This is a genomic window from Paenibacillus sp. VTT E-133291, from assembly GCF_002264395.1.
GTDB classification, from domain to species: Bacteria; Bacillota; Bacilli; order Paenibacillales; family Paenibacillaceae; genus Paenibacillus_AQ; species Paenibacillus_AQ nitricinens.
Genome location: NZ_NFVA01000023.1, coordinates 1 through 57,671 on the forward strand (window position 1 = coordinate 1; position 57,671 = coordinate 57,671).

At 44.9% G+C, this 57,671-nt stretch carries 49 protein-coding genes, 3 pseudogenes and 1 riboswitch (1 of these 53 running past the window's edge); of the genes and pseudogenes, 14 read left to right on the forward strand and 38 right to left on the reverse strand.

Annotated features, from left to right (window positions below):
- Positions 1-478 precede the first annotated feature (478 nt).
- Positions 479-1,831: an IS1182 family transposase gene (locus CA598_RS11825; protein ID WP_373455821.1), complete on the forward strand. Its 1,353-nt coding sequence runs from the start codon at positions 479-481 to the stop codon at positions 1,829-1,831.
- Between the two features lie 211 nt (positions 1,832-2,042).
- Here the strand turns inward: CA598_RS11825 and CA598_RS11830 are convergent, their stop codons facing one another.
- The 3 genes from CA598_RS11830 to CA598_RS11840 are packed head-to-tail and all read right to left on the reverse strand — an operon-like array spanning position 2,043 to position 5,732.
- Positions 2,043-3,122 carry a Ger(x)C family spore germination protein gene (locus CA598_RS11830; RefSeq protein WP_094876601.1) on the reverse strand — a complete coding sequence of 360 codons (1,080 nt, stop codon included), beginning with the start codon at positions 3,120-3,122 and terminating at the stop codon, positions 2,043-2,045.
- Positions 3,123-3,124: 2 nt separating this feature from the next.
- Positions 3,125-4,240, reverse strand: a complete 1,116-nt coding sequence (locus tag CA598_RS11835; RefSeq protein ID WP_094876602.1) for a GerAB/ArcD/ProY family transporter — start codon at positions 4,238-4,240, stop codon at positions 3,125-3,127.
- Positions 4,241-4,244: 4 nt separating this feature from the next.
- Positions 4,245-5,732, reverse strand: coding sequence for a spore germination protein (locus CA598_RS11840; RefSeq protein ID WP_094876603.1), 1,488 nt, complete (start codon positions 5,730-5,732; stop codon positions 4,245-4,247).
- A gap of 743 nt (positions 5,733-6,475) precedes the next feature.
- Between CA598_RS11840 and CA598_RS11845 the strand changes: the two genes are divergently transcribed.
- Positions 6,476-6,847, forward strand: coding sequence for a hypothetical protein (locus CA598_RS11845; protein WP_094876604.1), 372 nt, complete (start codon positions 6,476-6,478; stop codon positions 6,845-6,847).
- Here the strand turns inward: CA598_RS11845 and CA598_RS11850 are convergent.
- Complete coding sequence (locus CA598_RS11850; protein WP_094876605.1) at positions 6,839-8,359, reverse strand: phospholipase D-like domain-containing protein; 1,521 nt, start codon at positions 8,357-8,359, stop codon at positions 6,839-6,841. The two genes, CA598_RS11845 and CA598_RS11850, sit on opposite strands and share 9 nt — an antisense overlap.
- Before the next feature lie 179 nt (positions 8,360-8,538).
- On the opposite strand from CA598_RS11850, the gene CA598_RS11855 reads away from it, so the two are divergent.
- Positions 8,539-9,225: a DUF421 domain-containing protein gene (locus CA598_RS11855; protein WP_094876606.1), complete on the forward strand. Its 687-nt coding sequence runs from the start codon at positions 8,539-8,541 to the stop codon at positions 9,223-9,225.
- Between the two features lie 33 nt (positions 9,226-9,258).
- Here the strand turns inward: CA598_RS11855 and CA598_RS11860 are convergent, their stop codons facing one another.
- Both CA598_RS11860 and CA598_RS11865 read right to left on the reverse strand, forming a co-directional pair.
- Positions 9,259-9,768, reverse strand: coding sequence for a hypothetical protein (locus CA598_RS11860; protein ID WP_094876607.1), 510 nt, complete (start codon positions 9,766-9,768; stop codon positions 9,259-9,261).
- The gene (locus tag CA598_RS11865; RefSeq protein WP_094876608.1) at positions 9,769-10,137 is read right to left on the reverse strand and encodes a hypothetical protein; all 369 of its coding nucleotides are present in this window, start codon (positions 10,135-10,137) and stop codon (positions 9,769-9,771) included. It lies immediately after the preceding gene.
- 419 nt (positions 10,138-10,556) lie between these two features.
- Between CA598_RS11865 and CA598_RS11870 the strand changes: the two are divergent.
- The 3 genes and pseudogenes from CA598_RS11870 to CA598_RS11880 form a co-directional block, all read left to right on the forward strand.
- Positions 10,557-11,609: pseudogene (locus CA598_RS11870) on the forward strand (cytochrome ubiquinol oxidase subunit I).
- A gap of 10 nt (positions 11,610-11,619) precedes the next feature.
- Positions 11,620-11,718, forward strand: coding sequence for a cytochrome bd oxidase small subunit CydS family protein (gene cydS / locus CA598_RS33490; RefSeq protein WP_373455822.1), 99 nt, complete (start codon positions 11,620-11,622; stop codon positions 11,716-11,718).
- A 372-nt stretch (positions 11,719-12,090) separates the two neighbouring features.
- Positions 12,091-12,320 (forward strand): annotated as a pseudogene (locus tag CA598_RS11880) (VOC family protein); the annotation flags it as partial.
- Positions 12,321-12,509: 189 nt separating this feature from the next.
- On the opposite strand, the gene CA598_RS32710 reads toward CA598_RS11880, so the two are convergent.
- From CA598_RS32710 to CA598_RS11925, 9 genes are all read right to left on the reverse strand, one after another.
- Positions 12,510-14,513: a C40 family peptidase gene (locus tag CA598_RS32710; RefSeq protein WP_218832594.1), complete on the reverse strand. Its 2,004-nt coding sequence runs from the start codon at positions 14,511-14,513 to the stop codon at positions 12,510-12,512.
- Between the two features lie 25 nt (positions 14,514-14,538).
- Complete coding sequence (locus CA598_RS11890; RefSeq protein WP_094876610.1) at positions 14,539-14,943, reverse strand: DUF6075 family protein; 405 nt, start codon at positions 14,941-14,943, stop codon at positions 14,539-14,541.
- 115 nt (positions 14,944-15,058) lie between these two features.
- Positions 15,059-15,478 carry a sigma-70 RNA polymerase sigma factor region 4 domain-containing protein gene (locus tag CA598_RS11895; RefSeq protein WP_094876611.1) on the reverse strand — a complete coding sequence of 140 codons (420 nt, stop codon included), beginning with the start codon at positions 15,476-15,478 and terminating at the stop codon, positions 15,059-15,061.
- Positions 15,479-16,068: 590 nt separating this feature from the next.
- Positions 16,069-16,398 (reverse strand): helix-turn-helix domain-containing protein, encoded by a 330-nt coding sequence (locus CA598_RS11900; RefSeq protein WP_179283650.1) that lies wholly within the window; start codon positions 16,396-16,398, stop codon positions 16,069-16,071.
- Positions 16,399-16,630: 232 nt separating this feature from the next.
- Positions 16,631-17,191 (reverse strand): hypothetical protein, encoded by a 561-nt coding sequence (locus tag CA598_RS11905; protein WP_143812406.1) that lies wholly within the window; start codon positions 17,189-17,191, stop codon positions 16,631-16,633.
- A gap of 242 nt (positions 17,192-17,433) precedes the next feature.
- Positions 17,434-18,147 (reverse strand): response regulator, encoded by a 714-nt coding sequence (locus tag CA598_RS11910; RefSeq protein ID WP_094876614.1) that lies wholly within the window; start codon positions 18,145-18,147, stop codon positions 17,434-17,436.
- 88 nt (positions 18,148-18,235) lie between these two features.
- Positions 18,236-18,321, reverse strand: a riboswitch (cyclic di-GMP riboswitch).
- Positions 18,322-18,605: 284 nt separating this feature from the next.
- Positions 18,606-19,025, reverse strand: coding sequence for a universal stress protein (locus tag CA598_RS11915; protein ID WP_094876615.1), 420 nt, complete (start codon positions 19,023-19,025; stop codon positions 18,606-18,608).
- A gap of 15 nt (positions 19,026-19,040) precedes the next feature.
- Entirely contained in the window at positions 19,041-20,504 is a 1,464-nt protein-coding gene (locus tag CA598_RS11920) for a SulP family inorganic anion transporter (RefSeq protein WP_094876616.1), read from the reverse strand.
- Positions 20,505-20,924: 420 nt separating this feature from the next.
- Positions 20,925-22,223, reverse strand: coding sequence for an IS110 family RNA-guided transposase (locus CA598_RS11925; RefSeq protein WP_094876617.1), 1,299 nt, complete (start codon positions 22,221-22,223; stop codon positions 20,925-20,927).
- A gap of 269 nt (positions 22,224-22,492) precedes the next feature.
- On the opposite strand from CA598_RS11925, the gene CA598_RS11930 reads away from it, so the two are divergent.
- The 7 genes and pseudogenes from CA598_RS11930 to CA598_RS11960 all read left to right on the forward strand — a co-directional run bounded on the left by CA598_RS11930 (position 22,493) and on the right by CA598_RS11960 (position 27,825).
- Positions 22,493-23,041: a recombinase family protein gene (locus tag CA598_RS11930; RefSeq protein ID WP_094876618.1), complete on the forward strand. Its 549-nt coding sequence runs from the start codon at positions 22,493-22,495 to the stop codon at positions 23,039-23,041.
- Between the two features lie 193 nt (positions 23,042-23,234).
- Entirely contained in the window at positions 23,235-23,645 is a 411-nt protein-coding gene (locus tag CA598_RS11935) for an arsenate reductase ArsC (RefSeq protein ID WP_094876619.1), read from the forward strand.
- A gap of 24 nt (positions 23,646-23,669) precedes the next feature.
- The gene (locus tag CA598_RS11940) at positions 23,670-23,984 is read left to right on the forward strand and encodes an ArsR/SmtB family transcription factor (RefSeq protein WP_094876620.1); all 315 of its coding nucleotides are present in this window, start codon (positions 23,670-23,672) and stop codon (positions 23,982-23,984) included.
- Positions 23,985-23,995: 11 nt separating this feature from the next.
- Positions 23,996-25,288: an arsenic transporter gene (locus tag CA598_RS11945; RefSeq protein ID WP_094876621.1), complete on the forward strand. Its 1,293-nt coding sequence runs from the start codon at positions 23,996-23,998 to the stop codon at positions 25,286-25,288.
- A 13-nt stretch (positions 25,289-25,301) separates the two neighbouring features.
- A pseudogene (gene arsC, locus CA598_RS11950) lies at positions 25,302-25,721 on the forward strand (arsenate reductase (thioredoxin)); the annotation flags it as partial.
- Positions 25,722-25,793: 72 nt separating this feature from the next.
- Complete coding sequence (locus CA598_RS11955; RefSeq protein WP_256990476.1) at positions 25,794-26,183, forward strand: protein-tyrosine phosphatase family protein; 390 nt, start codon at positions 25,794-25,796, stop codon at positions 26,181-26,183.
- Between the two features lie 493 nt (positions 26,184-26,676).
- On the forward strand, positions 26,677-27,825 hold the full coding sequence (locus CA598_RS11960) for an IS4 family transposase (protein ID WP_094876622.1): 1,149 nt from the start codon (positions 26,677-26,679) through the stop codon (positions 27,823-27,825).
- A gap of 676 nt (positions 27,826-28,501) precedes the next feature.
- On the opposite strand, the gene CA598_RS11965 is transcribed toward CA598_RS11960, so the two are convergent.
- From CA598_RS11965 to CA598_RS11975, 3 genes are read right to left on the reverse strand one after another with little or no spacing between them, the layout of a single operon-like run.
- Complete coding sequence (locus tag CA598_RS11965; RefSeq protein WP_306440458.1) at positions 28,502-30,826, reverse strand: VirB4-like conjugal transfer ATPase, CD1110 family; 2,325 nt, start codon at positions 30,824-30,826, stop codon at positions 28,502-28,504.
- Positions 30,827-30,830: 4 nt separating this feature from the next.
- Entirely contained in the window at positions 30,831-31,181 is a 351-nt protein-coding gene (locus CA598_RS11970; RefSeq protein WP_094876624.1) for a PrgI family protein, read from the reverse strand.
- A 4-nt stretch (positions 31,182-31,185) separates the two neighbouring features.
- The gene (locus tag CA598_RS11975; RefSeq protein WP_143812407.1) at positions 31,186-31,554 is read right to left on the reverse strand and encodes a hypothetical protein; all 369 of its coding nucleotides are present in this window, start codon (positions 31,552-31,554) and stop codon (positions 31,186-31,188) included.
- 334 nt (positions 31,555-31,888) lie between these two features.
- On the opposite strand from CA598_RS11975, the gene CA598_RS11980 reads away from it, so the two are divergent.
- Positions 31,889-32,224 carry a helix-turn-helix domain-containing protein gene (locus CA598_RS11980; protein WP_094876657.1) on the forward strand — a complete coding sequence of 112 codons (336 nt, stop codon included), beginning with the start codon at positions 31,889-31,891 and terminating at the stop codon, positions 32,222-32,224.
- Between the two features lie 18 nt (positions 32,225-32,242).
- On the opposite strand, the gene CA598_RS11985 is transcribed toward CA598_RS11980, so the two are convergent.
- The 20 genes from CA598_RS11985 to CA598_RS12085 all read right to left on the reverse strand — a co-directional run.
- Positions 32,243-33,082: a VirB6/TrbL-like conjugal transfer protein, CD1112 family gene (locus CA598_RS11985; protein ID WP_094876625.1), complete on the reverse strand. Its 840-nt coding sequence runs from the start codon at positions 33,080-33,082 to the stop codon at positions 32,243-32,245.
- A gap of 64 nt (positions 33,083-33,146) precedes the next feature.
- Entirely contained in the window at positions 33,147-33,446 is a 300-nt protein-coding gene (locus CA598_RS11990) for a glutamyl-tRNA amidotransferase (RefSeq protein ID WP_445671391.1), read from the reverse strand.
- Complete coding sequence (locus CA598_RS11995; RefSeq protein WP_094876626.1) at positions 33,443-35,224, reverse strand: VirD4-like conjugal transfer protein, CD1115 family; 1,782 nt, start codon at positions 35,222-35,224, stop codon at positions 33,443-33,445. The genes CA598_RS11990 and CA598_RS11995 overlap by 4 nt, the downstream gene beginning before the upstream one ends.
- Positions 35,211-35,402 (reverse strand): hypothetical protein, encoded by a 192-nt coding sequence (locus CA598_RS12000; RefSeq protein WP_094876627.1) that lies wholly within the window; start codon positions 35,400-35,402, stop codon positions 35,211-35,213. The genes CA598_RS11995 and CA598_RS12000 overlap by 14 nt, the downstream gene beginning before the upstream one ends.
- A gap of 15 nt (positions 35,403-35,417) precedes the next feature.
- Complete coding sequence (locus tag CA598_RS12005) at positions 35,418-36,314, reverse strand: enolase-like domain-containing protein (RefSeq protein ID WP_094876628.1); 897 nt, start codon at positions 36,312-36,314, stop codon at positions 35,418-35,420.
- Positions 36,311-37,252 (reverse strand): DUF3801 domain-containing protein, encoded by a 942-nt coding sequence (locus tag CA598_RS12010; protein WP_256990471.1) that lies wholly within the window; start codon positions 37,250-37,252, stop codon positions 36,311-36,313. The genes CA598_RS12005 and CA598_RS12010 overlap by 4 nt, the downstream gene beginning before the upstream one ends.
- Positions 37,161-38,585, reverse strand: coding sequence for a relaxase/mobilization nuclease domain-containing protein (locus CA598_RS12015; protein WP_094876629.1), 1,425 nt, complete (start codon positions 38,583-38,585; stop codon positions 37,161-37,163). The genes CA598_RS12010 and CA598_RS12015 overlap by 92 nt, the downstream gene beginning before the upstream one ends.
- 13 nt (positions 38,586-38,598) lie before the next feature.
- Entirely contained in the window at positions 38,599-38,964 is a 366-nt protein-coding gene (locus CA598_RS12020; protein ID WP_094876630.1) for a MobC family plasmid mobilization relaxosome protein, read from the reverse strand.
- 217 nt (positions 38,965-39,181) lie between these two features.
- Entirely contained in the window at positions 39,182-40,132 is a 951-nt protein-coding gene (locus CA598_RS12025; RefSeq protein ID WP_094876631.1) for a DUF3991 and TOPRIM domain-containing protein, read from the reverse strand.
- A complete protein-coding gene (locus CA598_RS12030; RefSeq protein ID WP_256990473.1) occupies positions 40,132-40,326 on the reverse strand; it encodes a hypothetical protein in 195 nt (64 codons plus the stop codon). Before CA598_RS12030 ends, CA598_RS12025 begins: the two co-directional genes overlap by 1 nt.
- A gap of 250 nt (positions 40,327-40,576) precedes the next feature.
- Positions 40,577-40,888, reverse strand: coding sequence for a DUF6664 family protein (locus CA598_RS12035; RefSeq protein ID WP_094876633.1), 312 nt, complete (start codon positions 40,886-40,888; stop codon positions 40,577-40,579).
- A gap of 62 nt (positions 40,889-40,950) precedes the next feature.
- Complete coding sequence (locus CA598_RS12040; RefSeq protein ID WP_143812409.1) at positions 40,951-48,243, reverse strand: N-6 DNA methylase; 7,293 nt, start codon at positions 48,241-48,243, stop codon at positions 40,951-40,953.
- Between the two features lie 13 nt (positions 48,244-48,256).
- Positions 48,257-48,673 carry a helix-turn-helix domain-containing protein gene (locus tag CA598_RS12050; RefSeq protein ID WP_094876635.1) on the reverse strand — a complete coding sequence of 139 codons (417 nt, stop codon included), beginning with the start codon at positions 48,671-48,673 and terminating at the stop codon, positions 48,257-48,259.
- 24 nt (positions 48,674-48,697) lie between these two features.
- Positions 48,698-52,531 carry a DUF5704 domain-containing protein gene (locus tag CA598_RS12055; RefSeq protein WP_256990474.1) on the reverse strand — a complete coding sequence of 1,278 codons (3,834 nt, stop codon included), beginning with the start codon at positions 52,529-52,531 and terminating at the stop codon, positions 48,698-48,700.
- Between the two features lie 3 nt (positions 52,532-52,534).
- A complete protein-coding gene (locus tag CA598_RS12060) occupies positions 52,535-53,641 on the reverse strand; it encodes a copper amine oxidase N-terminal domain-containing protein (RefSeq protein ID WP_094876636.1) in 1,107 nt (368 codons plus the stop codon).
- A gap of 127 nt (positions 53,642-53,768) precedes the next feature.
- Positions 53,769-54,743 (reverse strand): hypothetical protein, encoded by a 975-nt coding sequence (locus tag CA598_RS12065; protein WP_094876637.1) that lies wholly within the window; start codon positions 54,741-54,743, stop codon positions 53,769-53,771.
- On the reverse strand, positions 54,730-55,281 hold the full coding sequence (locus CA598_RS12070; protein WP_306440460.1) for a hypothetical protein: 552 nt from the start codon (positions 55,279-55,281) through the stop codon (positions 54,730-54,732). The genes CA598_RS12065 and CA598_RS12070 overlap by 14 nt, the downstream gene beginning before the upstream one ends.
- Positions 55,278-55,670 carry a hypothetical protein gene (locus CA598_RS12075; protein ID WP_094876639.1) on the reverse strand — a complete coding sequence of 131 codons (393 nt, stop codon included), beginning with the start codon at positions 55,668-55,670 and terminating at the stop codon, positions 55,278-55,280. The genes CA598_RS12070 and CA598_RS12075 overlap by 4 nt, the downstream gene beginning before the upstream one ends.
- A 70-nt stretch (positions 55,671-55,740) precedes the next feature.
- Entirely contained in the window at positions 55,741-56,220 is a 480-nt protein-coding gene (locus CA598_RS12080; RefSeq protein ID WP_094876640.1) for an ABC transporter permease, read from the reverse strand.
- Positions 56,221-56,287: 67 nt separating this feature from the next.
- Positions 56,288-57,671: the 3' portion of a hypothetical protein gene (locus tag CA598_RS12085; RefSeq protein ID WP_094876641.1), read on the reverse strand. Its footprint extends 686 nt past the window's final position; the window shows 1,384 of its 2,070 coding nt (coding positions 687-2,070); its start codon lies off the right edge, out of view; its stop codon occupies positions 56,288-56,290.

A 57,671-nucleotide genomic window follows, 5' to 3' on the forward strand; every position in this document is an offset into this window, starting at 1 on the left:
GTCGTGGCGCACCTGCAATTCGGCTATCCTTTTAGGCCATGCGGGGAACGTACCGGATTGGATTGTATTCAATTTTCAAAGATCCATTTTAGGGGAACGAACAAGTCCCTCTACTATTCATTTCATTTTCGAGGTAAAATCGGACCCTGAAATGATAATCTTCTAAAATTATTCAAGTCAAAGGGAGAAAAGGAGAAGGGAAAGGGGAAAGAAGCGCATTGAATCGCTCATATTATGGTTGTAGCTTTGAAATATAGTTTGTGACAGTTCAACAAACGGGCCAGATTGTTGAAAAAACTTTTTTCTCAGAAGAGCCATTATGTGCAACAAATTTTATTTACTGTATGATTGAATCAATTTCATAATTCTAAAGCCTTGATATGATTGGATATTCTAGGCATAGAAAAAGGAGTACCTCCCCAAATCTCGAATAGGTAAAGTGACCAAACCATACCAAAAGAGACGAGGTGAACTCCCTGTGCCATATATTGGACACGAGAGCTTGTTTACCCTGCAAGAACTTTATGAAATGGAACAAAAAGATCGTTTTCGAGCAATCTTCTCCACCGTCGATATCACTCCTGTTTTGCGTTTGGTTAGAAAGAAATCCCGTTTTGGCGCTCCAATTGAAGTCAACTATAGGGCGATGGTGTATTCATTGATCGTTAGGATCGTTGAACGCATCCCAACCATCAAGGATTTAATCAAGCGGCTTCAACATGACATCTTGTTTCGGCTTGATTGCGGGTTTATGCTCTCTGAAGCGATTCCCTCGGAAGCTACGTTTTCTCGGTTGGTTCGCAAGATAAGCCAAAGCAATGCAATGGAAGAAATCCAGGAACAACTTCTACAGCAAGCGATGGCGGAAGGATTCATAACCGACGATACGGTTGCGATTGACGCGACCCATATCGAAGCCCGGGATCAGGCGCCTGCAAAGCAAGAAAAGGAAAAAACTGAGCCGAAAAAGCGCGGCCGCAAATCGAAAGCCGAACGTGAAGCTTGGCTGAAACGAAAGCAAGAAGAAGAGGAACAAAAGCCAATCTTCGAGAAAGAGATTGCCGCGCAACTCAGCGAGCCATTCAAAGTTTTGCAAGATCAGATGCCCCTTGACCCGCAGTGGGGGGTCAAGAAAAACAGCGACGGAAAAAACGTCTTTTGGTACGGCTATAAAGGCCACCTTGCAGTAGGGACGCAGAGCCAATATATTCTTGGAGCGATGCTCTCTTCCGGTAATCTCAATGATGGCAAAGTCGCGATTCCACTATTAAAGGGCCTCGCTCATCGGTATCCCAATTATACATTTAGCTATGCGACGATGGACGCTGGGTATGATTACGAGCCGATATACAAACAAATTCGGAAAGCAAAAGCACACGCTATTATTGCTTACAACCGTCGACGTGAACCGGAACTGGAAGGGTTCGACGAACACTTTGCTCCAACTTGCGTAAGAGAGCATTCTTATCGTTACGACAGCTACGATCCGAAGTATGAGACGCTCAAATACGTTCGGCCGAAAGAATGCGAGAGTTGCCCATTACAGCATGATTCGCTTTGTCAGAAGGTCTACAAGATGAAAATCGCAACCGATCTTAGAAAGTATACAGCCCCGGCACGCGGCTCGAAGCTTTGGAAAGATATCGCGAAAAAACGGTCTGCAGTCGAAAGGGTTAATGCTTATCTAAAGGAATTCTTCCAGTTGAACAATGTGAGACATCGTACGGGTCATAAAGCGAAAGTTCACTTTAACTTGGTTGCGTTGGTTTACAATTGTACCAAACTGGTATGTGATCGTCTGAGCCTTCAATTGCAAGAACAAGCAGCATAAATTTCAAAAAACGTAACCACCTAAATTCGGCTAGTATGCGATTGTGTAACTATGCATTATGAAATTGATTAGATTGACTTTTTATTTTTCAAAGAGGATGATTAACGTTCTATAGGAATTCTAACGAGCAGCATAATTTAAGATCATGCGCGGTGAAAAATAAAGTAATGGCGAATTTATCGTGAGAAGTCTCTTGTTGTGTAAGTCTTATTTACTTGATAGCATTGGTCAAAGGCTGAATATTGAGCTCATAATCTACGGTAATCCGCATTTGTTCCCAATGGCGTAACCAATCTTCTTCATTGATAAGTTTTGAAAACGGAGTAAGGGTAAGAGTACCGATTTGTAGCGGATCCACTTTCCATTTTTGTAGGGTTTTAAGTAAATTCGTTGTCTGGTGTTCCAAAAATGATTCGATGTCATCATTTAGAACCAATAATTGATTTCGATCAAGTATATTTTTATTTCCTTGATATTCTTCAATTCTGCCCTTTAGTTTGACTTTAATTGTTATAGCAGTATGGTCCCGATTCAAATCGATGCGAATCTTGGATCGGACTTTACCAAGAGTAACCGATAATGACGGAATGGGCAGCACTTCCAGATAATGATTGTTACCAATAAGTTGAAATATTTGATCATTCATGTTCTGGATGGAGGCGATGAACTTATCGTCATGGAATAAAGCGGTTCCGTCATATGAGAAGTTTTCGCGATTTACTTTGAATACGGGTAGGATGGGATCAGAATAGGGTGAGTACAACATTTTCTTAAATTGATGAAGATTAACAATCGTTATTTGGCCTTGGTTTTCATAATGTTTAAACATGCGGTATAGAAAATAATCTATATCTTGTTGCTTAATAAGTTGATTTTTGATGTAATCGTCAACAGGGCCTTCCACTATTACGAGAAACAGACGTTGAGAGATATCAGGATCTATTAATACTGTGTTAATGAGTGATCGGATCCCTTTCTTAGCCAGCTTTTCATCGATTAACAACATGCGAAGCTGCCCCGATTTCAATTCACGGTAATAGGATAAATTAAATTTTTTTATGGTCTGCTTTAGTAAACTTACTTCTTGTATAAGCAGGCGCTTTTGTTCTTTAACAAGCGGAGGTGCCAGGGTACTAATTTTCAATTTTCCTTCTCCAGCTTCTTTTATAGACCAGAATATTACGGGTGCGAGCTCTTCGATCGTATTGTTTTCGATGAATGGGGAGCATCCGGAGAGCCATATGATGCTGCTTAATGTACCAACTAAAAAAAACTTGCTTAATCGCTTCATACCTAGAATTTCTCCTTTAATTTGGTTATCGCGAGAAGAAAGGCCGGAACGAACAAGTACGTGACCGCTCTTGACCAGATCTCAAGGTTCAGCCATAGAGTCTGCTCTTCCCCTGATTTCCAGAACCATTCATTTGCAATGACGGAACTTACCAAAATCACAATCCAACATGTCGTAAAGCCGAATCGAGTTGTCTGTTTATCCCGTGCTCCCAAGACAATTCGGACAGCTCCATAAAAATATAAAATGAAAATGGAGATCACAAAAACAAGGATAAACAAATGTATGGAGATCATAATCATATCAAATCGTTCCAAAAGTGGAAATTGCAGGTAACCGATCATATCAACCAGCGGAAATCTGGTTTTACTTAAGTAAGTGGAACCAAAAAACAACAACGCAGCGACGAACAAGAGCACATATTCTACCACCGAGATCGCATTCGCAATCGTCATATACTTGAGCATATTTTGTTGAGGTTTGAGCCAAGGAGCCAAAAATACCAAAAATTCGGGACCAGAAAGAGCTGACCAAACGAACAACAATTCCTTCCAAGGGTTGAACGACCCTTCGGTTGGAATCAAGGGATATAAATTATGCAGAGATGCGGTCTCTGGTAAGAAAAAAGGAAAAAAGACGATCAGCATCCAAATGGAACTTAAAAATACGATGACAACAAGAGAAACTGTTTTTTCTACTCCTTGGGCAGCTACGTAATAACAGATTAAAAAAATAAAAAGAATAAACCAACTGGAGTTCATCGAAGGAAGTATATATTGATGTACTACATTTCCAATTCCAAGTGTTAGGACAGTTATTTTGATTAGTATGATAAACAAGCCTAGAAAAGCCAAGAAACGAAGCATTCGTTTCCCAAAAAGTTGCACAAACCCTTGATAACCTCTTGACGCAGTATTGGAAGAAAACCATTTCGACAACAACAATAAATTGAGTTGCGATAAGATGCCTAAGGCCAAGATGCCCAAGATCATATAGGGATGTACTAAAAAGCTGGGCATGATTAATAAAAAGTAGAGTACTTGCACTCGATTTACTATAAAAACTACATAAACACCGCCAAACGTAGTGTTCTTATCATATAAAGCAAACGACGCCACCCGATCATCTCCCTTTTTTGTATCGAAATTTTTGTAGGGGACGTAAATATTCAGGACGAGTTTTCGTACTAGTCAGGGGTCCGCGTATGAAGAGATCAAGCCAGTCTCTCCAGTAGAATGGAGCTACAGGTGCAAGGTAAGGTTGTTGGAGTGAAGTAAGCTTATTTAGATGGGCGAGAATTATAATAACCCCGAGTATAATTCCTACTACCCCAAGAAGAGATGCAAGCACAAGAAAAAGAAATTGAATGAGCACGTTTGATTTGGTCATTAAATAATTCGGTACCAAAAAGAAGGCGATGGCGGAAACACCCACCAAAACAATTAATATTTTGCTGGCAAAGCCCGCTTCTACGGCAGCTTGTCCAATCACAATCCCGCCGATGACTCCTAAGGTTTGACTTGTTTTTGTGGGCATTCGCAAACTGGCTTCCTTTATGATTTCCATGATGATCAGCATCAATAAGGCTTCCCAGAAAGGAGTAAAGGGCAGTTTGCTTCTAGATTCCAATAGAACATAAAGCAGTTGCAAGGGAATCATCTGGTAATGGTGAACGGTTAGTGCTACATAAAGAGGGATCAATAATAAGGATATAATAAAGCTGCCATATCGAATTAAACGAAGAAAACTAGCAATCGGCCAGCGGAGAAAGTAATCCTCAGGGGATTGAAAAAGGTGGAAAAACGTAATGGGTGCAATTAAGGCAAAGGGAGTATTGTTCACTAACATTGTAATTTTACCTTCCCCCAAAGCATTAGCGCAGGCATCCGGGCGGTCCGTTTGTAGAAACTGTGGAAATACGCTATGCTGGTGATCTTCCATAAAAGCTGCCACTTGTGAGGAATCCAAAAACTGATCAAAATCAATTGCTGCTAATTTGCTTCTGGCAGTAGAAATAAATTCAGGATTGGTTAATCCTTCAATGTACATAATCACCACCGTTGTTTGACTTAAATAACCCACACTAAACTTTTCAGATTTGAGTTCAGTTAGCGGCAGTCGTCTGCGAAGCAGGGTGATATTCTGATCAATTTGTTCAGTAAAGCTGTCCTTGGAGCCATAAATGACGGTTTCCGTTCCGGAAGGTTGAACACTTCGGCTCAATGGATTTTCAAGTTGAATGGCCCTCCATTGTTTATTCATAGGATTGTTTAAAAGAACGGATCCATGCATCAATTGCTTTTGGGCTTCCTCTAATGTTGTGACATTAGAGATATGAGAGGCCGTAATGCATTCGGCTATTTTGTTAAAAAAACAGTGCTTTAACGGTTCAATAATCGATTCATTTAAACGCTCCTGATCAATTAACGTTTTTATATAAATGAGTTTAAAGGGTTCAGCTTCAGTGGTGTGGATTTCAACGATTACTGCATCATTCATGTTTTCCAAATTATATTTAAGAGCATCCAATGATATGGCAGTTTTTTGAGTGTGTTTGGAAGATTTACTTTGCTTAAGAAGATTTCCACTGTTTCCTTTTTTTTTAAACATAATGTCCCCTCACCTAGCGATGTTTAATATGTGTTGAAAAGTGTGCTGTTAGTATGCTTTGTTTTCTACATTCCATTCAAATATTTTATCAATAGCCATTTGAGGGGCTAAGGTAAACAAGTATCACAAATAGTGGTAAAGCGAAGGGGTGTGGATACAATAAGACAATAAAAATGACAGCTTGATGAATATTTATTTTCAGCGGAGCCACTGTGATAATTTCGTGAGTTAACGTTCTGCTAACGTATACTTATCTTGAATAAAGTATAAGTATTGATCTTCAGCAATCGGGCGCGATTGTTGTATACGGAAGGTGCTTTAAGGGGGGGAGTGATTCATATTGCATTTAATTTCAGAAGGTAGAAACTTCAGTATTTGAGCCTTTGATGCCATACAACTGTGAGTCTCGATTTGATGTTGAAGAGGAGTTAACAACCTATTTCGGAAGGAAAGTCGGAGTAGTATCCCCGATATATTCCAACCTGTAATAGACACCGATCCAGTCGACATCAAGTAGCTATTCAGGGCCAACAGTATGTGATCACGCCCAAGCACAGGGAAACGACATCTGATATCATAAAGACTTTTACTTGTTGACCTTTCTATCAACAAAAGATCAATCACATTAAAGATTTCTACGTCAGTCTTAATCGAACGTATTTCTTCACCTGCGGTAGTTTCCTTGAACCTTCTCACATCGCAAGTGCAAGGACTTTCTCGTTTGTAACGGAGAATATCGAGCAATGGATTTATCATGGTGGGGCAGTTTCGACGGCGAATACTGGAACGACTTAATATTAGATATAGAGCGGGAGAACCAGTTAGAGAAAGATGAAGAAACGCTAGATAAGCTATTTTGTGATCGAGTGAACATCCCTATTAATGTCATTGGTATCATGAACGTTCGTAACAGAGATCGAATTGACGAACTGATTAAAACTGCAAATAAGATGTGTAAGCTCGAAAATGCCTTGCTAGTATTCAAGACATACTCAACTGGTAAGAAGCAGATTGATGAAGTTCATGCTTACTTGATTAATAAGGATAAAATTGTTGAGTCGAAAAAAGCATTCGTATCCTCATTTACTTTTAATTGGGAGAACGGTCTACAATAATGGGGCAAGCAGGCGCGCTGCTTGATCGATTATACGCTGTGAACCGGAACGCTGCATCAATTCTTCCATGTGCAAAGGTACGGAATTAGTTAGATCATGCTCAAATTGTTCCGTGAGTTCCCGTGCCACATCAGCACTATACAAGATTTCACATACCTCGTAATTTAGGCGATAACTTCTTATATCATAGTTTGCGGAACCCACCTCTGAAATCTCCTCATCGATAACCATCAGTTTCGCGTGCAGCATCCCTTTGTCGTACTTGTAGATATGGACTCCGGCTTCTAGCAGTTCTCCGTAGTAGGTACGGCTTGCAGGTCCTACGATTCTGGGAATTACGTGGCGCGGAACCAGTAATCTTACACGCACACCACGTGCCACGGCTGTCTTTATTGCCATGATGATATCTGCATCAGGTACAAAGTAAGGGTTGGTAATGTCAATGGTCTGGGTCGCTTGTGTCAGGCAAATGAAGTAAGCCTCACGGATAACTTGAGTAGGAATTCCAGGATTACCTTCGAACGTTTGCACGTACGCTTCCTGTAACGCCGTTGATGTGCTCGGTACGTTGTCAGCTCCGGCGCGATCTATTGTGCTAAGTTCAGCACCCCATTCTGCCGACCAATCGGAAATAGTAGTAGCCTTACCGGATGGAGAAATGTTCTGCGATTCATGCCTTGAACCCTGAATGGATTCTCGCATATCATTTGTTTTAGTGCTTATCTTTGTTTTTTCCGGCGAAGCGATTTTCCAATGTTCATTAAAAACAACTTGCAAATCATTTGCAGCTTCACCTACAATTCGCATATGGGTATCGCGCCAGAACCCTATGTTCGGCTTCAATCCAGTATACTCATCCCCGATATTAATCCCACCTGTAAAAGCTTCCTTTCCGTCGATCACAACAATCTTACAATGATCCCGGTAAGTCAAAGTGGACAGAATCCAAGGGAAGCGCAATGGAAATATCGTTCGACATTTAATTCCGGCATCGGTCATCCGATTGATCTGTGATCGCGGAAATTTTCGGCTCCCCCAACCGTCTCTCATAAAGCGAATCCGTACACCGACATCTGCCTGTTCAATCAGCAAGTCCGTAATGCGCCTTCCAATTTGGTCATCCTTGTATACGTAGTATTCAAGATCAATTGTCTCTTGGGCGTTACGCAAAGATTCAATGAGTTTTTCGTATGTTTCAATTCCGTTCGTAAGCATTTGGACATGTCCTACCCGTAGCCCCTGCACAGTCAAATGCCGCAATGAGTGAGCAATAACCGAGGCAGAACGACTGAATGAATCAGGCAACGTATCTCCCTCATTTTGTGGAGAAGTTAGTCTTCTTCGAGGAATACGCACTGGATTCGAAGTCATGAGATACAATACGAAACCGATAATAGGTAAAATGAGCCCTATGGCTAACCAATTTAAAGCCTTTGCCGGCAGACGAACCTCACGAACCGCTACAATTAACATAAAGACTGTATTCACTATGCACAGCCCAAGAATCCACATAAAAATGAACCCCTCCTTTGTATTATCAGTTAAGATGTGCATTCTGATACGTGCTTATTCGCTTCAAAATTCAAGTATTGATTCTTAATGAGAGGAACTCCCCCTAATGTATATCCTTTTATTCATTCTCCCATAATTAATAAAAAGACTCGAAAAAGTACGATTGGGAGGGAAATATCTTGGAAGATATTCATATTGGTTTACTGACGATCAAAGTCGTTGTAGGTTTTTTTACCTTATTTTTTATCATTCTAGTAACAGGCAGGACATCCATCTTACAGTTAACCCCATTTCACTTAGTTTTTGTGTTAGTGCTAGGGGATTTATTAGGAAGTACCATTTATGAAAATCAGATGGGGATTTTTCATTTTTTATATGCTGTCGGATTGTGGACGCTTCTTATGATGGGTGTAGAGTTTCTAACCTTGAAAATGAAATCGACACGTTCCCTATTGGTAGGCAATCCTGCGATTATCATTCGCGATGGGATCATTGACCGAAAGACAGCTCAAAAGAACAAATTGGATGTAAATCAAATATTGAGTATACTACGACAAAGAAATGTTTTTTCAGTACGTGAAGTCAAATACGGTATATTGGAACCTAATGGTCAAATAAGTACATTACTAAAGTCCAAGTATCAAAAACCAGCCAAGCAAGATCTCAATCTGCCAGAAAGCCTAGTTGACCTCCCAATTAGCTTGATTATAGATGGCGAAGTCTTGTGGGATAATTTAAACGAACGTGGGTTTGACCAACAATGGTTAGAAAATGAATTAACTGCTAATGGGTTTAACGATAAAACCGAGATATTCTACGCCGATTGGCAAGACAGTGAAGGCATTCATATAATCCCTAAACTATAAAACTTGATTGTCATTTTACTAATTGAATCATATTTATCGAAAGCTGTGTGTCTTTGATTCTTTAAAATATCTCAAGATAAACTGAAAGAATTTTAAATGCAGAGTTGTAGCAAATAAGTAAAACGAAAATGAATAAAGCATTGTCCAGCCGTTAAACTTGAAGACATTAAGAATAACGGCTAACCATTCAAAGCCAACGGATAGAAGGGACCACATCATTACATAAGCTGTAAAATATAATCCGGTTGGATTGAATTTGTCATATAAATATACGGACAATAGAGCGTAAGGGGTGTACATAAAATACGTGATTACATCAAACAATTCATATTTCTTAAGATCATTGATATCATACAAATCCAAGGGCGGGGTTGCGATGGTATGATCCATCATAATAGCAACAGTAACGGTGAATAAGATAACCAACACAGATATTACATGAGGATATCTTTTGGGGACAAATAATAGCCATGAATATCCCAATACACTATTGAGAATGATGAACCACTCGTTTTGATCAAATTTATCAGGTAAAGGCAACATTTAGCCCATCTCTTTTCTCAGTAATTTCCGAAACCAGAGCCACGAATAATTGACCAGCAAGAAGATGATAAGCCACTCCGCAAAGGACCACCAAAGTTTCCAATGCCTGAAGGTATAGATATTTAGAGCATTGGCAAGATATTCGATGCCAACAAGAATCGAAATGCCCACTGGTAGCCAAGTCCACTTTTTATATTGATGTCCACCTTCCAAGCTACGATCCATATACCAGATAATGAGCACTGGGATTAGGAACACCCTCATAAGTGCCATAGTCCAATAATGAGTTGGATGATCGCCAAAATCAAACATTCCCATATTTAATGCGAAGATCGTCATGAAATTATGATGGATAATATTAACAACCATTCAAATAAAGATCATTTCGAAAAGATGGACATTTTTCTTAGACACCCATAGGAGATATACATTACTACAGTTATCGAAAAGAATATTGAGAATGCCATAAGAACCTCCAATAATGCACTTTCTAACTTCAATTATTACCCTAGAAAAAATAAATAAACACTTTAATGTATCACCGTTATTGATCGAAGAAACGTTTAATAACCAACCGATAACAAACATTATATATAGATATTTTCTTTCAGCACTCTTAACAACGTCTAATAAAATTCATTATGGAAAAATGAGAATTATGAGGTTGTGTGTATATGTATAAAAAACATGAACGAAAATTAATTTGGCTCGCTTTTGTTGTAGCAGCGATTATGCTCATTTCTATACTTGACAGAATTTTTGATGGGTAAAAGGGAGGAGAGTCGGATTTGACAAATGAGGACGCATTAATTTATAGCAGGTTTGACAGAGCTTACTTTTCATTCCATATTATTTACGCTACGCTCGGCGTAGGAGTACCGCTCTTGATTATGATTGCTCAATGGGTTGGAATCAAGAAAAATGATGAACATTAGATTTTACTGGCTAAATGTTGGACACGCGGATTTGTCATCACTGTTGCTGTAGGTGTTGTGACTGGAACGGTAATTGGTCTCCAACTTTCATTACTTTGGCCAAACTTTATGGAGCTTGCTGGAAATGTAATTGCACTTCCACTCTTCATGGAAACGTTCACCTTCTTCTTTGAGGCTATATTTTTTGGAAATATTTATATACATGGGATCGTTTTGATAATCCTCGTAAACATTTGTTGCTTTTGGTTCCAGTAGCCATTGGAGCCTCATTTTCTGCTGTATTTATTACAATGGTCAATGCGTTTATGAATGTACCACAAGGCTTTGACCTTGTAAACGGAGAGCTTGTGAATGTGAATCCACTAATGAATTGATCCAGTCCAATGACCTCTGCTGTCGGATCACCGTGTGCTAGAATACTTAGTGCATTAGGGATTTTGATTGCATATTTTACATCACCATCTTCAAGCAAACCGTACATAAGAAGATGAAATACCTCCGCTTTATATTCATTACTTATTTGACATCATGATCACCATCGGAATGTGGATGATTTTCTTATCCTTTATATTTTGGATAGGAGCAAAATGTAGCTGGTCTATAGTGAATACAAAAGGATTCCTCTGGCTCATCGTTTTAGGGGGTCTTCTCTCTATCATCGCCATCGAAGCAGGCTGGTGGATGGCTGAAGTTGGTCGACAACCCTGGGTGCTACGCGGTATTTTGCGAACAGCTGATGCTGCAACTTCCAGTGAGCAAGTGGATGAAATGCTTTTACTTTTTTCGGGGCTATACCTGATTCTAGGCATCGGAACCATTGTTGTTCTATGCCGGATGTTTAGAAAAAATCCTGTTGAACAAGAGCTTGAAGATCGTGAAGCTGATAAAGGCGGTGAAATAACATGAGTTTTGACTAATATTTTTCGCACCTTTCATCATGTTAATTACATCGATAGCCATTGCATTCTGGGTAGCGTTAAAAGATGGACATATGAAAAAAGATGAAATGGAATGATTCAAGTTGCTGGAACAAGCTACAATTTAATAAGTGGTTTTCTTCAGAAGCCATTGCAATTGCTTTCGTTTCATGAATTGTACCATTCGGAACTATGCACCATGGTCACACCCATGGTCACAGAATACATCAAAACACAGAAAAACCCGAGTAGGCTTGACAGCAGTAGCTTCTCGGGTAAAGTTGATCACGTGAGGATACTCGGGCTCCTCCCTGGCAGTGTTGAGGTAAAGGGGGCGATTCCCCTTGCTCCCATAAGAAGTTGGGGGAAAATGGAAGAGGTGCCGTCAGATTGTTGCCAAAGCCCCGAAAATCGGGGCCTTATTCTTCAGTTTATGGAACAACCGCGCAAAAAACTAAACAGATCGCTAAAAGGGGCAGGAGTTCATGTGTATCGACAGCCATGTTGACCATGAGTTTACGTTTACCCCTTCTTTTTCTATCTATCTTACGTGTAATACCGAAGAGGAAATCGACTTTATGATAAAATGATGCAAAATGGCACAGCACTCATGCCTATAGGTAACTATGGATTCAACAAAAAATTCGGATGGCTGGTTGATCAGTTTGGCATATCCTGGAAGTTGGACTTACCAGAGTAATCTGGTTGCAAATGGAGTGTGAGGTACTTCACAATCGGGCGCGATAATAGAACAACACTAATTAGAAAATGATCAAACTTTATTTCAGCTATAACGGTCCTGCCCAAAAAGCAGCCTTTTAGCGCAGCGCAGTATCCATAATTTTATCTGAAAGGCTACTTTTTCTGGACAGCCCACCTCCTTCGAAGATCAGTCAGTGTTCAAAAGATGAGGTCGCCCATACAACACTTGTTTGTCCATATCAAACAAATTCCGATAAACGACTTGCCCACGAGTAGATGAGGCATCCACGACTTTTCCATCTCCCGCATAAACACCGACATGGGTAATATCCATGAATCTGCCATTCTGTTCATAACTCCAAAATACAAGGTCGCCCGGAACAAGATCCGCCGCGTTTACGACTAGCCCGTTTTCTACGCTATACCTGGCTTGCTCTGCTGCGGTTCGTGGCAAGTGGATGCCTAATTGACGATACACCCACTGAACGAGATAGCTGCAATCGGTATAATCATCCTGTCCAGCTTTCGGCTGACTGTAGGGGTCGCCCAAACGAGTCAATGCCAACTTGACCGCTTCACTTCCGTGTTCGCCAACAGGCAAGTCACGAATAACCAATTCAAGCTGATCGCTTGTTAAACCGATATCGATATTCTTGCCCAATAAAGCGAACATAAGCGGGCGAAACTCAGCTGATAGCATTTCTTTCATCAAATCGATCTGCTCATCGGTAAAATCGTATTCATTCGCTTGCTGCTCTGCGGTTCTGCTAGTGACAGTGATATGCAAGATATGCTCATAACGGATTGTTGTCTCCTCGCTAGTATTTCCGTCTTCATGTGTAACTGTCACCGTTTCCTGATGCTCGATCGTCTCTACCTGAGATTCAACTTGATTCATCTCCCAAAATACGGAGTGGATCATCTCGGTTCTTGTTGCATCGAGCGTGGCAACATCCATGCCGTTCTCCTCATCCAAGACAGTCTTGACAGCGAAAATGGCGATCACATCCGCCCAGTTGTCTATACGTGTATTGTCTGCGCTACCGGGGTAATTCAACTCTATCCGGTCAATGACGCCAGCCGACTGTCGGATATCCTCTAGTCTCATCGCCAATTCCTCATCTAACTCTTTCACGATATGAGATAGCGGTTGCACATCAGTACCCTTATTTTCACCTGACACAAAAATTCCAAAGGGAGAAGAAGTGATGGCTACTATTGCCATGACCATGCACAACAGAATAATGACCACACTACTGCTTCCTAGTAGCACAGCCAATCCTTTCACAAGCAACGCACTAGCTTTCGCGACCATCTGAACGAGGCGAATTTGTAATCTCATAGTCGCGCGTGTCATCTGCACTGACCGGCGCGCCGCTATCGCCATTTGCGCTGCTTGTTGTGCAGTTTTCACCGCCAATCGTTTCCCTTCGGTTTGAGCATCCGACCGCTCATTCGTCTGTTTGGGTTGCAGCCCTGTCCGCATCACGCGGGACACTCTTTTGAGCATTTGCCGTTTTTGCTTAATCGCGGGTTTGATCTGTCTGGATGTTGCGGGCACCACGGGCGACTTCCTACCTTTGAATGGCTGCGGTTTTAAGCTTGCTGGTGGGATCGTTTGATGGGATTTGCCACGTATATGTTCAGCGGCGGAAGGGGGAGTGGTCTGCATCCCCTTCTTCCCGGCTGGTACTTGACGATGAATCCCAGAATTCACCCTTCGATTCAACGTTTTATTCGTTGAAGGGGAGTGCGGATGAGTATGCGGTTGAAGCCGGGCATGAACCCGGCCTTGTATCCAGCGCTGTTTGTCTGATTGCTGAGCCATTGGCAGCCGATATCGACCGTTAATGGGCTTATGTAATCGAAATGAGTGAACAACTGCACGAGGTGCAACCGTCCTACCATCTTTTTTCGTCCGCTTGTTTAACTGCCGCCTCAACCATCTTTTTCCGATATATGCGCCTATTTCCATCTGAGCGCGAACCGTTGTATTTGCTGTTACTATGGAACGCTGTTCGGCATAAGCTGTGGTTGAACTAGCAGTATGCTCATTATCACCACCTTCCCGTTTGTCGCGAATTGTGGCATGTTTCTTTATTGCTGCATGCTTGGCTCGTTCCAGCACATGCGCAGCACGGTCAAGCTGTTTTATACTTTTTCCCTTCGGCCTCGTTTTAATTTCTTTCATTGTATGATTTCACCCCCAAGAACGGCTAACGGATCGATTCTGTCCGCCTAAACACTTGTGCTCGACCGCGACAATACTCTGGGTAGCGAAGGCGAATTGCTTCAAAGAAATAAGGGGCATAGTTACAGTCAAATAATTCATGAGGCATGGAGTAACGTTCCCCGTTGGGTTCGCTCCAGCCGTTCCACAGGTTAAAAGCAAGCCGGCTTACGCGCGCAGAACTACCAGTCTGCCAAGCCGCCGACAATCCCTCGGGTTTTATCCCTCCATTTAAAAAGTCAAACAAGTCACGGATATGCTTTCTTGTGTCGCTAGCAATGCCCAATGTGTAAAATAATGCGCGATGGTAACTGTCATTACATTTCCTCTCGTTCAACATCTGGTGATAGAATTGTTCGTGTTCATTATCACGAAATCGAATCATTTGCATTGTTCCAACTCCTCTCGTAGAGAACGAGCGGCTGGCATAGCCAACCGCTTATTCTCAAAGTCTTCTACTATCTGTTCATTTTCGCGAAAAAATCGGACCTTCAGTTAAAAATCTATTACATATTTTTGAGAAACTGTTCCATTTGCTTCAGTCCTTTGGTAATCGATTTGCGTATGGCTCGTTCGTCTACATGCTCGGCGTGAGCAATCGCGACTTTGCTCATCCCAAGAAAATAATGCGCATAAATACGCTGAGCAGATTTTTCTGACAACTGGCATAATGCTTCATAAAGCTGTTGCTGAGAGAGTTTACGTTCATAGTATTCCTCCGGAGAAATCGAACGAAAAAGGACATCTTGCTCAATACCATCATTTCGATCAAGAGAGTAGTACGCCCGATAACGATACGTACGTAATCTGTATGCGTTTTCAATTAAGTCGAATTGATGCATTTCCTCAGCCACTTCATCCTCTACTTCCACCCATACATCCGTTTTCCAAAAAGGATATATGTCTTTCAAATTGATTTTTTTCATATTCGTCCCTCCATTTTGGTTTGTTTGATCAACCAAAACAGAGGGGGAGAACGACAACGTACGCTTCCTAATAAGCAAGAAAGACAACAAAAAGGACCTCGCCGCAGAGCGTGCCTACGCTCAATTACGACCAGGTCCATTAGTAAGACTTGATTCCGTTTATACCGATGAATCGTTCGCCTCTTGCTGTTACGTGATATAGGGACGCATCAACATCAACCTCATTTCTCACTTGGCAACACCTTGCGAGAATTTATGAGTGCCTGTTGATGGTAGGCGCTGCCCTATGTTTAGTCCAACTCCTTTGCTTCTGGAATATAGCCGACGATTTGTGTATCAGCGACAAAATAAAAAAAACGCCGTGATTCTTTCCCACTGGGTTATCAGGGGAAAAACGGCGCTTGACGATGGGTGATCCAACCTTCATGATGCTTTAGGCTGCACAGCCTGTTCACACTACTAGCGTAGCATAAAACATGTGCATGTTGCGTGCTAACTTCATGCATATTCAATGCAGATTCAGTGCGATGTTCAGTGCATGATCGGTGCATATTTACTTTCAATTCCGGCGCTCTCTTCGGGAGGGTTACTTATTTTTGTCTCCATTTCAATAAATGCTCAATATGCTGCATAAGAAAATCCAAATCTTCTGCGGAACACTGTTGAAGCATCTGGCTGATCCGAGATGATAGCGCTGGCTTCGCAGCATCCTCGAAAGCGAATAACTGCGACATATCCATACGCAATCCAATAGCCATTTTATGAATGTTATCTAATGAAACATTTTTCAGCCCACGTTCAACTTGTCCAATATAATTAGGATGAAGGTCTGCGCGCTCTGCCAGTTGCTCCTGTGTCCATCCAAATTGTTCCCGCAGTGTGCGAATCCGCTGACCTAACAATTTCCGAATTGAATTCAATAACTCCACCACCTTATTCTTTCAGCATATAAGGTGGCGAAAACCAAATGAACAGTCGGTAGATTCAGTATTAACAGAACCCATGGTGTGTGTTATAATTATTATAGCTACACCGAACCTGTTGTTGAGACATTAATCGAATTTAATGGAATTAGACAGGTGAAATAAAAATAGATTATCATAAAGCAAAGACAAAAAAAAGAAGATGCGCAAATGCATCTCCTGAAGTTGATCAGTCTTCGTGAAACGAATCCAAATCCAACAAGATCGTTCTATCTTTGATTTTCGTATAGATTTTGTCCAAAGATCGCTTCCTAAGATAGAAATATGCGCGGCGAGAAAGGGCTAGGCGGCTCATGGCTTCTGTAGGTGCCATTTGATCTATATAACGCAATTGAATGAACATGCCTTCTTCCGGGGTGAGAGCCGAGAAAGCATAGTCAATAAGACCGATTCTAGATAGCAACAACGGGATTTCATGTTCGGTAATTTCGATTCGTCGTATAACCATACGCAATACCGTTTCCTGTTTTCTACCGTTGTTATGAGCCGCAACTACCTGCAACGTGCGTGTCAACTCGGGGATGTAGGATTGTTCTGATTGCACGTACTTCAATCTCGCCTTCCAGTCCTTGTAGGACTTCAGCCATAATTCTACTTTCTCATAAGGAACGGGGATTGGTTCGACGTCTTCATTATCCCATTCTTGCTGTACGTGCTGGCTACCGTGCATTCTTCGGCCAGTCTGCTTGTCATTCGTCATTAAAATACACTGTTCACACTCCGTTTCCATCGTCATCGTCCTTTCTCCTAGAAAAGTATAATCGGCGATGCTTCTAAAATGCACTTTCTACAACTCAACCTCTTCTGTGGTTCCCACCTCCCATACACCAGATAAAATTCTCCTATCTCCATCCGTCTATATCCACCATTCTACCTATGATGCGACAAAAAAAGGAGGGCGATTTTTTCATCACACCTGAAAAGTTATCAATGTCGAAGTATCCCGAAATTGCCCGAATTTTCGACACCTTACTAGGTATTAATATTATCCTGCTGATCGTATAAACCTCTATGTTTTGCTTTTTCCGCTGCTTCACGAATAGAATGGGTATCGAATTTGCGTATGATGTTACGAACGTGCGTCTTCATTGTGTTAGATGTGATCCCGAGCAACTCTCTGATTATCGACTGTTTATAACCCCAACCAATTAACTTTAAGATTTCTTTTTCAGTAGGGGTTAACATTCGTTGCAATTCCTTGCGCTTAACGTGCTCCATTTCATGAAGGATGATGGCAGCAACGTCGGAATGAAGAGAAGATTGCCCCTGATACGCTTCTCTGACAGCGCTTATGATGTCCCTATAGTTGTTTTTGGTCACATAATTGACCCCCCCGGCCAGCATTGCGTCCACGACGATCTCAGGTTCATGAAGCGAAGTCAGGATAATAATGGGTAACGGTTTGATCTTCACTACTTCAGTAATGGTGTTCAGCCCATCCTGTTGCGATGGAAGTAATGCCAGGTCAAGTATCATGACGTCTACATCCAATTGCAGACAAGCCCGAACAGCCGACTCTTTGTTTGTTGCAACATGGGCTACATTCATATCCGGTTCTGCATCGATCATCGTCGCCAATCGTTGCTGCCAGACGGGATCACTATCCACCAGCAAGACTTGTATCCTGCCTTCCATCCGACCAATTACTCCCACAACCTCCAGAGCATACCTTAAGCGATCCTTCAATAGCTTTCACCTCACATTCATCAAGTGACAAAGACAAAAAGACACGCACCCTCATCAAGGTCGTGTCTCTTCCTGACAGTAAATTAAAGAGGGTAACCCGGCGGTCATTGCACTCCTGCAGAAGACCCGTGGCTTTGCGTCCCAGTCTTTCGATCTGGTTTGCCATTTTCCTATTTTAATAGAGTATTTTTACGCACCTTCCTCCATCAAGCCAATCGCCATATTTCTTTCCTTTAACCTAGCATTATATGAGGAAAAGTAAGCATCTTTACGGACGTTGGTTCCAAATTGAGTACAGCGGACTGTTCTTACCACTTATGCAGTTTTTTGTACCAACCTTTGCATGCAAATGTACCAACGTTTGCGGACGACTTTACCAATAAAGAGTGGGAAAGGCTTTATGATTAATAAGAAACAGCCCTAGGCTAAGGCTGTTATCTCTTTCGAAAAACTCAAGGTTATTTAACGACAATCACTGGACACTTTACTCTCTTCATAACTTTATGGCTCACACTTCCTAAAACAAACTCCTGAAAAGTATTTAACCCGCGGCTTCCTATAACCACTAAATCCACTTTTTCACTGTTTGCATATTCGACAATCGTCGGACCTGGATCGCCTGTAAGAAATGTTGTTTTATGATTCACGTTCTTAGCGGATAGTATTTCCCTATGGGGAATTAACTTTTGGTCTCTCTTTGTCTGTAGTTCTTCATGACTTTGGGAATGAAGAACTTCATTCTTTATTTTAGACATATCCGCAACATAAAGAACTTCTACAACTGATCCTGGAATCAATGAGGCTATGGTTGCAGCTTCCTTAGCAGCACGAATGGAATATTCAGATCCATCTGCGGCTAGCACAATGCGTTGATACATGGTTCATCCCTCCTTCTAATGAGCTTTTAATGAAGCTTTCTCTTCATTGTAAACAGCTAATTGATCAATGATTTTTTTACTTGGCCCGTTTAGTCCCCTAATTCTGACCTGATTATCGTTTTCTCGAAACTTCATCACCACTTTATCAACTGCTCCTACACCAGAATCGTCCCAAATGTGTGCGTTAGTGAAGTCAATCATGATATGGGTATACGAAACATCGTAGTCAAAGGAAGCAATAAACCCTTCTACAGAAGCGAAAAATAATTGACCAGAAACCTCATAAGAGTCTCCTTTACTAGTCTTCCGTTTCTTAACGTTCAGTTTTGAAATTTTGGCTACAAAAAATATTGCACTTAGAATAACACCGGCAATTACTCCTTTCGAAAGGTCATGCGTGTATACCACAACACCTACTGTAGTCAGCATAACAAGTGAATCAGTCTTCGGGGCTTTACGCAAATAAGAGAAGGATGACCAATCAAAGGTTCCAATCGATACCATAATCATAATGCCTACCAGTACAGGCATCGGGATCTGTACAACTACCCCGCCCAAAACAAGAATTAGAAACATTAAAAACATTCCAGCAACTAAAGTCGATAGCCTTCCCCGACCTCCCGATTTAACGTTGATGACCGACTGTCCGATCATCGCGCATCCAGCCATTCCACCAAAAAATCCGGTGATAACATTGGCAATTCCTTGACCTCTAGACTCTCGATTTTTATCACTTTCCGTTTTCGTCATATCATCTACGATTGAAGAAGTGAGTAGCGACTCCAACAGCCCGACAATAGCCAAGGCAATCGAGTAAGGAAAAATGATCCTTAAAGTTTCAAAGTTAAGAGGTATATCTGGAATAAAGAATGTAGGAAGCGTTTGTGTGATGGCCCCTAAATCGCCAACGGTTCCTAAATTGAAATCACCCCATATGGCAGCCGCTGTTAGCACAATAATAGCAATAAGGGGTGCGGGTATAGCCTTGAAAAATCTAGGTAATACATATACAATGATCAAGGTAATCGCTACAAAAACATAGGTCGATGTTGAAATCCCAAAAAAATGCGGAACTTGTGCCATGAATATCAGAACAGCGAGCGCGTTAACAAAACCGATCATGACAGCTCTGGGGATAAATTTCATGACTTTGGCAATTTTAAATACACCGAAAATGAATTGAATGATTCCAGTAAGAATCGTCGCAGCCAATAAATATTGAAGTCCATGTTCTTTAACTAACGGAACCATCAGCAAAGCCATGGCACCGGTAGCAGCGGAAATCATACCAGGACGTCCACCAACAAATGCAATAATGACTGCAATAGAGAAAGATGCATATAAACCAACCATCGGATCGACCCCGGCAATGATGGAAAAGGCGATCGCTTCGGGAATGAGTGCCAAGGCGACAACAATGCCTGCCAGTACATCACCCCTTATATTCGAGAACCATTCCCTCTTTATTGTTCCAACCACGTGTTACTCCACTCCCACTATAAAGTAATGTTTTCTTCTGTTTCCTCACTCATTCTTAGATTTCCAACATTGACAGCTTGAGGGGTACTGATGGAGAATGTAGCCCATAGACTGATTTCCTGTAAGAGTGTATGCAGGAACAGAGCTTAGGATCGTCTTGCTTCCAAAACTGTGGATATATGGTTATGATCGCACAGTGGATCTCCACGTCTGCCCTTGGGGTTTACCCTCCCATGTCACGCTGGGTCTATGCCCTTACATTCCTTCGTTCTACCTCTCAAGGGGTGGATGCCGATTCTTGCTCCTTTACTGGGTCGTTGCCCTTATGGAATATTAATCTTCGGCTGCTCCGGTGCTTCTGTTGTCATTGTTATCCACTTGTGAATAAGGAGAATCAGTAGTTGTTCATGCCCTGATTATTTAAGCAGCACTTTGTTGTAGCTGGACTTTCCGAACCGGGCCCAATACATCGTTTGCGTCATAATCCTTCTGTTTTGTCCCCAATGTATGGAGGACGCGAATTAGTTTTCCACAAAGCGCAATCAAGGATTGCTTCTTCTTCAACGGATTGTCTTGGCGTGTTGTGAAATATTTATGCAGTGCCTTGAACTCCTCGTTATGAGCCACAAGCGGCAGCATACAGCGGAACAGCAACGCCCTTAGACGCGAACGCCCTCGCTTCGTAATTCCGGTCTTACCTTTCCGCTTGCCAGAGCTGTTTTCCTTCAGGTTCAGCCCCGCCAGGCGGATGATTTGCTGCCCATGGTCGTAGCCGCTCAGATCGCCTACCTCGGCAAGAAAACCGGCAATGGTAACAACCCCAACTCCTGGTACCGTCAGCATCTGAGTCGTCCCCGGGATTCGTTCGAGGACGAGCATTGCTTCCCCCATGATCGTTTCGACTTGTTTGGCATACAGGTCGTACTGCTCCAACAGGGACTCAAGTTCAATGCGGGCTGCTGAGAGCCCCTCGGTAAGCCCGATTGATTCTGTTGCAGTGGCGTAGAGCTTCTCCGCCCGCTTGATGCCCACTCCGCGCCCGACTTCCGTCTTCCAGTGTGTGAGAATGCCCCTGGCGCCTGTAGAGACGATCTCCTCTGGCGTTGGAAACTGACGCATTGTCATGAGCGATGCTTTGCCTTCCCAATCCTTGAACACCACTGAGTACTCCGGAAAGTAACGGTCAAACCAATGGCTAATCCGAGCCTTCACTTGGTTGGAATTCACGACGACCTTTTCTCGAAGATTCATGAGGATGCGCAATTCCGCAAATTCCTTTGTCGGCAGATTCGGTTCCGAGTACTTCCCGTTGCGAATCAGGTCCGCAATGACCTTAGCGTCCTTGTAATCGCTTTTGGTCGGCGAGTTATCTTCAAGCTCTTTTGTCTTGCTCACGTGATGCGGATTGACGACGGCGATCGTAATGCCTTGTTCTTTCAGGAATGCAGCTAACGGAAACCAGTAGTGTCCAGTTGGTTCGATGCCGAATACAATTTCTGTTTTGCCGTGAACCTGCTCAAGCTCCTTCATCCACGATGCCAGTTTCGTTAATCCCTCTTGATCGTTTTGGAACACGCAATCCTTTCCAAGTTCGATGCCGCGAAAGTCGACGGCACGGGCTACATGGGTCTTCTTGGCGATATCCGCCCCGACGACTAGTGTTGAATCGGTAATTCGTGTAATTCGTTGATTCTGCTTTTGTTTCAGCTTATACTTCATGTAGAGCGTCCTCCTTCAATTAGGGCAGTGAATGGCCACCATTCCGAGACCCAGCATACAGGAGGCGCTTTTTCTTTTCAAAGGGCAAATTACTTCATTACAGGAATGGCTCCTTATCTATATTTTATGATGACTTTTAACTCTCATAAAAGTCAGGTTCCGTATTTAGACGACTTACCCATTTTATCACCAAAAGGACCAAAAGGGAACCCTTTTGGTCCTTTTGGATATGTTATAATTAAAAAAAGGTTTAGTAAGGAGAAAATATTATGATAATCGGCTATGTGAGGCCAAATGAAGAAGATTTAGGTTGTGAAATCCAGTTGGAGATATTAAATAATCTTGGCTATGATCGTCTGTACAGAGAAGAACATTCGTCACCCAAAAAAAGGATGGCTTTAAAAAAACTATTATCCGAACTTCAACCCAGAGACACTATTGCGGTAGCTAAGTTATTCTCTTTTGCTGACTCCACACGCCATCTTGCAGAACTACTGGATCAGCTGCACAAAAAAAAGGCTTATTTACTTTCGATTAGCGAGGGGATCAATACCAATCCGGTATCGGAATGCAATCAATCATTCCATGAAATTGTGAGTGTTTTATTGAACTTTCAAAGCGACCTTATTAGCGAAAATACTAAAAAAGGCTTATACGAAGCCATACAAAAAGGAAAAAAACTAGGTCGCCCACGAAAAGCAGATGAAAACGTAAAACGTGCGATAACCATGTACCAAAGTCAACAATTCAGCCTTGCCCAAATCAAAGAAGAAACCGGAATTAGCAAAACCACACTATACCGATATTTAGAAAGCTAAAGATATTTGTCAGCACTTGTAATAGATACTGACATCCATGATCAACATTTGAGTTTACGAACTATCTAGAAAATTACATCATACCGACCATAACTGTTATAGCGGTTGACTTTTTTGTGAAAATAGCCGAAAATCTAGCTTATATAATTAAATAATTATATAAGCATTAACATATAATAAGGAGGTTGGGAAAATGAATCCTGTGCGCATTTATTTCTTATGTATTCAAAATCGTTGCAGAAGCCAGATTGCTGAAGCATTCGCGAAACATTACGGTGGTAATAAAGTAATAGTCGAAAGCGCTGGTCTTGAAGAATCCGATATTCACCCGTTAACCATTCAGGTCATGCGTGAGATTGGCATTGATGTGTCAACTCATTATTCCAAAAAGTTAGACATGAAAACATTCATGAATTCCAACATCGTTGTCAAGCTTTGCGAACAACTTAATGAACGTTGTCCTATCGTGCCCTTCGGTATCAGGAATGTGGAATGGAACATCTCCGATCCTTTAAGTGAAGATTTGATTGAGTCTGTTAGAGCGGCAAGGGATGAAATTGAAGAGAAGGTCAAAGAATTATTGGAAAACTTATCGTATGCGTAAATGAAATGAAAGGAGTACCGAATAGTGGAACAAATCGAAGCATTTGCCGATTTATTTAAGTTGCTGGGAGATAAGAATAGACTATCTATCGTGGCTAGTTTGAAAGAAAGGGAGCTTTGTGTGTGTGAGCTTGTTGAGCTTGTGCAAACGAGTCAACCTAACATTAGTCAACATCTTCGCAAGCTGAAGGATGCGGGGTTACTAAAAGAGACAAAAAAAGGGCAATGGAATTATTATTCGTTAAATATCGATGATAAGCCTTCTGTACAATCAATTCTAACTTTACTTCCATCACAAAAGAAAAAGCTATTAACATTAACCCCGGTAAATTGTAACTAATGGAGGTCTTTATGATCTGGATTGCATCAGCTATTTTTATTCTAACTTTAATTTTTGTGATTTGGCAGCCGAAAGGCTTAAATATTGGTTGGTCTGCGAGCGCAGGAGCCGTTTTAGCCCTTGTTTTTCAAGTCGTCAGCTTAAATGATGTCGTAGCAGTAACGGATATCGTTTGGAATGCGACCTTGGCCTTTGTCGCCATTATCTTGATTTCGTTGATCTTGGATGACATCGGCTTCTTTGAGTGGTCTGCTCTGCACATGGCTCGCTTTGCCAAAGGTAACGGAAAATTGATGTTTGTTTACGTGGTGCTACTTGGCGCAGCCGTAGCCGCATTCTTCGCAAATGACGGAGCTGCTTTAATCTTAACACCCATTGTTCTAGCCATGGTCAGGGCGTTAAAACTTCCTGATGCCATGATTCTACCGTTTATCATGGCAAGTGGATTTATTGCGGACACGGCATCTTTACCGCTTATAGTGAGTAACTTGGTGAATATCGTATCGGCTGATTACTTTGGCATTAACTTTCTTGAATATGCAAGCCGCATGATTGTGCCGAGCCTATTCTCTCTGGGTGCAAGCTTGCTAGTGCTTTACTTGTACTTTAGGAAAAACATCCCTGCCACATACGATATGGGTGAGCTGAAAAAACCTGCGGATGCGATTAAGGATAAAAGAATGTTTAAGCTGTCTTGGTATTTGCTAACCATATTATTGGTAGCGTACATCGTCAGCGGTATCATTCATATCCCTGTCTCGATTATTGCTGGAGCTATAGCGATTATTTTTATTCTCTTTGCTCAACAAAGCAAAGCCATCGAAACAAAAAAAATTATCAAAGGTGCCCCTTGGAATGTGGTCGTGTTCTCCATTGGGATGTATGTGGTGGTGTATGGACTCCGTAACGTGGGATTGACAGATATGTTGGGAGATCTAATCCAAACGATGGCGGATCAAGGATTGTTCGTTGCCACTGTCGGTATGGGGTTCTTAGCGGCAATTCTTTCATCTATAATGAACAATATGCCGACCGTCATGATTGATGCCCTTGCTATCGATGGTACTCAGACGACTGGGGTCATCCGCGAAGCTCTAATCTATGCTAATGTGATCGGTTCTGATTTAGGACCGAAAATCACGCCGATTGGTTCTCTCGCCACGTTATTGTGGCTTCATGTGTTAGCGCAAAAAAACGTGAAAATCACTTGGGGGTACTACTTTAAGGTCGGTATTGTCTTAACGATACCTACGCTGTTTATTACCCTTGTTGGTTTGTATGTATGGCTTATGATTATTACTTAAGGAGAGAGATGAAATGGATAAAAAATTAGTGTACTTTCTTTGCACAGGAAATTCATGCCGCAGTCAGATTGCAGATGGGTTCTTAAAAGCGCTTGGCGGAGATCAATATGAAGTGAAAAGCGCTGGACTTGAGGCACACGGACTAAACCCTCGTGCCGTTACAGTGATGAACGAAGCAGGGGTGGATATCTCCAACCATACTTCTGATGTTATTGATCAAGACACACTAAGCAAAGCAGATTATATCATCACCCTTTGCGGTCACGCCAATGACAACTGTCCTATTGTTCAAAATGACAAGGCTGAAAGATGGCATTGGGGATTCGATGATCCTGCACAGGCTACGGGAACTGAAGAAGAAATTATGAAGAAGTTCCGAGAAGTGCGCGATGCCATTAAAAATCGTATCGAGCAATTTGTTAAACAAGGAAAATATAGCTCTGGAAACGAGGAGAAGTCAACTGTGGAAAAGAAGTATCACTCCCTATTAGATAATAAAATTTTTATGGGCGGCGCTTCCGATGTGGAACAAATGGTCAAGAACGAACAGGTTGAAGTTGTGGTGGATTTGCGTGAAGAAGCCACAGAGTGTGCCTATCCAAATGAAAATGTGAAATGGATTAAAGTACCTATTGGTGATAATACCGAGAAGACCAACGAGGAATTATTTCAACAAGCGATAGACCACGTAGTAAATGCCTACAAAGATAGAAAAAAAGTAGCTTTCCATTGTGGTGGTGGGAAAGGTCGCACAGGAGCCGTTGCCATTGGAACCCTCATCGCCTTAGCAAAGTACAACACCATTGAAGAAGCTGAACGAGCAGCCAAAGAAATCCGTCCTGTTATAAACATAAGAGAGCCGCAACGAAAAGCACTCGAAATGCTATATAAATAACTAACACGGTAGACTCGAATTCTTTTTGGACGTGAGGGCTAACATCATTTCATATCATTGTGGAATTGTGATAAAAAACTTAGGTAGGCTTAATCAGAATATACACCTGTTTCGGACAGAGATTGACAATATTATTTATGTTTCAAGTCACAGGGACGCGAGCAATCACGTCCCCAATTCGTAATTACCCTTTGTACTTAAGCCAAACCCTTGTAAATAAAGGAACAAACGGATTTCCAGATGTGTGTCGAGTACCCCGTAACCTAAGACCAGCCTGTAAATTCAGCATCGTGGCTTCAACAATCTGGCCCTATTGTGGAAGACTGATCCTATTGGAAATCAATCAAATTTGTATAACAAGTCACTAGCGTTGCATAAATGTTCTTTGAATTTTCAAAATTATCTGTAATTCTATATTCCAAACAAAAAAAGATCCTTTACAATGGAATGGCAGGTAGTACCTGTCCATAATCCACTAAAAAGGACCAATCACATGGACAAGGATACCCTATTTTCTTCATTTGGTAAATGGATTTCGCCTATTATTACGAAAACGTTCACGGATTCGGTCGAGGAAAGCGGCCAAGACAAATACGTTAAAAAGCTCACTACAATGGCTTACTGCAAGCTCTTTCTACATGCTCAGCTACAAAATCGGGAGAGTCTCCGCGACATAGCTGACGATGTCAATAACGATGAGTTCCAGCGGGAACTTGGATTTTCATCGATCTCTGCAGCTCAACTTTGTCGCAAACATAACCAAGTTAATCCCGATCTGCTTCAGAATGTATTCGAGCGACTGGCTAGTAGGATCTTGTCACACAGCACTTCTCCCGCAGAACGGACCGCGATGAAAGTGATCGACTCGACCACCGTTTCGCTTTGTCTTCAGCAATTCAAGTGGGCAACCTTCCGCAAGAGTAAAGCCGGCATCAAGCTTCATTTGCGCCTTGCTTTTGTAGATGCAGAAGGCGTTGTGCCGGAGCGAGCAACGATTACAGAAGCCAAGAAAAATGATCGTACCCAGATGGATTCGCTCATTAATGAGGAAGGTGTCACCTACGTCTTTGACCGCGGATATGTGGATTATGGCGCATTTGACTCCTACTCCGAACGCGGAATTCACTTCGTCACGCGTCTGAAGAACAACGCGGTTATTGAGCCTTTGGAGAGCTTCGAGATCCCAATAGGCAGTAAGGTAAGCATGGACGAAAAGATACGAATCGGCTCTCCTCAGAAACGTACCAAACATGCGTTTCGGATGGTCGAAACCGCAGATTCAGAAGGAAACCTGCTCATTCTCGTGACGAATCGCTTTGATCTGACATGTGATGAAATCTCGGATATGTACCGCAGTCGCTGGGCGATTGAGACGTTTTTCAAATGGATGAAACAGCATCTGCGAGTCAAACGTTTCTACGGAACAAGCGAGCAAGCCGTTCGTAACCAAGTCTGGATCGCGCTCATTGCTTTTTGCTTGCTTGTATTGACTAAACAGGAAGCACAAGTCCCACACTCACTGCTGCAACTAATCCGCTGGCTCAAAGCGCTGTTATGGAAGCCTTATGGGCAATGGCTGAAGCGGATGAAACGACCACCGAGTCGCAAGTCGATTGGGAGAAGACGCAAGGATTCCTCGTGAGGACGAAGGCTTAAGGGCAGATGGACGACACTTAGAGTTATATACATAAACTACCAAATGGACAGAGCTACCTTTAAGGGCTGATCGACCTTTTGGATTTTGAAGCGAGAAATTAATTTCTGAATATTCTGACCCAATCCCTTTGAAGGTTTATGCAACACTAGTGATAACAAGTATAACATTTTTGATTCAAAAAACTATTTTTTTATCATTGATTTGAGAATTATGAAGGTAACAGTCTATCACTCAGTTGTGTAAGTTATTTCAAGGATGATATATTTCATTGACTGTTAATTTTATCCCAAATTTCATCATGACGCTTCTTCAATCGAATCACCATCCCTATTATAAGGATAACTTAATTAATCGTTCAGCTTCAATATCATCAATAATCACAATCCGACCAATCAAATCATAGCATCCCTATCTCTTCCATCCCAACACTCAGTATCAGTCTTGGTGTCTCCACTCGGGTGACAACGATAATCACTTGTCCCGCATAGCTGGAAAGTTGAATCTATGATTCTTGATAATACAAGCCCTTTAGAGTAAGGAAGATCGAAGGCCCGATCATTCGCTGCTCCGAACTCCTAACCGATATGATACTAGTTGTGTTCCGGACAATAAGTAATAAGCGGCTGGTTCTTGTTGTGACCAGCCGCTTATTACTGTTTGGCTATGACTCTCCAGGTTTTGTCGTCATCAAGCCATATAGTTTCGTATTACGCGGAAACTTGTCCGTAAACGGTACGAGGGAACTACCTACTTTGAGCAATCCGTTTCCAGCGTCTACATTGGTCATGTAGGACAGCTGCAAATCCGAAATATTGAGCAACTCTGCCAATTCCTTGCGGTCGGTACTGGCTTGGTTCAACATCACAATAAATTCGCTGTTGGCGAGCATCGTGCGAGCGGTGTGGCTTTGCAGCAAATCATCCACATTTTGCGTAATCCCCGTACAGAAAGCACCATATTTTCGAACCCGCTTCCACAGCGTGAACAGAAAATTGGCGCTATATTCGTGTTGGAACAACAAGTAAATTTCGTCAATGAAAATAAACGTATTTTTACCTTTTGCGCGGTTTTGTGTAATCCGATTAAGAATACTGTCTAGTACGACCAACATGCCAATAGGGAGGAGTTGCTTACCCAAATCGAGAATATCGTAGCAAATGAGCCGGTTATCAACATTCACGTTGGTAGGTTTGGCAAACGTGTTTAAACTGCCGGAAGTAAACAATTCAATGGCCAGCGCAATGTCCTGCGCTTCCGGCTCGGGTTGCTTTAACAGCTCAGCATGAAAGTCTTGCAGGGTAGGCGGTTGCCCCTTGTAATTGCTTTGTAAATAATTGCGGTACACACTTGCCGTGCAGCGGTCGATCAATGACTTTTCCTTCGCCCCAAGCGGATAGCCGCCCATTAATTGCTCACATAATGAAAGCACAAATTCTGATTTGAGGATGATCGGGTTAGCTCCATCCGCATATTGTCGGTTGATGTCCATAGCATTGATATGATTCGTCGAAGTTGAAGAGATATGAATCGTTTCCCCACCAAGTGCAGCGACTAAAGCGGAATACTCGCGCTCAGGGTCGATCAGGATGATATCATCATCTCCAGATAGTACAAGATTGACAATCTCACGCTTCGCCGTAAAGCTTTTGCCTGACCCGGACACGCCTAGTATGAAGCTATTTCCGTTTAATAATTGCTTGCGATTAGCAATAATCAGATTTTTACTGATGACATTTTGCCCATAGTAAATACCGCCTGGATGAATCACCTCTTGTGCCCGGAAAGGAATAAAGACAGCGGTGCTTTCCGTGGTCAAGGTTCGTAGCGCATGCACCTTGCGAAGACCAAATGGAAGCACGGTATTTAACCCGTCCATTTGTTGAAAGGTCAGCGGAGCGAATTGACATAAATGCTTGCGTGCCGTTGTCAGTAAGGCTTCTGTATCGTTATCCAGTTGTTCTTTGCTCTCCGCAATATGCACCATGGTCAAAAGCCCGAACATCATCCGCTGGTCGCGAGTCGTGAGATCGTCCAGAAATTCCTTGCTTTCTTTGCGCTGCTGTTCCATATCGTAAGGGACAACGGCCGAAAAGTTATTATGCTTGTTTTGCCGCCGCTGCCAGTTGGTAATGTTCGTCTCCACGCCAAGTAAACGGTTTTCGACTTCGCGCACCGCTTCATCTGTTGGAATTGGAATGACGTCAAGAGACAGCAGCAGATTCCGATTCAAGTCACACAGTTCCGCTACCATGCTGTCTTTAATATAGCTGGCATACTCTCGAAGAAAGATGACTCTCCCATAATACTTGCCCATCCGAAAATGATCTCGCTCGAACTCAAACGTATCCGGGCAAATATAATCCTTAAAACTATGTCCTTTTTGAATCATCGCGGACAAGTCCAAATGAAAATCGGCTTCCTCGCCAATACGATAAAAGTCATGCAATATGCGTAGTCGATCTATCGCATCCAGTTCTTCACAAGATGAACCAAGACGGGAGAAATGCGCCATCAACTCCGACCCAATTCTGGTAAAGTATTGACGAGCTTCTTCCACGTTTTTTTTGAAAATGGATACCGTAATATATTTCTCCTGAAATGTTCCGTTTGCCCCAACGGATTTATCCAGAAGCATCTGATTATATTCCTCACGATATAAATCCAGATCATCCTGACGTGACGGAATCAAGACAGAACCTTCAAATTGGGTTCGGTTAAGTCGCCGATTGTGAATCGTAATCTTTGTCGTTGCTCCGCTATCAAACGAATTAAGCAACTCGCCATACCCAAGAAACATTGCCTCCTTATCCTCTCTGGAAGCAGCGGCATAGTTTATATCTTCAAAACGAAACGATTTAGAAAACTTGTTCCCAACAAAAAAAATCCCGTCCGGCCAAATGGCTCGAATCGGGATGACTTGTTGTACGCTCTTTGGAATAACCCACCGTTCCTTGTCCTGTTTTAATGTTCTTTTAAGTGTTTTCAAAAACTCACTCCCCTTGCTCATGACGCTGAATGTTTTGTTTCAGCACTTTGTAATAAAGGTTAGTAGAACGAAAAGTTAGACGCTTCGGCATTAAAAATTCAGATTTAATATATGTCCATAATAGTTGCTCTGCTGTCATGCCATGATATCGAATGAAGCCAAGTGCAGCACAAGGGGCAGCACCTAGTATGCACATCCAACTTAGCGTCTCCACACCAAACCGTCCTCGCAATCCAAAATACAGACCAATCGCCAAAATGATGGCCAAAACAGAAAAAAAGAACTGTCGAAAAGACAGTCCAAAAAATAAACTTTCGGTATATTCCCGGATTTCCCGGTTGATCTTTACTTCCATCTGACTAACCTCCCGAATCCTTTCTATGTACAGCAGGTTTACGATGATTTGTATTCACACTGCCTAGTCCTTCAAATGCATGCGGGTGATCTGCTAACGAAGTGGCAAGCTGCATGCCGTCCTTCAACCTTTGCAAGTATAGCCGTTCGTTCATGAGCGCCTGCTTCAAATACTGGTGGTCTTCCCAATCTGCAAATTCTGGCATTCGTCCAATGTCCAGGCACGCAAATAAACGTTCAAACGCTTTCCTTTCCTTGTCACCAATGCGGTTCAGATCAGGATGATGCTCAATATGAGCAGAAATGTCATCTAATCGCTTTTGAATCGCTTGTCTAAACCAAGACGGAAACTCCATCGGCTCCCCTTCCTTCATTTAAAATATCCCTGAAGTCACCTGCGCTTCATGTATTGCGTAATCAATTGATCCACCTTTTTGCTTTGCCTCTTTAATTTTTTGTTATCCGATAAGGGGGCGTTGTTCTTCAACGATTGCTCGCCAAGCTCATTCATTTTTCGCCTTTCCCTTTCCAGCTTTTTCAATAGCCCATCCATCTGTACACCTGCCTTTTCATAAACTATGAAGCAATGAAATAGATTTGGAATTTATAAACCATATATAGGGTATGTTCAAAACTCATTTTAGTCAATTGTGTACTCACCCATAATAGGAGTTATAAAATCCAAAAACCTATTTGAAAGTGAGGATCATGAATGTGTACGATAAAAAGAAGGTAGGGCAACGCATTCGGAAACAAAGAGAAGCATTGCAACTTTCCCGAGAGAACGTAGCTGAGCAGATTGGGCGTGTCCCAAGGTTTTGCGCCGACATTGAACGTGGGAAAGTAGGCATGTCAATTGAGACGATGCTAGCCCTATGCTATTTACTCAAACTGTCTCCCAATGATTTATTGCTATCGCATGACCAACATGCCGAACCTAATACGGACACAGAACTGATTCTAGCCGCGCTCAACCAATGCACAGATCGACAGCGTCAAGATGCGCTGGCACTATTAAGGTTGTTTTTGAAAGCCATACAATAATTCAATGCCATACGATTTTTACAATCCAAGCATCTCTCTGACAACGCGGTCCGCCATCTTCACCGTCCCCACGAGGATGAGCATGTTAAAAATCAGTTCTCCGATATACGTCCACACCATCGTGACTGCGCCAGTATCTGCTTCTATGGCAGGGGGAGCCGTAGCAAAAGCAGAATAAATGATGCAAGCCAGCACGATGATCGCCCCTTCCATGCAGGCAGCCGCATACCCTTTCAAGAATGATTTTCCAATACTCTGACTTGGCTCCCCCGCAAAAGAGGACAGCGGAACAGGAGCGATAGCGGTATAGAGGTAAATCCGAAAGAAACGTGCATACACAGAAAGAATCATGATGAAGGAAAGAACCGTTATAAACAAGCTCCCCAGCAAAGACACGATCCATAGCGGTATGCTATGCCAAAACCCGACATCATCAATGGCTTGGGTAATGATATCGGGTAAAAACATGCCATCCACCCCGCCAAATCCCGAACGGGTCATCATGGTCGCGATCATGCCTTGTACAATCGTAAACAAGGCAATCATGAGTTCCAGCCCGTAGGTGACAACTGCCTTGGCCAACACAAACCGAACGAATAACTTGACCGCCAGTTCTGGCCGCTTCAGTTCAGCAAAATTGCCTGCTGTTTTCATGACGCCGATGACAAAAAACAAGACCAGCAACGCCAGTCCCGTAGCTTGTAAAGCACCGTGAATATCCGTAATGATTTGCCATACAGCGCCTCCTTTAAATTCGGCAGGCGATTGCGTAACAAGTTGCCAGATTTCATTCATTTTTTCGTTCCAAGTGTCCAATGCATTTTCCAGATTGTCTGCAACCCAACTGTTTTTCGACATACACTCACCCTTTAATCGGGGGGAGGAACAGTCATCATCGCACTATTCCTCGCTACCCGTTCCTTTAACCTGCGATCAGGTTTAATATTTCTTTGGTAAAGGTAATGATGACGCCTCCTGCCAGCGTTAAGAATCCATTAGCGCGCTGTGAAGGATCGTGCGATTTGAGCGATAAGCCGATTTGAACGATGCCGAAGCCCAATATAATCATGCCTACCGCGCGAATCAATCCAAAAATAAAATCGGATAAATTATTGACCGTTGTCATCGGATCACCCTGTGCGTAGACAGTGGATACCAGCATCGTTCCGAACAGTGTCATCATCATATAGACCGTCATCAGCCATTTGATTGCACGTTTCAAACCTCATCCATCCTTTCGTGTAAAAGTAATGCTTCCAATTCTTCCTCAGATAAAAGCTCATATTCGCCATCCTCATCCAACTGCACGGTACGCCAATCGAGCGCATGCTCTGTACCACCGTGCTGATAGATCTGACCTTCGCCATCTGTCGTCAACGAGACATGAGGATGGCGCAATACATCGTATTTCTCATCCATCACCGGCAGTTCGCCGCGAATAAAGAGCAGGGCATAGCGATTGTCGAGCAACCGCACTTCATCAGGCGTAAGCAGTTCCCGGCCGGACTGTTGATAGTTGATCGAATAGCTGCCGCTGCGACCTTTGCTTTGGCCATAAGTGTTTGTATCAATCGTTTCTTTTCCAAGCAATTCCGACACATATTTGTGCGTAGACTGTTCATTGCCACCTAAATATAAAAACTCATCACAGTTGCCTACAATGCTTTCCCAGGAATCTTTGTACAGCGCTTTGAGCTGTGCCAGATTTTGCAGAATGATCGAGACGGAAATCTCACGACTGCGCATCGTTGAAAGCAACTTATCGAACTCATCGGGTAAGGCAACATTAGCGAATTCATCCATCACAAAATGCACATGGATCGGCAGGCGTCCGCCATGCCGATAGTCGGCCTCATACATTAAACATTGAAAAAGTTGCGTGTAGAGCATGCCAACGATGAAATTGAAGCTGCTATCGTTGTCAGGAATAACGGCGAATAGCGCTGTTTTCTTTTCACCCATCATGGGCAGTTCCATTTCATCGACTTGGCTCATGCCGGCGATAGTATGCAAGTTGAATTTCTCCAGCCGCACGCCAAGTCCAATCAGAATGGATTTTGCTGTTTTCCCCGCTGCCAGCTTAAAAATGTTATATTGCTTCACCGCAAGATGTTCCGGGTCGCGCATCGCCAGCCGCTCAAACAGTTCGTCAAGCGGGCTTTGATACGTTTCATCTTCCTCCCGAACTTCGGCGGCAGCGATCATTTCCATCACCATCGGAAAATTCTGCTCCTCCTGCGGCGCTTCATATAAGAGATACAGGACGAGCGCTTCGAGCAAAGCAGTCTCGGAACGCTCCCAAAAGGGATCATTTGTGTTGCTGCCCTTCGGCGTTGTGTTGCGAACCAGATTGGTGACCAATTTGAGGACGTCTTTGTCGTCTTGCAAGTAGGCAAAGGAATTATAGCCATGCGAACGGTGTGGATTGATTAAATCCAGCACTTTAATGTCATAGCCTTTGGACTCGAGCAAGTGACCGGTATCGCGTAAGATTTCACCTTTGGGGTCAAGCACGACAAAAGAGGTATGCACCTGCATCACATTCGGTTTGGCGTAAAATCGCGTCTTACCGGAACCGGAACCGCCGACGACCAGCACATTCAAATTTCGACGATGTTTACGACCATCCAGCCCGATCCGAACACGCTGTGTCAAAATTTTGTTTTGTTCCGGTTGCTTGCTTCGATATTTGGCATTCATCGGTTTCGCTTTCCCCCATTTCGCACTGCCATGTTCCTCGCGGCGACGATAATTGCGCGGCGATGCCAGATATGCGCCGACCGCTAACCCGTAAGCCACTGTAAAAACCAGTAAGCTTCGGGGGGTATCAGCTACCCAGCGAATGTCGAAGGGACGATCCATCGCCTCGCCAAGATAAAGCAAAAGTGCGGGCAATCCCCCGGATAATGCCGGAGCAACGAGCAGCGCCAACCAAACGACAGGGATGAAAAAAGCTGCAAGGAGTAACAAATGACTCCTTGCAGCTTCAGCGCGCTTCACGGTTTCCCCTGCGTTTATTTTTTTGGTAGGGGGCATCCATCGTTTTCAACAACAGATCGTCCACAGCATCCGTCGGTCGCTGTTCTCCAATCAGGTCGTTGCGGAGTATATTTAACGCATGGATGACAATGCCATACTCGTAATTATCGAGATTAAGAATACGTTCCTCTATTTTCATGACTGTTCACACTCCTTAACGAATTGAATCGGTTCGATTCGCTTGCGGCGCTTGCCGCTGCGGGATCAGCACACGGTGCATGCGTCGGGAAATCGTATGGGCTGCTTCTTTCATCGTCGTTAACTCTGCACGAATGGTCTGTGATTCCATGTCCTTGAAGCGCTCGTTGATCCGCTCGAACTGGAATGGCTTTGTATCAACACCCGCTTGTTTGCAAAGGATGTAGGCTGCGCTGAACGCGTGAATCTGATATTCGGAGCGGCTGTATCGACCATCGCCACGATCCATTTCCGCATGTGCCAGTTCTTGCGCCAATGCGCGGAAAATATCTCCTGCGCTCAGCCCACGGCGGATCACAATATTGCGTACATCCGGCTGATAGATGGCATGCACATCCGTAGGCAGCGTTTCACTAATGGCTATAGGAACAGGCGCACGATCCATAAGCGCCTTGATGCGAGTGCGATCATCAGGTGAAATAGGTTGTTCTAATTTCTTTGCAGTGGTTTGGACAATATCGAACATTTTCTTGGGATTATAGCTGATTGCGGTACTCCCATCCTCCCGTTTGTATTCGTCTCCGGGCTCCAGAATATAAAACCCAGTTTCCTTGCGGCGGATGGATACGCCTTGTTCCTTCCAACTATCAAAATCAGCGATACGTGTCGCTTCTGGACGTTGCGCCAGAATCAATAGCGCATTGGAAACACTATACCTGTCAAAGACCGCCTGCACATCCAGATACCCTTGATACCGTTCTCCCTTTTGCGTAACCGTCGTTGTCATCGTGTCAATTGTTTCATACGTCCATTGCCGCAATTCCTGTTTTTTTTGCACCCAAGCTTCCTTGTCAAACGGTTGCTCGGCAGGAGAAGAGGTAGCTTGATGAAATAGTTCGTCTAATTGGCTCATTTTGATCTCCCTTTCTTTCGATTGTTTGTCGGCATCTTTTTGCCAGATGTCAGTTTCCCCCGGTCCTTTCGTTTTGGCAATGGAGGATCGTGTTCTAGTTGCTGACGATTTTTCTCCGCTGCCCGGTTTTCTTCCCGAATTTCACGCAGTAGTTCTCGGATCGACACTTTTTCCTGCGGTTGATGTTCAGTCGAACCCTTTCCGCTGTCGGCGCTGCTGGCGAAGGTAGGCTCGAACGGAGGGGTTTGTTCCGTCGCTCTCTCGTCCTGTGTAGGGAGAGTATGCGTCCGCATCTGCTGTTCCGTTTGTTCGTTGACCGGGGGTTGGGGTTCCGGTTGGAATGTTCCCGGTTGAACGTTTGTTTGTTCTTCTTCCCCCAGCGGTTCGCTCTTTCCCAGCAGTTCGTCCAAAAAATCTTCTCGGACTTCCTCCTCTACAGGAGACGGAGGGTTAGCTTCGCGTTCAGAATCTTCGACAGTTTGCTCCGGTATTTGTACCCCCTGGTTCTCGTCTGGTTGTTTTTCGCTGCGGGCATTCACAATTTCTTGCTTAATGCTGGCCGTATCTACCGTTGCCAGCTTGAAACGTTCGACGATCCGATTGATCTTGGACGCATCCTCAGCTCGTACCATCACATCGCAAAGACCATCCACGTTCTTTTTGTCGCGCAGCGCGCAATAGAGTACGCCATACCTCTTCGCTTCCTTACAAAAGGTCGGCAAATCTTCATTTTTAACGGCGAACACTTTCAACTCCTTGCCACTGCGAAGCAGGCTCTCCAAACGAATGCGTCCTTTCGTTTTTTTCTGCCCTTGCAAGGCAGCGAATAAATATACCGCCAAATGCTTAGCGCCTTCTCCGGAAATCTTCGCCATGACCTCGATTCCTCGCAGGCTCATGTTGACGACCTGATCGGCCGCTTCGTTTCCGCTGCTCATTGGTATTCATCTCCTCTCGTATGGGACGTTCCGATTCGCATGCCTTTAACAAATGGGTCATTCCCTCTGACCGGGTAAGGATACCCGTACAAAGTTTCACTTCTTTCCGCAGCTTGGCAAGCTGGCGGGATAATTCAGTAATTTCCGCTTTGTAAACTGCAACCTGATCTTCCTGCTTACAGCGGCGTAGCCGGTTATACAAGGTTTTGCGTGCGCCGTAATGTCGTTTCATATCCGCCTGAAGCTGGCCGTGGTAAGCGAGCAACTCATCTTCCGTGGAAATGTGACGGCGACACAAAAGCCTCGTCTGATCGATGATAAGCGTCAAGTGTCGTAAATCCTGACGCAACAAAAAATGCGTCCTCTTCGGGGACGCACGATGCTTGGGCAGGATGCCCATCTGATAAAGATAGCGCAAGTATAATGCCTGTAAGCCGCTAAATTTACGCGAGCTTCTAAAGCCGCCACTCACCTTGACTACTCGCTTGCGTCGCCGCTGCGGAAGAGGCGTCTGGCGTTTCGGCATACGATTCTGTAAGATACGTTCCTTTAACGCTTCCTCGGTATAATGGTCTCCCAGACTACGCAAGCGGACGAATCGCTCCTTGCCGGGCGGACGTAAAGCCAGATGTTTTACATTCGTTTTGATTTCATACCCCTGTTTCTGTAAAGCGGCAAAAAACTGAGTCATCGTCATGGAAGCGGCAATGGCCGTGTCGATATCTTCCCGAATCAGCCCCCGCCAAGTTGGTCTGTTTTCACGCTCCGCTTGCCACTCCCCGTAGTGCTTGGCTTTGCCTGTTTCGGGACGTTCAATGACCGACAGCTCATATTCCCGGCATAGCCGGTCGGACGTTTGCCGCATAAGGGCATAAGAAGCTTTGTTGTCGTAATAACGTTTGCCGTCTAGGAATGAGACGGAATTAAGGACGAAATGATTGTGCAAATGATCTTTGTCCAGATGGGTCGCTACTACAACTTCAAAGCGTTCCCCCCAAAGCTCCTGCGCAAGCTTGACACCGATGGCATGTGCAACTTCTGGTGTCGCTTCACCAGGCGCGAACGACTGGTATCCGTGAAACGCAACAATGCCATCCGTTTTTTGATATTGCCGCTTGGTACGCTGCATTTGCTCATATGCAGTAAGCGAATCGCAGTTCACCCCACTGACGTAAAGCTGTTTTTCCGTTTTCACATCTGCTGTCGTGTAGTTCAGCGCCTGCTGCAAGTTGTTAGGCTCTAAACGATCTTGTGCCGTTTTGTCAGGATTCCGGGCGTAATCCAATACGCGCTTCAAGCGGTCGGTTACATCCCATATTGCGGTGGTCGCCATTTGTCACGCCCCTTTACGGTGGTTGCTCGCTTCTATGCGCCGTGGGTGTTTCGCCTCTTCGTTCTGGTTCCGTCACCGCCTGTTGAATCTGCTGGACAACAAGACGCAAACGATCAGCCTCCTCCTGAAAGACAGCCTGTGCCAAATGCCCGGTAGCATGTGCTCGCATGGCTATTTGATTCAAATTGTTGCCGATGGCATTCAGCTCGCGCATCATGGCGTAATAATCCGGCGACGGCAACGGTTTCGGTACAACCCCATTGATAAGCGCCCGGATGTACGATTCCCGCGAAAGACTTGTCCGTTTCACTTCTCTCATGAGACGAGCATGCTCGCTTTCGTTGAGGCGAAGCAGAAATGAGATCGAACGTTTCCTCACCGAATATCACCCCTTTCAAAACAACTCGAACATAAAATCAACAGCGGCGCGATAATGGGGTCTTAGGGGCTTAGCCCCTAACAAGCGAATTTGGATATCCAAATTCAGTGCTTGCTGCAACACGAGACATTCGTCTCGCGTTGCCCTCATGCACCTGCCGGGAAAAAGAGAGGGAAGCCAGTAAGCGCAAAAGCGTCTAACTGCTCAGCACCTCCCATTATCGGAAATATTCACCTCGTCTCCCCCGATATGCCATCAAATGTTCGTTCATATCTTTGCCCCAGTGAGGAGGCTTATCAGAAATCGAAAGCGTAGGGGAGAGCAGATGCTGAATTGTTGCTGAAGCTATCCGCCCCGGTTCATCGTTATCCAAATGCAGTATCAGCCGTTTTACTTGCGGAAAACTCTGTAAAAATTGCGTGAGAGCGGCAGGCGGATCGCCTTGCTCTTGACCCGCCTTCGGCCTATAAATACCAGCTAACGACAACTTATGAACTTGTCGCCAATCCCGACCGGCAAGATGCTCCAGCGTACAATAAGATAAAAGATCAATGGCACTCTCAAACAGGTGCAGTTCGGGACTGTCGTTTACTGCTGGAATCGAAAACGAATATCGTTTGTCACTGCCAACGGCCTCCCCCATGAAACGAGTACTTGTTGTACCACGAATCGCCGCATAACGAGGCGTTCCTTTTTGATCGAAACCAACGAATATAGCATTGTGATAGCGACTGCTTTCATAAAGCCTTCCCGTTTCAAGACAGTAATCAATGACCTTGCGGTTGATACCGCGTTTTCCCAAGTAGTCAATGACGCGATTGGAAGTGATACATGGCTCGGGAAGCTCAAGTTTCGCTGGTGATGAACCTTGTTGCAAAGATTGTGGTGCTTGGGGAATATGTTCAAGATCAATACCTTCAATCTGCCGCACCGCATCCGGAAAAGACATCCCTCGCACTTTAATGAGATAGTCGAGTGCCGAACGCCCACCAATCCCTCTCGACCACCAATACCATTTGCCATTGGAAATTTTCAAACTGTCGTGCGTGCGAGTGGTATAGACATTGCGAGAGCAACGTACCAGTTCCGCAGGCTCGTACACTTGTAAATACGTGAACAGATCCAGTTGTTTTGCCCGTTGGATTTGCTCTTTGCTTACGTAACTCATCACCGTGCCATCCGCTTCTTTTTGGGATACATATAGGCTTTTCCCTTCTGTAACTCCGTAACGCCATTCTTTTTCATAAATGCGTCTAAATCACCTTCATAAACCTTGCTGGTTACCCCATTCGAATGACGAATAAAATAAAACGTATCGCCAAATCCATCCTTTTCTTTGGATACCAACTCTAAAATCGACACGGTTTCCCCCTCCTTATTAGTCAGGTCAACTCCGTAACAAATAAGCGGTTGAATTGGACAAAAACATCCGCCGCGTGGTATGGAATACAACATGTGCTTCCCTCCGGAAATGCGAAAAGGACCCCAAAGTCGGAGTCCTTTTCAACATGTGATTGATAACTTTAATAAGCGGGCTTTCTTCCATCCGTGAAATGCTATGCACCGTAAACAACAGGGAAACGCTAGTCATAGGTGTTTCCCTGCTAGTCTGCTATAATGCACCAATCTTACGCAAATACGCATAACAATCCGCATGACCTTGAAAATAAAGTGCCATCCTCTCCATACGCTCCGTTTCGTCATACGTTTGTTTTACGTCCAGCCAGGCGCGGTGTTCGTTGTCGCTGGAAAATATCCCTGCATTTCCTTCAAAAATCGACTGGATAAAAGGATATTGCGTCTTGATTTCACTTCGCTTGTGAACCAATGCGAGATAAGATTCTCTATTACGTAGTAACCGAGTGACTTCGTTTTCGATCTCATCAAATATAGTCTCCAATTGTGGTTTCACTGGTAACGCCATCAGCATCCCTCCTCGTAAATAGCATACAAGTGGCGGAAACAGGATGCGAATGTGTGAAGGGCTCAGCGTTCCCGGTAGGTTGTTTTCCGTTCCGGCGATGCCGTTTCTTCGTCCGGCACGCTGTCAACACCTTCATTTTCCCGTTTGTCCATGTTGAGCAGGGCATTCAATTCCGCGAGCCGCGCCGTTTTCGTCTGCAACTCCTGCTCCTTCTCGAATGGCGTCTCAATTTGCTCTTTCGCCGTACCCATCTGCTTCTGCAACGTAACAAGTTGTTCACGAGCGTGTTCCAATTTCGCAGGCAAGTCGGATAACGTGTTGTTGATTCGGGTAATATTGCCGCCTGCATCCGCTCCGAGCGTTGCCGTATGACTCAGTGCACCACGCAACATGGCCTTGTATTCCTTATGGAAGCTGTCAAAGGACAGCCACAAGGAAAAACCAAGATAACTGCCCACTGCTTGCGGATCGGGTGATGTCATACCCTTGCATGCATCGAGCAAAGCTTCACCTGCTGCCGTCCGCTCCGAATAAGTAAAATCCTTGATGACCATGCCTGGAAAATTCGATTCATCCGCATTCCCCTGCACAGTCGTTTTGGAACGCACGTACATGGCGACATCCTGTTCATATCCCTCGATTCGTTCTGCCGTAGACTTGATCTGTTGCGGCAGCAGCTTAAGCAGCCGGTCTTCCAGCGCATAACGCTGACTCAAATGATTGGCTTTGAGCAACTTCAGCTTGGATACTTGGATATCTAAGTCCATTTTCTCCTTGATGTACGGATTTCCGGTCGCCAGCGCTTTCACTTCGGCGTAAGAAAGGGCAGTTTCGTCAATATCTTCGGCTGATCGCACTGGCGATTTACTGGTCATAATCTGTGAGATGAACCGTTGCTTGTTCTCTAGTGTTTGATAGAGGTAAGCATCAAACGTGTTCTCCGTAACATAACGGAAAATGTGTACCTCACTGTTCTGATTCCCTTGACGGACAATGCGCCCGCTGCGCTGCTCCAAATCGCGCGGACGCCACGGACAATCCAGATCATGCAGTGCAATCAGCTTCGTTTGCACGTTCGTGCCAGCCCCCATTTTGAACGTTGATCCAAGCAATACCCGAACTTGACCGTTACGCATTTTAGCGAATAATTCCTTTTTCTTCGTTTCGGTGTTGGCATCGTGAATATAGGCAATCTCTTCAGCCGTGACCCCTTTTTCCACCAACTTGCGCCGTAGTTCGTCGTATACGTTAAAGGTCCCGTCCGCCTTTGGAGTGGACAAATCGCAAAATACCAATTGCGTAAGGCGTTGTTCTTGCCCCTTCAACCAATACCGATATACATTATCTGCGCAGGCACTCACCTTACTGCCTTCATCATCTGGAAGCATCGGATTTGCCAACCGCTGATCGAGCGCCAGCTTGCGCCCGTCATTGGTGATCGTGAGCATGTTGTCTTCGTGCGGTTCTACTTTTTTTGCCCGCACCTGTTCAGCGCGGCGGGCGAGATCGGCAACCATGTCGCGTTGAAACTCACTCGGAGGTACAGCCACATTGTGAAAATGTGCTTTCGGCACGGGAAGCTGGAGCATGTCTGCCGTCTGGATGTCGGCCACTTCCTTGAACACATTCATCAGCTCGGGTAAATTGTAAAAACGGGCAAACCGGGTTTTCGCCCGATAGCCCGTTCCTTCCGGTGCAAGCTCTATCGCTGTGACCGTTTCGCCAAACGTAGACGCCCACGCATCGAAATGCTGTAAGCCTTGCCGCTTGATCCGCTCATATTGCAAGTAACGCTGCATCGTATACATCTCGGTGATGGAGTTGGAGATTGGCGTACCCGTCGCAAAAATGATGCCTCGGCCTTCGGTCAGCTCGTCCATATACCGGCACTTGGCAAACATGTCGGACGACTTTTGTGCTTCGGTTTGTGACAATCCGGCCACATTGCGCATTTTGGTATACAAAAATAAGTTTTTATACGAATCGGCTTCATCCACGAACAGCCGATCTACGCCCAATTCCTCGAACGTCACGACATCGTCTTTACGACTGGTATCGTTTAGTTTTTCTAATCTGGTTTGCAATGTCTTCTTCGTTTTTTCAAGCTGCTTGATCGCATAGCGTTCACCCCTAGCTTCCTTGAGTTCCCGGATGCCATCTGTAATTTCCGAAATTTGTTCAAATAATTGCTGCCGCTGGCGTTCCGTCGAAATCGGTATTTTTTCGAACTGCGAATGTCCAATGATGATGGCATCATAATCGCCAGTGGCAATCCGTGCGCAAAACGTTTTGCGGTTCTTCGTTTCAAAATCCTTTTTGGTTGTCACCAAAATATTTGCCGATGGATAAAGCTGCAAAAACTCCGCCGCCCACTGCTCGGTCAGATGGTTCGGAACGACTAGCATGCTCTTGTTGCACAGCCCCACGTGCTTGCTCTCCATTGCTGCGGCGGTCATGGCAAATGTTTTCCCTGCGCCGACACAATGAGCGTATAGGGAGTTGCCACCGTACAGCGCACGAGCCACCGCATTGACCTGATGCTGGCGCAGCTGGATTTCCGGGTTTATCCCGGTGAATCGGATATGACTGCCGTCATATTCACGAGGACGAATCGCGTTGAACCGGTCATTGTACAGCCGCGTGAGTCGTTCGCGCCGCTGTGGATCTCGCCATATCCATTCCCGAAACGCTTCCTTCATCATCTCCTGCTTTTGTTGGGCGATGGCCGTTTCCTGCTTGTTCAGCACGCGCTTTTCCACACCATCTTCATAAACCGTGTCAAATACACGCACGTCACGCAAATTGAGCGTATCTTCCAGAATCTTGTACGCATTCATGCGGGTTGTACCATACGCAACGTTCGCTTTAATATTATTGCTGCGGTCATCGCTTTTGCCTTTCACGTTCCAAGCAGCCGTATACTCGGAATACATCACATCGATGTAAGTCTGGTACATCGGCGGCGTATCCACAAGTTCAAACAAAAATTGTCGAATGTCTTGTGGCGGCAACCAAGTGGCACCCAAACGGACATCAATTTCGGAGGCATCCAGGTCTTTGGGCTGCACAGCTTCAAGTGCTTTGACGTTCTCACTATAGCGTTTATCATATGCAGCGAACTGTTTCGCCACACGCAACTTCTCCCGAACATGACCAGACAAATATGCATCCGCTGTTTCAAAGACAGGTTGGTCGGTTTCATCTTGCATTTCTGGATTCGGAAAGATAATGCCACGTAATTCCTCTATGAGTTTTTCTTCCGTCAAGCCGGTTAACTGCGACATATACGGCAGATCAACACGGGCTTTTGCACCGATGGAAACAGCAAGCGCCTCCGAAGCCGTATCCACTTGCTCCACGTTGATGCGTTGCCGAATCGTACGCTTAGTGAACATATCCGCTTTACGAAGTAGTCGTCCTTCCTCGTCGATAATTTCTAGTGAGCAAAGGAGGAAGTACGCACTGTCATCCGAAAAAGCAAGGCTGTTGGCACGGCTGTTAATCAGTCCGTACTGCGCAGTAAATCGATCATACAGCGCGTTCAGCTTGCGCTGTTGCTCCTGAATTGCTTCATCACTGTAGTCCTCGGTTTGGTACTCAATCAGTTCGCGCACCGTGTCCCGCAGACCGATCATGCCCTTGATGCGACCCGTTGCTGTCGCCGATGTTTCAACGCGCCGCATCCGGCTGTTTTCCCGATAGTAGATATGACCCTCCACCAACGCAAAGCTGAAATTACGGACAGACGGGTCGGCGGGGAGAGAAAGGTCTTCTTCCTCCGGCTGGTCTTCCCGTTCCTGCTCCACCCATTCGGCATGAATGTTAGATAATGCTTCACGCAACAACTCATCCAGATTCGTATCCGGGTACGGCTGGCATGTCGTTTCTTGTCGATTGCCATACATGCGATCATCAAAAGCCATCGTGCCCAGCACCATATCGGGATGGTCAACGAAATAACTATTGATCGGCACACCACCCATTGTCTCACCAAGTGAAAGCCACGCTTCTGTTTGCTCGCTGACCGCAACCATCCGATCCCGTTTTTGTAAAAATAAAATATCGGCGGTTACTTCTGTGCCTGCATTGGCTTGAAAGGCCGTGTTCGGGAGACGCACAGCTCCGAGTAGTTCAGCGCGCTCTGCAATATATTTGCGCACCACAGGATTTTTCTTATCCATCGTCCCTTTGGACGTAATGAAAGCAATGATGCCGCCTGGGCGCACTTTGTCCAGTGTCTTGGCGAAGAAATAATCGTGAATAAGAAACTTGTGCTTGTCGTATCGCTTATCCGCCACGCCGTAACCGCCAAATGGTACGTTCCCTACAGCAAGGTCGAAGAAACTGTCTGGCAAATTCGTCTGTTCAAAGCCGCTGACCGCAATCGATGCCTGTGGGTATAGTTGCTTGGCAATTTTCCCAGTAACGCTGTCCAATTCCACGCCAAACAGCCGCGAGTCTTTTAACGACTCCGGCACTAAACCGAAAAAATGGCCGATGCCACAAGATGGCTCTAAAACATTACCATTACGAAAGCCCATATTTTCCAGACAGTCGTACATCGCCTTGATGACAGTTGGAGACGTATAGTGGGCATTCAGTGTTGACGCGCGAGCGGACGCGTATTCCTCTGGCGCGAGCAAATATTGCAGTTCCGCATATTCGGCTGCCCACCCAGTGTTCGCATCATCGAATGCTTGCGGTATGCCGCCCCATCCGACATAGCGCGCTAATACCGCCTGCTCATCCGCTGTCGCTTGCCGTTGCTCCTGCTCTAACCCGTTCAACAGTTGAATCGCTTCTATATTCCATTTGAACTTCGTTTTTGCACCGCCATGTCCCAGCTCATCGTCGATGATACGGTAATTGACTGCCGGAGCGGATGGAGGGACTGGCACAAGATGGCGGGTAACAAGAGTAGGGGAAAGATCAGGAACATCGGCAGGTTCCGTCGCTGGCTCTAGCTCGTTTATTGCAGACTCATCCGGTAAATGTGCATCTTCCGCTTCTTCCCATGCCGCTTCGTTTGCAAGCTCCAGTTCCTGTTCCCCGATAATCAGATGATCGTTCAACGGATTTTCACGCAGTATTCGTTCGAAATCTCGGATATCCCATTCTTTAATAAACAGTGGAAACTGCCGATCTTGCAGCACCGCCATTTGAGGTGTTAGTTGCACAATTTCATATTCGTCTGCACCGATCCAGACGATACTGCCCACATCATAACCGTATCGCGCTCGCTCCCGGTTCAGAGGTATTTGTTTCGGTTCAGATGGCTCATCCAAGTCAGGATGCTCCTCCGATGGCGGCTCATCCGCCTCTGTTTGATTCCTTCTTGCTGTCTCGGCTGCACGCTGTAATCGTTCTTCTTCCTGCTTCTCCGCGTAGGCGGGCAATCGCTCCGTTTCCTGTCGATTCAAATAACGTCCTGCTTCCAACAGTTCACCGATACGTTTCTGCACCTTCATCCACGGTAGTACTACCCGAGCGTCCGGGTTCATGATCGAGCCGCGCGTTAGCGTGATGCCTTTACTATCATGATTTTCATGAATATCTGTGCCGGTCAACGCCGGGAGGCGGCCTCCAATCCCATATTCCCGTTTTAGGAAATCAGCATTCTCCTGTGCGGACAATGATTGTTGGAAATGTAGTGCAATCCGATACTTACCATGCTCAAATCCGCTACCGTTTTGCAATACAGCGTCGATAACCGCTTGCGGCATTAAAAAAGCGGAAGCTTTATCAGCTCCCGCTTGCTCCATCCATAGCGTTTGCTGCTGGATAGAAGGTTCCAATCCTCTTGATATGTCAAATTCGTTTAATAGTATCATGCTCGCGATATGCCCGGTAATAACGCCCCAATCGTAAAAGCTTTGCACTGTGCGCTCATCCGCTGTACCCGTCCATAGATGAAGTACATTACGGTACGGTTCAAACCCAGCCTGCACGTCCTCATCAAGGTTCAGTTCGGTGATGCCTGCCTGAAAAAGACCGCGCACATATAACAGGCGCTCACGCTCGTCCTCATGGTCATTAAAATACGTTGCGATGTCCGACTTACTCTCCCGTAGCGGCGCAGCTCGAAGCATATCATTAATGATCGCTTGGTCATGAAAAAACGGAAGACTTTTATCCTCCGTTTTCCGGTCGTACCATTTTAGTGATAAATCAGTTCCGTAAGAATCAGTTCCTCCGCTTGTAGTTTCAGATGGTTCATGTGTTCCATCCAAGCCAGCGGATCGCTCGCCTTGTCCGGTGCTGGATTCAGTCGAAGCAGCTCTTGCATCGTCTGTTCGATCTGTTCCCGCGCTGTCCGGTCGATGTCTGTCAGATGGTGGTTTAGCTGTTCCGTCAACATCAGATGAGCGTACATCCCTTTGCGTTCGGTTTTCAGAAATGTCTTGCGCATCATGCCGTACTTCCCGATCCGCATCGCTACCTTGCTCAATGTCAGGTCGGGCAGCAGGTAATCCCCTTGCGGCGTGTAGGTCAGTTCCATGTTCATCGTTCCTTTCTTGTAAGGTAGCTTCATTGTGCGATAAGGAATCGGGTCTTGCAAGGGTATGAGACGAATGGCTCTTATCTACTCGCTGAGCTTCTCGGCGTAACGCCCGGACGGTTGATTCCACTTCCCGTAACATCATCTCGGACACATCACTGATCGCTGCGCCCATATGTGACAGGGTGGGAAGCGTATTAAAATATCCGATCCCGGATAAATCCTCGATGCTGATGTAATGTGTCGGGTTCAACCCGCAACGGGCCAACACCATATAAGCGACAGACATTTCGGTTGTTTGCTTGAACAATAGTTCCACATGTTGTACATCCAAGTCGTCAAGCAAGCTGAGTTCCCGTTCTTTCATCAACTGCGCCACATAATCCGCACTATTGTCCTCTACTGCATTCCGCGCAGCAGCAATGAACGCAGCAGGCAGATCCGAACGTGTCTCGATTTCATCCGATACTCCGAATGCATTTTCCATTGTTTCGATCACAGCATCTGTGTCATTATCCTGCAAATGCCATAGCAATATGGGCTGTCGTGTTCTACTCTGGGTATCCGACACATCGAACACATGACGCAGACTGAAGTGATTGCCCCGATCTTCGACCAAAGCAATCCCTTTTGCACCGCGTTTAACCCAGCGATCCAGCCGTTTGTTCCAAACATCTATCGGCGCGCAAGCCGTCGCGTCAGAACGTTGGGCGTAGATCAACAGTTGATCTTGAAACGGATATTTGTAGTTCCATGCTGCTGTTTGCAAAAAACTCGCCCATTCCTGAGGTTGATCGGTCACCGCACGAGCTGTGCTAGTCGCCAGTTCGACGATGCGTTGCAACTTGGCTGTCACGAGAGCACCTCCTTTACAAAAGCGTAATTTGATTAGTCAGGCGAATACCTTCCTCCGAGTATCGAGCTGTCAGTTGAATAAGACCGTTTTGTTGCAGACGGTGCAAATTACGACGCACCGCGGAAGAAGATAAACCCACTTCCGCCGCGAGCCGCCTTGCCGAAAGTAAAACGACACCATTCCTTCGGCCGGCGCAATCCAGCAAATAGCTGTACAACAACTTTGCGGCAGGCGGAACGGCGGCCCCAGCCAACAGCCGATAGCGGGCAAGATCGTTCATCGGCATTCTCCTCCTATCTTTCCATATTGGTTTTTTTCTTTGGTGCAGTCCGATTTGAAGATACTTACGAACAGTAGCATTCTCCTCAGCAGAACCGGAATAAAAATAGGCCGCATCCCCGAATGCGGCACTTTGATGCTTATCCAACATGTCTATTCCTCTCGGCTGTTGATTTTAATGTGTACCGCCCGTTCCAAAATCATCATAACTGGACAAGTCGGCATGATAGAGTAGAACATCTCCATCCATCAGAGCAAATGTGCTGCCCAACGGATCGACAAAGCTACGTTTAAACCCTTCTATTTGCCACTGGTTATTAAGCGGCGCATGAATATACTGCAAATGCGGATTACTCATTTCTCGGTTACGGATCGTTTCGATCTTGAAATTGACGATGATATATCCGTCCTTCAAAAAAATAGGCGACTTGTCATCCAGCCGATTTTTGCGACCATATTCAGCAAGATTAAATCCTTTCGGCACGGCATAGGGCGCAGCAGGCAAACTGTATTCTCCGTACCACTTCTGAACGGCAGCATCGGCACGAGCAGCATTAACGCCGGAAGGCACATTCATACTTCCGACAAAGGTACGAAGTTGCGGCGGAAGCAATAGACCATCGTAACCACCGATTAAGATTTTCTTTTGAGCTGCATCTTTTAGATATTGTTGTACGTATGTTGCTTGGTTGCCAACAGAACCCGTCAAACTCCATTGCGTTCGTGCTGTATTCGTTAGTTCTTGTTGCGGCACATTACGCAGTCGAGCATCCATTGTGACCAAGCGTTGCTCGCTATCTTCCGTAGAACCAATCCGAATAAACCGCTTATTGCCCGAATGATAGTACAAGTCCACTTGTTGCCGGTTTTTGCCCTGTTTGTCTACGAAATAAAAGGTAGGTGTAATCTTCACACCATCGCCCGCGCCAAACATGTTTCCGAGCGTTTTGACTTCAAATTTAAAGTGATAGCCCGTTTTAACCGCTACATTTTTCTTGCCGCTATCGGGGTGACTGCCCGGTCGAATCGGCAACATATAAGGGGCCGAATTGCCGCGCTGTGCGCCGTCTATGCCATTCGTACCAACCCAAAAAGCGTTTCCTGTCGGCGTAGCACTACCTGTTTGTGTACGAAATACAGTTTCCCACTGGTAATCGGCAATATCAGTGACACGGAAGTCGTACAAACGACCAATGACCTCGACGGGTATAACATGTGTAGCGACATGATGGGACAAGTCGAGATTGGCATTGGGCTGCGAGGTAAAAGATGCCGGACTGTTCTCGGCAATCGTGCGAAACAGTACATCATAATTCCCCTCGTCCACCCAGACGGGCAAATAAAAAGTTGCCTGCGTCTGGTTGACCGCAACAGATACCCATGTGTCTTTCGGAATAAGTGTGGTTCGATCTGCTCGATATACATCAAACGGAAACCGGACTTCCTTATCTTTCATATATTTGGCATAATCCCGATTTCCATATCCCTTGATGCTCTTGTGAAGACCGTTGGTCGGAATCGTGATCGTAAATGGCCGATTGAGTATGAATGCCGACCGTCCGGCAGTAGGCTGTGTTTTCTGGTTATGCGCCCGATCATCGGATACGGATGCCTGATTCACCACAGGCGTATGCACCGTCACCGGATTGATGCCACTTATCGTAAAGCTTTGATTTTGTCCTCCTCCGATACCTTTGATGAGTGAATAGTAGATCGTACCGGTACTGGATTGACTCGCTTTGTTGCTTTTTGCTGAATCAATCATATAACCACTACCGTATAGAACATTTTGACCGATGGTTGGTGGGGCTGGAATCGTCCCTGGAGCCGGGGCGGTTTCCTCCACCGTCCGATTGTCCATAATCGTCTGCCCATTAAAAATCAGCGAATCGTTCTTCACTTTGATCTTGCCAATTGCTTTTTCGGCCTCGTTCTTCCAATTTTCATTCGGAACGGATGGGCGACTTGATCCGCCTTGAATCGTTTGACCGGGAAGCGTGACGTTAGCATAAATTGGATCAACAATATGAGCGCCGATGGACGCATCGTGTGTAGCGGTAACGGATGGTGGCGTGTAGCCATTCGGCTCTAACGTCACCGTTCCTGACGGCAAGGCATAATTGTTGAAACTTGCTCTTTGAATGCCATATACCTCTAAATTTTGAATCGTCCAATAGTTATACTTGCGCTCAATCATGTAACTTTGCGTCACGGTCTGCGTATCCGAACGCGAAATTGGAACGGTTGTCGGATTTCCATCAGCGTCTGGTGGGCCGGAAACATAATCAGTCCAGCGAAGCGTATACGTTCTACTAACCGTAATCGGGTACGTTTTTATACCTTTTACTTCCGTAAACTTGTTACGGAACAAGTAGGATTTAGCTGTCGCATTCACATATAAACTCTCGGAAGTAGGGATACCTTGTTGCACATCAAATCGTTCAGCCCCTCGTATGTCAGCCTGAATGACGGCAGACGCACCAGCATCCATCATTGCCGACTCCTGAGATCCGCCCGGCAATGTTTCTCCGCCGTTACCGCCTCCCTTATTCACCGTATGAACAGCCGTTGAATCCCCTGACTGATCGCCTGCATCTTTCACGACAACCGTGATTTTGACGGTAACATTAGAGCCGGAAGCAAACGGAATTTTAATGGGAAGCGACTTTTGAGCGGAACGCCCACTGAGTGTACCCGACTTGTCACTAGATGTAGCTAGAGTCGCATTCTCGATTTTCGTTATTTCATAAGATTTCAATGGTTGCTGTGATTCAGCTTCAAAAATAAAAGTCCCATCTACCATTGTGACCGAAGATTCCACTGAACTATGCGCGTCGATTCGAGACGTTACTGTAACCGGGGAAGGAATTTTATAGATACCGACAAAGTTAGAACCGCCCGACCCTACCAAAATAGAACGCTCCCGCAGTTTCGCGTCACCTTTTTCCTGAACGAACATTTTTTCATCCGGTTTATTGTTGTTTGTGATGTAGGAGCGGATGATTTCATACGTCTGCCCGGCATTTGTAAGGGTCGCTTCAAAGGTATGATTGGCCTCATCTCCGGTTGAAAAAACACCTTTGTCCAGTTCCTTGAGCTTCGTACCATCTTCTTTCATATAAATTGCCTTCACCGGGTTATGCTCCGCGTACTCCGCAATGGCATCTGACCCACCGAGTGCGACGGTAAAACTACGAATGCGTACTTTATCGTTTGTTTCCGGGTTTTCCTGCAACCATTTCTTTTGTGTTAAATCCTGCTTGGGAGATAAATAAGAACGGACAATCGAATAGGTTTTGCCTCCGTCCTCAATCGTTGCGGGAAATTCATGATCGATGGTTTCGCCAATTTTATAGTTTCCTTTATGATAGGTCACATCTGTTTGATTGATTACCCGTCCACTCACCGTCTTGGCAATCACATCGACAGGAAAGTTTGCGCTTCGGTAAGGGATGTGTAAGCCAAAGTAATCATCCAGATCATCTGGAACTCTCCATCCTTCAGCTTGCTTTATACCAGATAAGGTGTAAAAGGGACCTTTCCGAACGGAACCATCTCCATTAATCGAAACCATCACAGCGTAAAAGTAAAGATTATCGTTATCTTGAATGCCGTCCATGCCAGCCTGCCATAGTCGCTGCGTGACAACCTCCTCAGATATCTCATAGTAAGAAGTCACTGGCTGCCCTGGTATTGATGGATTCGGATATTGACCTGTATGTTGCACTTCTTGATTCATAAATAAGGCGTGTGGCTTGTTTCTAGGATCACTGCATTGTTTAGGGGAAGTCACCGTACAAACTTGATCCTTGGTAACGACCCAACCCACGGTTCGATAACGAATGGAGGTACTTGCCGCCGTACTTGTAATTTCGAATTGGATCATGCCATCGCGTATGACAATTTGCGGTGCAGCGGCATTGGCTTGTTGCACCCCGATAAAGGGCATAAAAAAAGTGCATGCCAGCAGCATGCACAAAACACGTTTATAAAGCTTTATCTTGTTCATTCCTCATTCCACCTTCGAAATGGTATGATTAAAAAATAGACTGGCAGTAGGGGAAACTTTTAATGTGCTTCCCCAATCTCCCCCAACATTCGTTGTCATCTTAATGTCCGTGTATCCTTCATACCACACCTGTTTTTCAAAATCAGCATTCTGCGGAAACCATTCGTCATAAATTAAGCGTTCAGGTTCTTGAAAAGAAATAAATTGTATCCGAAACTTGGTACGAATATAGTCTGCTCCGAATCCATCATGGAAAATCATAGACGGCTCTGGGTCTAAGTAGCCGATGACTTGAATTTGATTTTTCTTGACCCAATCCACGTATTCGCGAAGATATTTTAGTTCTGCATCGGAATTTCTCATCTTCGTATCCAATATAGCTTTAGCCCACGTATCATCGATCGTTTTGTAATCAATGTTCAGCCATAGCGCGCCGAAAGTTTTCAAACGCTTCATCCATATGTCTATATTGCCCTTATTGTATTCCGGTTCGTTAGTGTACAGTTCAGCAGCCACTTTGCTTCGACCAGGTCTGGAATATGGATAACCTATTTCATACATTTCATTTGATACATCTGCCAAGATATAAGGATAGTCTTTCGCGTTCTTCGGCAGATTGTCCGTGCGAATCAGACGACCCCATTCATCATACCCGCTATTGGCATCTTCTTTTGTAAAGATGAATACTGTCGATGTGGAATTGTCCCATTCTACTGTTGCTCCCAGCACTTCGCTCACAAATCGGAGTGGAACAAACGTCCGACCGCCGTTCAAAATCGCTTTCGTATCAAATGCGACTTCCTTGCCATTTACCGTTGCCAAGTTACTGCCAATTGTCAAGATGATGGACTGATCGCTTCGCTCAATCGGGATCGTCTGGCTCTTGGATTCCCATCCGACCTTTGCGCCGAGCGATTCGGCAATAAAGCGCACGGGCACAAGCGTCCGCCCATTTTCATCTATAAATGCTTGTGCATCGGGAAACCAGAATTTTTGTCCGTCCATCACGACACTGACATACGATGGAGGACGGCTTGCAGCGCTTGCGGTTATGCTAAATACGCTAAAGATCAGCAGCGTAATAAGTCCTGCACCTACCCATCTTTTCATACTCTTTGCTCCTTTCAATTCAAGAAATATCTTTGGAAGATTTAACCTATCGTTGTCAACATCATAAAACTGATTCGGCAATATGTCCACTGTCTCAACAAGCATCCTACTTTAGCTATGAGTTCGCTCATGGGGGACAATCAAGTGGCATATAGCCTCTTTGGGCAGCCGCTTTTGCACTGACAAACGTTTCTTCAATTAGATACGAGTACCCACATGAACTCCGGTAATATACTTTCATATTTCCTTTTTTAGCCCCGATAATGTCATCACGTTTTATGACGCGACTTCCACCAAGCGCATAACTGTTATAGACTTTCGTCCCCATCGGAATCCCTTGTAAAAAAGCCAACACACCTACGTCATCAACGGTATTGTGCCACTCTTCATCTGAAATGAATGGCAGGGTAAATGTATAGGACAAACCGCTCTTCGCGACTGTTTCATTATATTGATTGATACGATAGGCTAGTTCATCCTGAATCGCTTGGACAATCGTGCTTCGGCGCACCTGTTCAAAGAGCATCGGGTCCTGTAAAAGCGGGATAGATGTTTGATGCTGGATGTCCTGCCGCAAGCCTTCATGCCAACTGCGGTTTGACGCATCATAAGCTAACACCTCTTGATCGAGCGTGAAAGATAGACTGTTGCCTCCTGAATCGGTATAGGCATAAGGTTTCTTCGTTCCCCAAACCGATTTCAGAATGCTCTTTCCGTCTGTTCCTGTCCATTCATCCTCAGCATAGATGTAAAAACCGTCATAACCCACAATGACAATGGCGGGAATATATCGGTGTAACACGCCTGCGGCTATCGGATCGCCAGCTACGCCAAATCCCGCATCCAGCGTCCGAAAAAAAGTTTCCAGTGCTTCCTCTTTGTCGAGTGCTACACGCTTGGCAGATGCGTACTCTGCTTCCTGCCTCTGTGCGGCATTCATAATTAGCATACTCGCGGCATCATCTACCGCCGCATTCAACACAGCATCGTAACGTAATTCAGTAAGCTGTACTTGTCGAAGTGTCTCGGTATCAATACGGTTGACGGTCACAAAGGGCAGAAACAGCAGGACACCGACGATCGCCCACTCAATCCATTTCATTGCGCACCACCCCGCCATAAGGAATAACAATTTTTTCGGTTGGACTGATCGTATTAGCCAGAAAATCAAAATACAATGTACCTGCTGTTCGATTGAGATTCCGAACGACAACCGAAAAGTAATCGCCCGTATGCATCCTGTATCGACGACTGGGATCATCCTTTGCTAGGGAATTACCGGGAAACAGTACCGATAAAATTTGCGCTTGATAGTAGGAATCATAGTGGATTTCATACGTGTTTTGAAATGTTTCCGGCCTTGTTGGATCAAGATAGACCGGTACGTACTTCTTGCTGCCATGTTCCATCTCCACTACGAATGTATTGCCAGTCGCCGAAAGTGCGGACATCAAGTCATTGTACATCGTCGGCGTTATACCACCTTTATCCCTCACTGCATCCACAAATTGCGTTGTTGCGCGTAAAGCGACTAATTCTGAAATATCGTCTTGCTGCTCGAATGCAGCCGAGATGGGGTAGAGGTAGAGCAACAGCACAGCGATCAATACAGCGAATATTTTCAAAAAGCTGTTCATCATGGCAAGCTCCTCACCAACACCCGTTGCAAGCGACCATCTGTATCCCGTTCATATATGGGTACATAGCGAGCTTGCAGATTCACATTCGCCGCTTGAAGCGATTCCCTAGGAAAGGACGGCGCATACCGAACACCGTCTACGATTATTTCCGCATCACCTTCTTCAAGCCGAGCCAGAGTATGCAACACTTCCGAACCAGATAATGTGCCATCACCTGCAAGTGGTGAATACGTCTGATGCAAGCTGCGATCTTGATCGCGACCGGATAGATAGGTGAGCGAATTAAGACTAGAACCAGTGTGAAATAAAATGAATCCACTTGTTGCGGCCATCAGAAAAATGAGCAAAGCCACGCTCATTTCAATCATTTGTTTTGGTGCATAATCCATAACATCCTCCCCTTGCTATACAAGGCATCTAGCATAGCGCCGGATGCCTGTATAACGGTCACTTATTCAATTACTGCTGACGGAAGATAATACCGCGAATGACATTACTGCTGTCGAGCACCAATGATGCGCGGAACTTGCCGCTTGGATTGACATAGTTAATATCTGCCTCGTCTACCGTTTGACTGATTTGACCAGGAGCGGTTCCCTCAATCATGCCATACGTGACACTATCTAGCGGAACACTCGTATTCACCACCTTGCCATACCATTGGCCAGTCGGATTTTTTCCTGTCACGATTTGAATACCGAATTGATCTTGGTCACGGAACTTACGCAAAGCGTTGACCACTTGGCTACCTGAAAGTGTTGTGTTGTCATACACGGTAAATGCCGTTTGCGACAATTCAGTTTGGATGTTGCTAAAATTGCTTTGCGCCGCTTTCGTGGAATCCTGTGCGGAAGTAAACAGAACTACCGCGAGTGTAATGAGGGCAATGGCAAGAAAAATACCTGCGGCCATCACCAGTGCTTTTTGTGCGTTGGACATGTGTCAATCTCTCCTTTTATTTTGGGAATAAAAAAACGCCTTCCGTTTTGGAAAGCGTCTGTGCTGATTACTGGATACGTTGAAGCTGATCATAGTACATCGTCATCTGATGTAGACTCACAACTACAAGCGGGATGACTAAATAACCAAAGATTAGCGACATGAGGGGCGCAAACCCGATCAGACGACCCCAGCCAGCTTTTTGCTCAATTAACTGCTCATATTCTTGTTTGCGCTGTTCTCTGGCAAAAGCCTGTTCCGATTCAAGATCATCAAACGCCTGTTTGATCGGTAAATGCTGCATCGCAAGTTCCAGCTTTTCAATGGTTCGGATGAACGGCAAAAAAGGCGCATCCTCCTTGAGTTGCGTGAGCGATTGCTCCGCACCATGTTCAAAATGAAGCAAACACGTTTGCAACGGTTCGCGAAAGATACGGGCGAACTGCTCCATCCACATCAAGAGCTGTTCGACCGACATGCGTTCCATGCCAACCAGCATACCAATCACAACTTGTAACTGGTCTACTTCATGCTTCATCTCCATTTGCCGCATATGCCGTCTAAACCAACGTATGCCGACAGGCATCACATAACCGCCCCAACCAGCCCCGATGGCCAACAGCCCTTCCCACCAGGCAAATAGCGGTTTTTCCAGTTTTGCTAGCTTGCCCAAAATACGCCTCGCCGCTGGACGAAGCTGCTCATCCTGATCTTGAACATTCATTTCCTTGCGTAACAGACCCATCACCGTATTTTCGTTGCGCGGCCTCACCTCCTTCAATTGTGAAAGTATGCGTCGATCTAGTAGAGCGATCTCATGCGCTTTTGCTTCTTCCACTGGTGTCAGTTGGCCAAACATCGTCCCCGGTTTTACCGGTTCGTACAAGATTTGATGCCGGTCTGTCACCGTCAAGGCAACAAATAGACTTAGTGCGATAAAAAAAGCAATACACCCGGCTGTAATGCGCTGCACATAAAACCATTCCAGTCGTAGTGGAGAGGCGGTATCTTTAAGCAGTTTGGTCACGCGCTCCGCTTCCGCTGATCCCGGCATCGGCCCAAGTCGATGGACAAGTGAGCGTATCCACGGCCAGTTATACGCCCGTTGTTCCCATCTTCTTCGGCTGGTAGGGCGATGCGTCATATCCAGTTCTGAGATATTACGCAGCAAAACGTAAGAAATCCATACGATGGCAAGCACGGCGATTTTAATGGCCCAACCCCAAGCACTCCCATAAAACGTATCCATTGCTGGAAAATAACGACTTGCCCAAGCTTCAATCGGATGTGTGGCGAGTAGAGGAAGCAGAGCAATGATCGACAATCCTTGCAGAAGGTAGCCAAGCCGCTCCCTGCGCAACAATTCCAAATTGAGTTCGCCTGTCAATTTTTCCAATCCCTTAAGGTACACGGAACCCGTGTCGCTTTTGGGATCACCGTGTTCTTTTACC

Bases quoted from the DNA above. Each gene is read 5' to 3' on its own strand.
- CA598_RS12050 (WP_094876635.1), bottom strand. From the start codon at position 48,673: ATGTTGGATAAGCATCAAAGTGCCGCATTCGGGGATGCGGCCTATTTT.
- CA598_RS11845 (WP_094876604.1), top strand. From the start codon at position 6,476: ATGGATTTATCATGGTGGGGCAGTTTCGACGGCGAATACTGGAACGAC.
- CA598_RS11980 (WP_094876657.1), top strand. From the start codon at position 31,889: ATGAATGTGTACGATAAAAAGAAGGTAGGGCAACGCATTCGGAAACAA.
- CA598_RS12005 (WP_094876628.1), bottom strand. From the start codon at position 36,314: ATGAGCCAATTAGACGAACTATTTCATCAAGCTACCTCTTCTCCTGCC.
- CA598_RS11985 (WP_094876625.1), bottom strand. From the start codon at position 33,082: ATGTCGAAAAACAGTTGGGTTGCAGACAATCTGGAAAATGCATTGGAC.
- CA598_RS11840 (WP_094876603.1), bottom strand. From the start codon at position 5,732: ATGTTTAAAAAAAAAGGAAACAGTGGAAATCTTCTTAAGCAAAGTAAA.
- CA598_RS11925 (WP_094876617.1), bottom strand. From the start codon at position 22,223: ATGAAGTATAAGCTGAAACAAAAGCAGAATCAACGAATTACACGAATT.
- CA598_RS11960 (WP_094876622.1), top strand. From the start codon at position 26,677: ATGGACAAGGATACCCTATTTTCTTCATTTGGTAAATGGATTTCGCCT.
- CA598_RS12025 (WP_094876631.1), bottom strand. From the start codon at position 40,132: ATGAGTTACGTAAGCAAAGAGCAAATCCAACGGGCAAAACAACTGGAT.
- CA598_RS12060 (WP_094876636.1), bottom strand. From the start codon at position 53,641: ATGAAAAGATGGGTAGGTGCAGGACTTATTACGCTGCTGATCTTTAGC.
- CA598_RS11830 (WP_094876601.1), bottom strand. From the start codon at position 3,122: ATGAAGCGATTAAGCAAGTTTTTTTTAGTTGGTACATTAAGCAGCATC.
- CA598_RS12065 (WP_094876637.1), bottom strand. From the start codon at position 54,743: ATGAAATGGATTGAGTGGGCGATCGTCGGTGTCCTGCTGTTTCTGCCC.
- CA598_RS11970 (WP_094876624.1), bottom strand. From the start codon at position 31,181: ATGGAAGTAAAGATCAACCGGGAAATCCGGGAATATACCGAAAGTTTA.
- CA598_RS11865 (WP_094876608.1), bottom strand. From the start codon at position 10,137: ATGGTTGTTAATATTATCCATCATAATTTCATGACGATCTTCGCATTA.
- CA598_RS12075 (WP_094876639.1), bottom strand. From the start codon at position 55,670: ATGGATTATGCACCAAAACAAATGATTGAAATGAGCGTGGCTTTGCTC.
- CA598_RS11850 (WP_094876605.1), bottom strand. From the start codon at position 8,359: ATGTGGATTCTTGGGCTGTGCATAGTGAATACAGTCTTTATGTTAATT.
- CA598_RS12000 (WP_094876627.1), bottom strand. From the start codon at position 35,402: ATGAAAATAGAGGAACGTATTCTTAATCTCGATAATTACGAGTATGGC.
- CA598_RS11955 (WP_256990476.1), top strand. From the start codon at position 25,794: ATGGGCGGCGCTTCCGATGTGGAACAAATGGTCAAGAACGAACAGGTT.
- CA598_RS11935 (WP_094876619.1), top strand. From the start codon at position 23,235: ATGAATCCTGTGCGCATTTATTTCTTATGTATTCAAAATCGTTGCAGA.
- CA598_RS11975 (WP_143812407.1), bottom strand. From the start codon at position 31,554: ATGAAGGAAGGGGAGCCGATGGAGTTTCCGTCTTGGTTTAGACAAGCG.
- CA598_RS12055 (WP_256990474.1), bottom strand. From the start codon at position 52,531: ATGAACAAGATAAAGCTTTATAAACGTGTTTTGTGCATGCTGCTGGCA.
- CA598_RS12080 (WP_094876640.1), bottom strand. From the start codon at position 56,220: ATGTCCAACGCACAAAAAGCACTGGTGATGGCCGCAGGTATTTTTCTT.
- CA598_RS12035 (WP_094876633.1), bottom strand. From the start codon at position 40,888: ATGGCGTTACCAGTGAAACCACAATTGGAGACTATATTTGATGAGATC.
- CA598_RS11945 (WP_094876621.1), top strand. From the start codon at position 23,996: ATGATCTGGATTGCATCAGCTATTTTTATTCTAACTTTAATTTTTGTG.
- CA598_RS12015 (WP_094876629.1), bottom strand. From the start codon at position 38,585: ATGGCGACCACCGCAATATGGGATGTAACCGACCGCTTGAAGCGCGTA.
- CA598_RS11895 (WP_094876611.1), bottom strand. From the start codon at position 15,478: ATGAAAAAAATCAATTTGAAAGACATATATCCTTTTTGGAAAACGGAT.
- CA598_RS11860 (WP_094876607.1), bottom strand. From the start codon at position 9,768: ATGTTGCCTTTACCTGATAAATTTGATCAAAACGAGTGGTTCATCATT.
- CA598_RS12010 (WP_256990471.1), bottom strand. From the start codon at position 37,252: ATGAGCAGCGGAAACGAAGCGGCCGATCAGGTCGTCAACATGAGCCTG.
- CA598_RS11930 (WP_094876618.1), top strand. From the start codon at position 22,493: ATGATAATCGGCTATGTGAGGCCAAATGAAGAAGATTTAGGTTGTGAA.
- CA598_RS11915 (WP_094876615.1), bottom strand. From the start codon at position 19,025: ATGTATCAACGCATTGTGCTAGCCGCAGATGGATCTGAATATTCCATT.
- CA598_RS11890 (WP_094876610.1), bottom strand. From the start codon at position 14,943: ATGCAAATGATTCGATTTCGTGATAATGAACACGAACAATTCTATCAC.
- CA598_RS11905 (WP_143812406.1), bottom strand. From the start codon at position 17,191: ATGGAAACGGAGTGTGAACAGTGTATTTTAATGACGAATGACAAGCAG.
- CA598_RS32710 (WP_218832594.1), bottom strand. From the start codon at position 14,513: ATGAAAGAAATTAAAACGAGGCCGAAGGGAAAAAGTATAAAACAGCTT.
- CA598_RS12070 (WP_306440460.1), bottom strand. From the start codon at position 55,281: ATGATGAACAGCTTTTTGAAAATATTCGCTGTATTGATCGCTGTGCTG.